Source organism: Streptomyces sp. NPDC091387 (assembly GCF_044756945.1).
In the GTDB taxonomy this organism is placed as follows: domain Bacteria; phylum Actinomycetota; class Actinomycetes; order Streptomycetales; family Streptomycetaceae; genus Streptomyces.
On record NZ_JBIVTZ010000018.1, the window covers coordinates 111,303 to 151,805 of the forward strand.

At 67.7% G+C, this 40,503-nt stretch carries 25 protein-coding genes and 1 pseudogene; 19 read left to right on the forward strand and 7 right to left on the reverse strand.

The window, feature by feature from the left end:
* Positions 1 to 119: 119 nt before the first annotated feature.
* Entirely contained in the window at positions 120 to 2,456 is a 2,337-nt protein-coding gene (locus tag ACIQM0_RS31750) for a ricin-type beta-trefoil lectin domain protein (protein ID WP_401293304.1), read from the reverse strand.
* A 663-nt stretch (positions 2,457 to 3,119) separates the two neighbouring features.
* The gene (locus ACIQM0_RS31755; RefSeq protein WP_401293307.1) at positions 3,120 to 4,865 is read right to left on the reverse strand and encodes a glycoside hydrolase family 27 protein; all 1,746 of its coding nucleotides are present in this window, start codon (positions 4,863 to 4,865) and stop codon (positions 3,120 to 3,122) included.
* A gap of 1,052 nt (positions 4,866 to 5,917) precedes the next feature.
* Between ACIQM0_RS31755 and ACIQM0_RS31760 the strand changes: the two genes are divergently transcribed.
* The 7 genes and pseudogenes from ACIQM0_RS31760 (at position 5,918) to ACIQM0_RS31790 (ending at position 14,002) form a co-directional block, all read left to right on the forward strand.
* Positions 5,918 to 6,274, forward strand: coding sequence for a hypothetical protein (locus ACIQM0_RS31760; RefSeq protein WP_401293309.1), 357 nt, complete (start codon positions 5,918 to 5,920; stop codon positions 6,272 to 6,274).
* Positions 6,275 to 6,557: 283 nt separating this feature from the next.
* Positions 6,558 to 6,794, forward strand: a pseudogene (locus tag ACIQM0_RS31765) (transposase family protein); the annotation flags it as partial.
* A gap of 551 nt (positions 6,795 to 7,345) precedes the next feature.
* The gene (locus tag ACIQM0_RS31770) at positions 7,346 to 8,626 is read left to right on the forward strand and encodes an ABC transporter substrate-binding protein (protein WP_401293379.1); all 1,281 of its coding nucleotides are present in this window, start codon (positions 7,346 to 7,348) and stop codon (positions 8,624 to 8,626) included.
* Positions 8,623 to 9,627 carry a carbohydrate ABC transporter permease gene (locus ACIQM0_RS31775; RefSeq protein WP_401293312.1) on the forward strand — a complete coding sequence of 335 codons (1,005 nt, stop codon included), beginning with the start codon at positions 8,623 to 8,625 and terminating at the stop codon, positions 9,625 to 9,627. Before ACIQM0_RS31770 ends, ACIQM0_RS31775 begins: the two co-directional genes overlap by 4 nt.
* Positions 9,624 to 10,532, forward strand: a complete 909-nt coding sequence (locus ACIQM0_RS31780; RefSeq protein ID WP_401293315.1) for a carbohydrate ABC transporter permease — start codon at positions 9,624 to 9,626, stop codon at positions 10,530 to 10,532. The genes ACIQM0_RS31775 and ACIQM0_RS31780 overlap by 4 nt, the downstream gene beginning before the upstream one ends.
* 175 nt (positions 10,533 to 10,707) lie before the next feature.
* On the forward strand, positions 10,708 to 12,507 hold the full coding sequence (locus tag ACIQM0_RS31785; protein ID WP_401293317.1) for a glycoside hydrolase family 27 protein: 1,800 nt from the start codon (positions 10,708 to 10,710) through the stop codon (positions 12,505 to 12,507).
* Between the two features lie 292 nt (positions 12,508 to 12,799).
* Positions 12,800 to 14,002 (forward strand): PucR family transcriptional regulator, encoded by a 1,203-nt coding sequence (locus ACIQM0_RS31790; protein WP_401293319.1) that lies wholly within the window; start codon positions 12,800 to 12,802, stop codon positions 14,000 to 14,002.
* Positions 14,003 to 14,176: 174 nt separating this feature from the next.
* Here the strand turns inward: ACIQM0_RS31790 and ACIQM0_RS31795 are convergent, their stop codons facing one another.
* On the reverse strand, positions 14,177 to 17,218 hold the full coding sequence (locus ACIQM0_RS31795; RefSeq protein ID WP_401293322.1) for a glycoside hydrolase family 3 C-terminal domain-containing protein: 3,042 nt from the start codon (positions 17,216 to 17,218) through the stop codon (positions 14,177 to 14,179).
* Between the two features lie 868 nt (positions 17,219 to 18,086).
* Between ACIQM0_RS31795 and ACIQM0_RS31800 the strand changes: the two genes are divergently transcribed.
* The 5 genes from ACIQM0_RS31800 (at position 18,087) to ACIQM0_RS31820 (ending at position 29,655) form a co-directional block, all read left to right on the forward strand.
* Positions 18,087 to 20,177 carry a glycoside hydrolase family 2 protein gene (locus tag ACIQM0_RS31800; RefSeq protein ID WP_401293324.1) on the forward strand — a complete coding sequence of 697 codons (2,091 nt, stop codon included), beginning with the start codon at positions 18,087 to 18,089 and terminating at the stop codon, positions 20,175 to 20,177.
* A gap of 205 nt (positions 20,178 to 20,382) precedes the next feature.
* Positions 20,383 to 22,983, forward strand: a complete 2,601-nt coding sequence (locus tag ACIQM0_RS31805) for a glycoside hydrolase family 97 catalytic domain-containing protein (RefSeq protein WP_401293327.1) — start codon at positions 20,383 to 20,385, stop codon at positions 22,981 to 22,983.
* Between the two features lie 70 nt (positions 22,984 to 23,053).
* Entirely contained in the window at positions 23,054 to 24,727 is a 1,674-nt protein-coding gene (locus ACIQM0_RS31810) for a glycoside hydrolase family 27 protein (RefSeq protein ID WP_401293329.1), read from the forward strand.
* 218 nt (positions 24,728 to 24,945) lie between these two features.
* Positions 24,946 to 27,987, forward strand: coding sequence for a TIM-barrel domain-containing protein (locus ACIQM0_RS31815; protein WP_401293332.1), 3,042 nt, complete (start codon positions 24,946 to 24,948; stop codon positions 27,985 to 27,987).
* A 192-nt stretch (positions 27,988 to 28,179) separates the two neighbouring features.
* Positions 28,180 to 29,655, forward strand: a complete 1,476-nt coding sequence (locus tag ACIQM0_RS31820; protein WP_401293334.1) for an RICIN domain-containing protein — start codon at positions 28,180 to 28,182, stop codon at positions 29,653 to 29,655.
* Between the two features lie 190 nt (positions 29,656 to 29,845).
* On the opposite strand, the gene ACIQM0_RS31825 is transcribed toward ACIQM0_RS31820, so the two are convergent.
* Positions 29,846 to 30,541, reverse strand: coding sequence for a hypothetical protein (locus ACIQM0_RS31825; protein ID WP_401293337.1), 696 nt, complete (start codon positions 30,539 to 30,541; stop codon positions 29,846 to 29,848).
* A 115-nt stretch (positions 30,542 to 30,656) separates the two neighbouring features.
* On the opposite strand from ACIQM0_RS31825, the gene ACIQM0_RS31830 reads away from it, so the two are divergent.
* On the forward strand, positions 30,657 to 31,304 hold the full coding sequence (locus ACIQM0_RS31830) for a TetR/AcrR family transcriptional regulator (RefSeq protein ID WP_401293340.1): 648 nt from the start codon (positions 30,657 to 30,659) through the stop codon (positions 31,302 to 31,304).
* 42 nt (positions 31,305 to 31,346) lie between these two features.
* Here the strand turns inward: ACIQM0_RS31830 and ACIQM0_RS31835 are convergent, their stop codons facing one another.
* A complete protein-coding gene (locus tag ACIQM0_RS31835; protein WP_401293343.1) occupies positions 31,347 to 31,541 on the reverse strand; it encodes a hypothetical protein in 195 nt (64 codons plus the stop codon).
* Positions 31,538 to 32,173, reverse strand: coding sequence for a TetR family transcriptional regulator (locus ACIQM0_RS31840; protein WP_401293345.1), 636 nt, complete (start codon positions 32,171 to 32,173; stop codon positions 31,538 to 31,540). Before ACIQM0_RS31840 ends, ACIQM0_RS31835 begins: the two co-directional genes overlap by 4 nt.
* A 119-nt stretch (positions 32,174 to 32,292) precedes the next feature.
* Between ACIQM0_RS31840 and ACIQM0_RS31845 the strand changes: the two genes are divergently transcribed.
* Entirely contained in the window at positions 32,293 to 34,035 is a 1,743-nt protein-coding gene (locus tag ACIQM0_RS31845; RefSeq protein WP_401293348.1) for a CocE/NonD family hydrolase, read from the forward strand.
* 119 nt (positions 34,036 to 34,154) lie between these two features.
* Here the strand turns inward: ACIQM0_RS31845 and ACIQM0_RS31850 are convergent, their stop codons facing one another.
* Positions 34,155 to 35,333: a sensor histidine kinase gene (locus ACIQM0_RS31850; RefSeq protein ID WP_401293351.1), complete on the reverse strand. Its 1,179-nt coding sequence runs from the start codon at positions 35,331 to 35,333 to the stop codon at positions 34,155 to 34,157.
* A gap of 163 nt (positions 35,334 to 35,496) precedes the next feature.
* On the opposite strand from ACIQM0_RS31850, the gene ACIQM0_RS31855 reads away from it, so the two are divergent.
* The 5 genes from ACIQM0_RS31855 (at position 35,497) to ACIQM0_RS31875 (ending at position 40,242) form a co-directional block, all read left to right on the forward strand.
* On the forward strand, positions 35,497 to 36,213 hold the full coding sequence (locus ACIQM0_RS31855) for a GntR family transcriptional regulator (RefSeq protein WP_401293353.1): 717 nt from the start codon (positions 35,497 to 35,499) through the stop codon (positions 36,211 to 36,213).
* Positions 36,214 to 36,308: 95 nt separating this feature from the next.
* Complete coding sequence (locus ACIQM0_RS31860; RefSeq protein ID WP_401293355.1) at positions 36,309 to 37,616, forward strand: MFS transporter; 1,308 nt, start codon at positions 36,309 to 36,311, stop codon at positions 37,614 to 37,616.
* A gap of 38 nt (positions 37,617 to 37,654) precedes the next feature.
* Complete coding sequence (locus tag ACIQM0_RS31865; protein ID WP_401293358.1) at positions 37,655 to 39,016, forward strand: acyclic terpene utilization AtuA family protein; 1,362 nt, start codon at positions 37,655 to 37,657, stop codon at positions 39,014 to 39,016.
* Between the two features lie 5 nt (positions 39,017 to 39,021).
* Entirely contained in the window at positions 39,022 to 39,339 is a 318-nt protein-coding gene (locus tag ACIQM0_RS31870; RefSeq protein WP_401293360.1) for a DUF4387 domain-containing protein, read from the forward strand.
* A gap of 42 nt (positions 39,340 to 39,381) precedes the next feature.
* Positions 39,382 to 40,242 (forward strand): poly(aspartic acid) hydrolase, encoded by an 861-nt coding sequence (locus ACIQM0_RS31875; RefSeq protein ID WP_401293362.1) that lies wholly within the window; start codon positions 39,382 to 39,384, stop codon positions 40,240 to 40,242.
* Positions 40,243 to 40,503: the final 261 nt, after the last annotated feature.

The following is a 40,503-nucleotide window of genomic DNA, read 5'->3' on the forward strand; positions in this document are numbered from 1 at the left end:
TGGGCGGGGGGGGGGGCGGGGGGGGGGGGGGGGGGCCCCGGGGGGGGCCCCCCCCCCGCCCCCGCCCGGGGGGGGGGGGGGGGCCGGCGCCCCCCCCCCCCCCCCCCCACGAAGGGGGTTCAGCCGGTCGGGAGGTTCCACCGCTGGTTGGCGCCGCCGTTGCAGTCCCAGAGGACGAGGGCGGTGCCGTTGGCGGTGTTGCCGCCGGGGATGTCGAGGCAGCGTCCGCTGCCGGAGTTGACCAGGGCGCCGTTGCTGACGGTCCACCGTTGGTTGCTCTGGCCGTTGCAGGTCCACAGGCCCACGGGCGAACCGTTGGCGGTCGCGTTGCCGACCACGTCCAGGCACAGTCCGTTGACGGTCGCCGAACTGTTGGCGACGGTCCACCGCTGGGCGCTGGAGCCGTTGCAGTCCCAGATGTCCACCACCGCGCCGGCCGTGGTGGACGCGGTGTAGTCGTCCAGGCACTTGGCGGTGTTCAGCGCCGAGGTGACGGGACCGGTTCCGACGCCGGTGCCCCCGCCGGTGCCGGGGGTGATGGACAGGTTGTCGAACTGGTCGGTGCGGTAGCCCTGGATCCCCAGGCCGGCCTGACCGCTGGAGAAAGCGGTGTCGCTGACGGATCCGATCTGACGGTCGTCGACCTTGGCACTGATCTGCGATCCCTGGAAGGTGAGGGCCAGGTTGTGCCACCTGCCGGTGCCCAGGGCGGTGGTGGTGCCGGTGGCGAGGGTGTGGTTCGAACCGTCGGTGTACATCTTCTCGATCCACCACTTTCCGGTGTCGCGGATGCGCAGGTAGTACGCGTTCATGTGCGACTGCGGCCGGGCCTGCGTGTTCGCGCGGCCCAGCAGCTCGGTGGTGCCGGCGCTGCTCAGCAACACGTCGGAGCTGACGGTGTAGTTCGTCCAGGACGTGTCGCCGATCAGGGAGTACGCGTCGGAGTCGTCCTGCCACTCGATCGGCTTGACCGGGGCCATCTGCTGCACGCACTTGCCCGACCGGCCGCCGGCGCACGGCTGGACCTCGTAGGAGCCCTGCATGTCGGAGAGGTACTTCGCCTCGGTGCCGTCGGCGTTGGCGTCGAAGTTGTCGGCGTAGGGCAGCGCGAGGGCGTGGGCCGCCGGGGCGGTCGCGGCGCCCTTGCCCGCGCTGTTCAGGGTGCTGGCGGTGTAGATCCAGCCCGGCTGCATCGTGAGTGTGTACGTCCCGTTGTTCGGCGTGATGTCCTGGGTGTGGACGAACGCCTGGCCCGAGGGGTTGTTGACGTTGGTCGCCCAGACATGGACGGTGCCGGTCGACAGGCCGCCCTGCACGCGCAGGTCGACCGTCTGCGAGGAGTTGGAGGTGGTGGTCTCCAGGATCGTGGAGTAGTCGTTGCCGGTGTTCGACTTCAGCGTCACGTAGGAGCCGTTGGTCTCGGACCCGCCGAGATATCCGGAGGCGTTGTCGATGAACCGCCAGCCCGGTTTGGTGAACTGAGTGACCTGCGCGGTGGCCCAGGTGCTCGAACCGATCGAGTAGTGCCCCGACCAGGGCGAGCCGGCGGTGGCCAGACCGACCGTGGAGTAGGGGAGGTTCGGGGTGATGGCGGCGATCAGCGGCCAGTTGTAGTAGCTGGTCATCCGCGCGTCGGTGTAGCCCCGGGTGATCGCCCGGATGAGGGCGGGGGCCCCGCTGTCCATGTCGTTCGACCCGCCTTCGCTGGCCCACAGCGGCTTGCCACTGTTGCGCGCGGTGGTCGTGGTCGAACAGGTCGTCGCGATGTTGTCGTTGCCGTAGCCGCAGGGGTAGTGGGCCCCGATCACCGACACGGCGTTCTTGAACGCCGTGTTGGCGGCCATGTCGTCCGCGACGTCCCAGCCGCTGTCGTCGGCGACCAGCTGCACGCTGCCGTAGCCGGCGTCGTTCAGCGCGGAGCGGAGCTGGATGTACCAGTCGACGTTGTGGCCTCGCTCGTTCCACCCGCCGAGGTACTTGATGTTCAGGCCGTGCTGTTTGGCACAACCGAGCCATGAGATCAGGTAGTTGATCGTATCCGTCGACCAGAAGCCGCCGTTGATCCAGCCCGGCGCGGTCCACGCGAGCCCGTACAACGCGATGTCGGTGTTGCGGGCCTTGGCCTGCTCACCGAGCCAGAACTCATAGCCGGCGTTGCAGTTGATCCGGCCGCGGGTGTGCTCGATCGACGGCTCCGATCCGTCGGTCGAGTTGGCGTCGCCACCGATCTCCAGCTTCAGCGACTGAAGGGCCGCACCGTATCCGGGCTTGAACAGGTAGTCCAGGATCTGCGACCGCTGGGCGGCCGGATAGTCGATCAGCAGGCGGGAGTTGCCCCCGCCGCCGCTGATCGCCCCGATGCCGTCGAAGGTCCGGCCGCTCAGGGTGCCGTCCACCGTGATGGACGTGGTCGCGGCCTGGGCGGGACCGACCGAGACCCCGAGCGCTGAGGCCACCAGGGCCAGTATCCAGAGTGGAGTAAATCGCAATAATCGGCGCATGGATCATCCTTCACCGTGGGGCGGCGGTCGGCGCCGGCTCGACCGAGCGCGGCGGGTATCGCCGGTAGAATGGGGCACAGTGTGCTGTCTTGTTTCTTTTCGGGTCAAACTTTGCGACAAAGAAATAAGTTCGCACTTCGCATATTTCACCATCACAGCGACGCGCAGGTCACAGCCGTACGCGCCTCCGTCGCGCAGCCACGACCGTTGGGCCGGCGCTCCGGGGTTCATCGGCCCGACATCCCCGCACGCTCCGGGCGACCTGATCGAGTTCGTCGATCCAGGACTGGACCTTAGTTGCCGGGGCGGAGGCGGGCAGTCCGGTCATGTGCAGAGCCATCGGCAGGAGCGCCGTGGTCGACAGCCTGTGGCGCCAGTGTGCGAGGTTGCGAGGGCGGAGCGGGGTGCGTCACCGGCCGATCGAAGACGTGTGAACGTGGGAACCATCCACGCTCGCTCTCCCGTTTACGAGCCTGAGGTGATCGCGCCTGGCCGAGGACGGCATCCAAGACGCGTTCCCGTACCCCTGTTGTCCAGTGACGCGGCGTTCGCACGGACCACAAGTGGATCCGTGCGAACAGCCCGTTCGATCACGAGCGATGGTCACGGATCGGTTCGTCAGGCCACCCTGACGCCGGAGCCGAGGGTCCACTTCTGGTTGGCGCCGCCGTTGCAGTTCCACAACTCCAGGCCGGCGCCGTTGGGGTTGGTGGCCCCGGTGACGTCGAGGCAGAGCCCGGACTGGACGCCGGTGATCGTGCCGTTGGAGTTGACGTTCCACTGCTGGTTGGTGCCGCCGTTGCAGTCGTAGATCTCAACGTGCGTACCGGCGGTGGTGGCGCCGCCGTGGACGTCGAAGCACTTGCCCAGCACCTTCAACGTTCTGGCCGAGGAACTGTAGGTGATTTTCTGGTTGGCGCCGCCGTTGCAGTCCCACACGTCCAGCTGAGTGCCGTTCACCAGGGTGCTGTTCGGGTCGTCGGCACAGCGACCGGAGAGGCCACTGGTCAGGTTGCCGCCGACCGGAGTCGCGGAGCCGGACGGGGTGACCTTGAACAGCGCGGACTCGTGCGGGGCCAGACTCCGGCTGACGGAGTTGGTGAGAGTCTCGTTCGACTTGCCCCAGAGGTTGCGCACGGTGGCGGAGCCGCTGAAGCCGAGGTCGGAGAAGTTGGCCGTGACGGTCTCTTTGCCGGCCCGGTCGGAACGGTTGAACAACGCCACCGTGTAACTGCCGTCCGGGTTCTTCTGCCTCGTGGCCCACACCTGCAGATCGTTGTTGTTCGAGATCTGACTGGCCACCACGGAGTCGGTCTGGTTGACGTTGGTCACCTCGGCGTTCTTCAGCATGTTGAGGTCGCCGGCGTCCAGGTTGGTCAGGTCGCTCCCCAACATCATCACCGACCGCGTGATCGCCCACAGAGTGATCACGCTCTGCCGCTCGTTCACGGTCAGACCGTTGTGGTCACCGTTTCCGACCTCGATCGAGTCCGGGTCGTTCCAGCCACCCGGACCGGCGTACTGCCCCCACTGAGCCAGGCTGGCCCAACGCGGCCCAACGTTACTCCAGTTGGTGAGGGTCGAGCAGTAGCACTCGATGTCACCTCCCGTCCGCCAGCTGTTGGAGTACTGCTGCCAGGTCTTGACGTTGTTGATGTCCAGGGTGTTCGACAGGCCGAGGTGGATGGTGCGACCGGTCTGGTTCAGCGCCTTCGACCAGGCGATGACGTCGTCCTGGTCGCTGGTGTGCACGCCGTCGATCTTGATGTAGTCGACCCCGTAGGAGGCGAACAGGTTCGCCCACGAGTTCACGAACGCCTGCGCCGCGGTGGGGTTCTTGCCGTAGTCGATGAAGTACATGACATCGCCGAACCCGCCGTAGTTCGACTCGAACGTCGTCGTGCTCGAGACGATGTCCCGTGCGTGGTACTGCGTGCCCTCGATCGGGGTGTTCTGGTCGTACGCGGCCTTCGGGATGCCCGGCGTCACGTACATGCCGAACTTCTCGCCCAGGCCGTGGATGAAGTCGCCCAGGTTCTTCATACCGCTCGGGAACTTGCCGGTGTCGACGACCCAACGACCGTACTGGTCGACGGTGGTGCCCGGGTTCTTGATGTAGTAGTCGTCCAGGTTGATGTACTTGTAACCGGCCGACATCAGGCCCGAGTCGTGCATCGCCTGAGCCTGGGCCTTGATCTTGGCCTCGGTCGGGTTGTTTCTGACGGAGCTCCAGCTGCTCCACCCCATCGGCGGCGTCCGCGACGCCCCGTTGTCCTGGGCTTGCGCGGGCGTCGAGCCCGTCAGGGTGGAGAAGAACAGCGACGACGCCAGGGCAACCGTCGCGACGAACGTGCGTTTGGACATGCCTCTCCTTAAGTCGATTTACTTCGCGTCAGGAGTTTCGGACTGTTCCGTATTGAGCCCTAGTGTTCGATCGGGTGTCAATGCGTTCGACCAAGTGGACTCGATCGCACAAATTCAATCAGCTCAGGGGCTCGCGTTGCGGCTAGTTGTTGATTGGTGGGCCGTTATAGCTGGTCAAATGGGCTCTATGGGGGTGGTGCTGTTCCAGTGATGCGGGCTTGAGAGGCCTGGTGTTGATGGGGGCGAGATGAAACCGTGCGAGACGTGGTCGCGACCATGTCCCGCGGGGCGGGGCGGCGATCCGAAGCCTCCGCGGGACCTTGCGAACGCCGGGCGGGACGAGCCGGAAGCCCTCCTTTTCACCCGCCACCCGCGGCACACCGCATCCACGAAAGCCGCCGACAACTCCTCGCCGCCGGCCCTCGTCGCGCCAGTACCGCCTGGTCGCCCCGGTCCGCTGACCGGCCACGAAGCCCTACCGGCCGGAACCACAGCTGCCGTAACAGTGTGTAGTCGTGGTCGTTTCCGTCAACGCTGCACATACAAATAAGCAGGGAGTCGAGCGGGGTCAATTGGTCATCGAGGAATGATCAGGCCCTGACATGGCGAAGAGTCGGAATTCCAAGCTTGTTTGTCGCTGCGAACATGGACAGCGACGCGGGGCGGGCGTAGAACGTGTCTGCCGTTGCTCTCATTCCAACTCTGTGACTTCCGCTGAATTCGCGCTGTACCCGCGTTCGACGAGATCGCTCCGGTCGGCGACCGACCACTCTCGACCCAGCTTTGAACATCACGTCATGGAGGCGCGATGTCGCTCGAAAGGCCGCCGTGACCGATACGGTCAGCAGCGGCCTCAGCGTGTCCGCCACATGCGCCGCTCGCGCCCGTCGGCCTTCCTGTTGCCGCTCCTCCCTCTGCCACACTGCGATGATGGCCGAGCCATTGACGGTGGGTCTGGGGCACCCAAACTGACCAGTGCTTTTTGACAGCGTCATGTCGGGCGCCGTCGTCTACGCCACCAGCGGCACCGCCGCTGACGAGGGGGTCGTGCGGTGCAGAACCTCATGATGCCGGGCCTGGCGGGCCTGGGCGGCAATCACACTTACACCGCCGTCGAGGGCTCGGCCACCGGGTACTCCCAGGACAGAGGCAATGCCCAGGGCGCCGCTCCCGGCCCTCGGCTCGACAAGCTGATCTCGTCGCGGTCGTCCTACCGCCATGTCCGCACGCAGTGGGTCACCGGCCGCCCCAAGTGCAAGTTCTCGCCGTACGCCTGCGAGATCCGCGACGGTGCCGGTGGCACCAACCTGGCCGAGGGAAAGGCAGCCACCACGTCGCCGTCGACCGAACCCACTCCGACAGCTGGTCGGCGGTCGGCCTCGGCGGCAGCGCCGCCTTCGATCAGGTGACCTTGAGCTGGGTGTCCGCGGCCGGCAGCACGTACAGGGTGCAGGGCTCGGCCGACGGGCTGGACCGACCTCCCATCCATGGACGCGAACGGGGAATTGCGCGACGGCATGGTTGGCGCTGCATGACTCCGTCCTGCCACGGAAGTGGGCGTAGGCGGCGGAGCGCCGGGTGAGTCCTTTCCAACCTGGCCGTGGCAGAAACGAGTTGGACGCTCCCGCGTAACGACGAGGCTCCTGTGGACGGTGGTACGACCAAGATTCACCCTCTTGCCAGGAGCCTTGCGTGCCTGTCTGTCCGTCGTCGATCGACCTGTCCAGTCGCACCCTGCGGTATCTGGCTGGACACTCACCTCCCGGCGGCGGGAGATCGGTACGCGGTGGTGACGGCCGACGCCAGGGCGTCAGGCACTGCTCGTCCTCGCCCACCCGCGAGGTGGTGACACCTACGCGCAGCGCCGCAGGGTTCGGTATCGGGATCGCGACCGCCTTCCGTTACGTACGCGAGGCCGTCGACGTCCTTCACCACGCCCCAACATCAGGTTGGAAAAGGCTCAGTGGCAGGTCTCTGATCCGAAGGTGGTCATCTATCAGGGAGCCTGCGGCGACGGGCGCTGGGCGATGCGATCTCGCGTCCTGACGGTCGATCCCCCTCCCACGGCGAGGGTGACGCTTCGCCGGCGCCCGCTCCGGGCCGACCTGTGGCTTCTGCAAGTCGCCTACGCGGCAGGCGTATTGGCGCCAGGGCGCCTTGGCGGTGGACCGTGCGGAGCCGCTGTCGGGAACGGCGGTGAGTCATATCGCGCTCCAAAGTTGTTTGTGGCCGAGAACGTAGACGCGGCTGTGAGACGGGCGTAGAACTACGCCTGCGATCGATTGCGTTGCAAATTGGTGGCTTCTGTTGGAATCCGTCGGGACGAGGCAGTTCAGATCCGCTCCGCTCGACGACCTCTCGGCCCACCGAATCTCGGCTCACATCATTCACGCCATGGAGGCATCATGTCGGCTGTCGACCCGGACAGAGACGTCGTCACCCCCGCCGCTGCTCACACCCGCAGGAGCCTGCTCAAGGGCATGGGCGCCGCTGGTCTGACGGTGGCGGCGGGAGGTCTGCTCGCGGCCTGCGGAGACGACTCGGATTCCGGTGGGGCGGGCAAGCCGGCCGGTCCTGTGGCCGGCAGCACGGTCACCTTCGGGTCGAACTACTCCGACCCCGCGACCAAGGATGCCTTCGCCGCTCTCACCGCTTCCGCGGGCGCGTCGACCAAGGTGAAGGTCAAGATCAACACGGTTGACCACAACTCGTTCCAGCAGAACATCACCAGCTATCTGCAGGGCACACCGGACGACCTCTTCACCTGGTTCGCCGGGTACCGGATGCAGTACTTCGCGGCCCAGGGCCTGGCCGCGCCGATCGACGACGTGTGGGAGAAGATCGGCGGCAACTTCGGCCCCGTCGCCAAGCAGCTCTCCACCGGCCTCGACGGACGCCAGTACCTCGTCCCCCTGTACAACTACCCGTGGGTCGTCTTCTACCGGAAGAGCCTGTTCGCGGAGAACGGCTACACCGTGCCCACCACGTGGGACGCGTACTTGACGCTCTGCAAGACGATGAAGTCCGACGGACTCATCCCCATCGCGTTCGGCGAGAAGGACGGCTGGCCGGCGCTCGGTACGTTCGACATCCTCAACATGCGGCTCAACGGGTACGACTACCACGTCAAGTTGATGAAGCACGAGATCCCGTGGACCGACCAGGGCGTGCACACGGTCTTCCAGCACTGGGCGGAGATGATGCCCTACGTGCAGAGCGGCGCGAACGGCCGCACCTGGCAGGACGCGGCCAAGACGCTGGAGTCCAAGAAGGCCGGGATGATGTTCCAGGGCACCAACCAGGTGGCCGCGCAGTTCGTCAGCGACAAGTCGGACCTCGACGACCTGGACTTCTTCCCCTTTCCCGGGATCAACCCGAAGTGGGGCCAGGACTACATGGACGCGCCCGCGGACGGCTTCATGCTGAGCGCCAAGGCGAAGAACCCCGCTGCCGCGAAGGCCGTCCTGGAGTACATCGGAACGGGCGAGGCCGAGGCCGAGTACCTCAGGACCGACCAATGGGACGTCGGGCTGGCCAAGGGCCTGAAGGTGCCCTCGTACAACGCCATCCAGCAGAAGTCGGTGGCCGAGATAGCCAAGTGCAAGGCCGTCGGCCAGTTCATGGACCGGGACGCGGATCCCGCCATGGCCACCGCGATGATCTCCCTCATCCAGAAGTTCATCGGCGACCCCAGCACCAAGAACATCGCCTCTCTGCAGAAGAGCGCCGAATCCCAGGCGAAGGCGATCTACACCGGATGAGCACCGTGAACCGCACCCACCGGCTGCCGGCGCGGCCCGGCCGCCCGATCGTCCGGCGCAAGCGACGGCGCCTGCAACACCTGAACACCCGGGACCGTATCGTCGTCGCCGTGCTGCTGGGGGTCCCCCTTCTGCTCAGCCTGGCCTTCGTGTGGTTCCCGGCGCTCGGCACCGTACTGCTGTCGTTCACCCGGTGGAACGGCGTGGGGGACCTGCACACCAAAGCGTGCGACCCGGCTCTGCCCTCGATTCTCAACAACGGATGTGTGACCGGCGTCCAGAACTACCACCAGGCCGCCACCAACTACCCGGAGTTCTGGCCCGCGGTCCAGCACAACTTCATCTGGCTCGCTGTCTTCGTGGTGATCGCCACGCCGCTCGGGATGGTGTTCGCGGTCGTCATCGACCGAGGCATCAGGGGCAGTCGCATGTACCAGAGCATCCTGTTCCTGCCGGTCATGCTCTCGCTGGCCCTGATCGGCATCATCTGGGAGTTCATGTACTCGCAGAACTACGGCGTGATCAACACCGTCATCGGCCGTGCCGGGGACGACAACGCCATCGACTGGCTCGGCGACCCGGACCTGAACCTGTGGGCAGTCCTGCTGGAGGCCACCTGGCGGCAAGCGGGGTACGTGATGGTCCTGTACCTGGCCGGCCTGAAAGCCGTCGACCCGACGTTGCGGGAGGCCGCCCGGATGGACGGCGCCAACGCCTGGCAGACCTTCTGGCGCGTCGTCTTTCCCGTGATGCGCCCGATCAACGTGGTCATCATGGTCATCACGGTCATCGAGTCGCTGCGTGCGTTCGACCTCGTCTACATCACCAACAAGGGCATCAACGGACTCGAACTGCTGTCAGTCCTGGTCACCTCCAACATCGTCGGTGAGACCCAACGGGTCGGCTTCGGATCCGCGCTCGGCGTCGTACTGCTGCTGATCTCGCTGTTGCCGATCTGCGTCTTCCTCCGTCAGACCTTCCGCAGAGAGGGAGCACAGTGAATCCGCAGACGCGCCCGGGGGCCACCGGGCCGGTGCGCCAGGTCGGCAAGGCGCGCCCGAGAGGCCAGGTTCTCGCGCAGATTTTCCTGGTGAGCGCGTCCGTGCTGTGGCTGCTGCCGATCGGCTTCGCGCTCTACGCCGCGCTCCGTCCGTATTCCGACACCCGCGAGCACGGGTACGTCTCGCTACCGCACAGTCTGACGCTGAGCAACTTCAGCGACGCGTGGTCCCAGGCGGACATGGGGCGGTTCTTCTGGAACTCGATCCTCATCACGGTGCCGGCGGTCCTCATCGTGCTCGCACTCGCCTCCGGGGCGGCGTTCGTTCTCACCCGGGTGAACATCAAGGTGAACGTGGCCCTGCTCATCCTGTTCACGGCCGGCAACCTGCTGCCCCAGCAGGTGATCATCACACCGCTCTTCAGGATGTACCTGAAGATTCCACTGCCGACTTTCCTTGCGGAGAGCGGGTTGATGTACAACTCCGCCTTCGGTCTCATCACCATCAACGTGGCCTTCCAGCTGGGATTCTGCGTCTTCGTGCTGAGCAACTACATGAAGTCGATCCCCGGAGACATGTACGAGGCGGCGCTGGTGGACGGGACGAGCCTGTGGACCCGCTTCTGGCGCCTCACGATCCCCTTGTGCCGCCCGGCCCTGGCGGCCCTGGCCACTCTGCTGACCACCTGGATCTACAACGATTTCTTCTGGGCCATCACGCTGATGTCGTCCGGCGACAAACGCCCGGTCACGTCCGCCCTGGCCAACCTCCAGGGGCAGTTCGTGAGCAACCAGAACCTGATCGCGGCCGGCGCGATGATCGCTGCGATACCGACCCTGGTCGTCTACGTCCTCCTGCAGAAGCAGTTCATCTCGGGGCTCTCCCTCGGCGCCAACAAGGGCTGAGAGCCAATACGCCGACCTGCCGGTCCTGGGGCTGTACGCCTGCGCGGACGGTGCTCCGGCGGCGGGCCCGCAGGGAGGCGAGAGACACCTCCGAGGCCGGGCGCCAGGGGAGGCCTCCCTACGGTTCCGCACGCCGGGACCGGTCACACGCTCCCAGGAACGAGGATGAAGAAACATGAGATCTCGATGGATGGTGCCGGCACTGGCCCTCGCCGTCGGTGCCGGACTCGCGGTGCCGCAAGCGGTGGCGTCGCCGCACGAAACCGGTACCGCGGCGGTACGGGCCGCCGCGGTACCGGTGGACGCCGCCCCGACGCTGGACAACGGCCTGGCCGTCGACGCACCGCTGATGGGGTGGAGCGGCTGGGGATTTCTGCAACGGGACCCCACTGCGGGCAAGTTCAAGGACCAGGTCGACGCCCTTGTGTCCAGCGGGCTGAGAGACCTCGGCTACGACTACGCGAACATGGACGACTTCTGGTACAGGTGCCCGGGGAGCCAAGGGCCCGACGTGGATGTCAACGGCCGTTGGGTGACCGACGGTTCACTGTTCCCGGGCAGCGGGACCAAGGACGGCATGGAGGTCCTCGCCGACTACGTGCACGGCAAGGGGCTGAAGTTCGGCCTGTACGTGACACCGGGCATCTCCGCCCAAGCGGTGGCCAAGAGGACGAAGATCGAGGGTACCTCCTACACGGCGGACCAGATCGCCACGTCGACCAGCGCGAGCAACTTCAACTGCAAGGGCATGCGGAACATCGACTTCAGCAAGCCCGGGGCACAGGAGTTCATCGACTCCTGGGCGGACCAGTTCGCCGACTGGGGCGTGGACTACCTGAAACTCGACGGGGTCGGTCCGTCGAAGACGGCCGATGTCACGGCCTGGTCCGAGGCGTTGCAGCAGACCGGCCGGCCGATCGCGCTGAACCTGTCCGCGAGTCTGTCGGCCGCCAACGGACAGACCTGGTCGGATCTTGCCAACTCCTGGCGAATCGACGGCGATATCGGGGCCAGCCCGAAGGGCTACAGTTTCCCGCTCACCAGCTGGGCCAACGTCTACAAGAGGTTCGACGACGCGGCCCTGCACCAGCCCAACGCGGGGAAGGGGGGATGGAACGACCTCGACTCGTTCGGCGTCGGCAACGGCGAGAACGACGGCCTCACCCCACCGCAGCGACAGACGAACATGGCGCTCTGGGCGCTGACGAGCTCCCAGTACATGCTGGGCGCCGACCTGACCCACCTCGACCCTGCCGACAAGGAACTGCTGGCCAACAAGAGGCTCATCGCGATCGACCAGGACGGCATTCCCGCCTCCCGGTTCATCAAGAGCGGGAACGAACAGGTCTTCGCCAAGCGTGAGAAGAACGGCACCTGGTACGTCGGTGTCTTCAACACCGACGTCTCCGCCAGCCACACCTTCAGTCTGCCGCTCGCCCAGCTCGGGCTCAGCGGCCAGGCGAAGATCACCGACATGATCAACAACGACAAGCCGCTGGGCACCGTCAGCACCTACACCACCAGCGTGGCCCCCGGAGGAGTGGCCCTCGTGGCAGCGGTCCCGACCTCCGGTACGGGTGGCACCGGCGCTCTGGTCGGCGCACAGTCCGGCAAGTGCATCGACACCGCCGGCGGCAACGTCTACTTCCCCGGCACCAAGGAGCAGATCTGGGACTGCAACGGCGGCCTCAACCAGCAGATCTCACCGACCTCCAGCGGCGAGCTGCGCACCATGGGAGCCACCGAGTGCCTGGACGTCTACGAGAACGGCACCACCCCGGGGACGAAGGTCTCGCAGTGGAACTGCCACGGCGGGACGTCCCAGAAATGGACCGTGAACAGTGACGGCACCATCGTCGCCCAGAAGTCCGGTCTGTGCCTCGACGTGAAGGGCGCCAAGACCGCGAACGGCACCGAACTGCAGCTGTGGACCTGCAACGGCAATGCGAACCAAAGGTGGTCCTGGGACTACTAGGAAACGTGGTGGTACCGACCGACCCGGCGCCCCTGCCCGCTGCACAGCGGGCGGGGGCACCATCGGACGTACCACCCGCTCCGCCGGCCTGCGGTCACGGGCCGGTCGGGTCGGCGCACGATGCCCCCCGTCCGATCACCAGAACGGACGGGGGCATGTCCGCCGGAACAAGGTCGCCGCGTACTTCTCCGCTGTGTGGCCGCATAGTTCCTTTCAAGCCAAGAAATCCGCAGCGCCTTTTGCGTGACGTGTTTGTGCTCCAGAACAAAATGCCCGTGGATACGCTGCCGACATGGAGTACGAGATCCCTACAGCCTGGCCCGCCCGACGGCGCATGCCGGACCTGGCCGCCCTCGACGTCTCCACACATCGCGCAGTGGTCGCCGCCGTCGACCGCCTGCGCACGCTGCGAGACGTTTTCGCCGACCGTCTGCTCACGCTGATCCGTCGGCATGTCCCCGGCTACGCCGTGCTTCCGGACGAGGAGATCCGGTCTTCCGGCCGACGTTTCATGGACATCCTCGTCTCGGAGCTTGCCTCGTTGAGAGTCCCCGACGAGGCCCTGCGCGAAATCCTCCGCAGCTACGCGGTCGAGCGCGCCGGCCAAGGCGTCCCGCTCGACGTGGTCACCGTCGGCTACCAGCTCGGTTCCCGGGAGATGCTCGTGCTGGTGGACGAGGTGGCCGCCGAGGTGGGGCTGCCCCCCGACCTCCTGCTCGCTGTGCACGACAGCACCTGGGAGTTCTCGAACGAGGCGTCCGCGGTGTTCGCCCGGGTCCAGCATGATTTGATCCTGGAGCGCGCGCACTTCGACGCCGAACGCCGCTCGGCCTTCGCGAGCGGCGTGCTCAGCGGAACCCTCGCGGCCGAGCGGATCAACCGTGATGCCCACCTTTTCGGGCTCGCCCCCCAGGCGCGCCACGTGGCCCTCGCTGCCCGGACGGCGTCCGCCGACGAAGCCGGCGCGGTCCGCCGCGCCATCGCCTCCGTCCTTCGCCTCCCGGCGGACCGGCTCCTGATCGCCCAGGTCGGAGGGGCACTTGGCATCATCGCGCCGGAAGCGCCCGCCTCCGTCGTCGGTCACCTCGTGGCGGCCGGTACACCTCTGCCGCTCGACGAGCTCAAAAGCGGGTTCGACGAGGCAGTCCTGGCGCTGTCGACCGCAGAGCGGTTCGCCATGTCCGGCGTCGTAAGCCTGCCCGACCTGGGGCCGCGGCCGCTCGTGCTGGCCGACCCGCACACCGCAGAGGCCCTCTCCGCCCGCCACCTGGCACCGCTGGACGCCGCAGGGCGGTCGAGCAGTGAGATCGAGCAGACTGTGCGCGAGTACCTCGCATGCGACCATGAGGTGCGAGAGGTCGCCGGCCGGCTCGCCGTGCACCCGAACACCGTCCGGTACCGGGTGAACCGGTTCCAGGAACTCACCGGGCTGAACCTGCATCACACCGAGGACCTGGTGACCGCGTGGTGGCTGCTGAACCGACGACGTACCTGAGCCGATCCGCCCCATGACGTCGGCAGCGAAGACGCAGTCGATCCCGCCTCCGCACCCGTCGTGAACCGACGGGGTGCGGAGGCGGGATCGACGGGCCTGCCGGGGGACCTGGTCCACCCGAGTCAGGCAGACCCGCTCAGGACCCTCGGGTCGGACTGTTCTGGCGGATACCCGTCAAGGCAGGGCCCACTTCTGTGCACTGGTGTTGTTGCACTCGTAGATCTGCACCGGGACGCCCACCTCGACGGAGGCGGCCGGGATGTCGAGGCACTTACCGGAGCCCGTGTTGAGCAGAGCGCCGTTGGACTGCGGCTGCCAGATCTGAGCCCCGGAGCCGTTGCAGTCGTAGATGCCCACGGGGGTCTTGTCGGCCGTACCGGCGGCCTTGACGTCGAGGCACTTGCCCAGGACCCGGAGCGTGTTGTCCGCGCCGAGAGTCCACTGCTGGGCCGTGGTGCCGTTGCAGGTGTAGGTCTGCACCGGGTTGTAGTTGGTGGTGGAGGCGGCACGGTCGTCCAGGCAGAGCGAGGACGACAATCCGGAGATGATGGGCCCGGACCTGCTGGGCTTGACCACGGACCAGACGAACGCGGTGCTCCCCGTCGCTCCGGTCCCGTCGGTGGCGGTGACGGTGACCGTGCTCGTACCGGCCGACTGGGCCTTGCCGGAGATCGTTCCGGTGCCGGAGTCGATGGAGAGGCCGGCCGGCAGCGCGGAAGCGCTGTAGGTGAGTTTCTGGCCGGAGGCCGAGTCGGAGGCGCGCACGGCCAGCGTTGCCGAGCTGCCCACCAGGCTGCTCATGCCGGACGGGTTGCTCACGGTGACGGTGTTGCCGGTGGCCGTCGACGTGACCTTCAGGGTGCCGGCGAGCTTGTTGCTCGCGGAGGAGTCGCTCACGGAGATGCCGTAGCTCCCGACGTCGGCGACCCACTTGTGGGCCTGGGTGTCCCAATGCGACAGGTCGCGCAGGGAGACGGGGAAGGTGACCTGCTTGCTCTCGCCCGGACTCAGCTCCACCCGCTGGAAGCCCTTGAGCTGTCTGCCGGGCTCGCCGGTGGTCGGCGAGGTGACGTAGAGCTGGGCGACCTCCGCTCCGGCCCGGCTGCCGGTGTTGGTGACCGTCGCGCTCACGGTGGAGTCGCCGTGCGCGTCCGGGCCGCTGACCCGCAGGCTGCCGTAGCCGAACGTGGTGTACGACAGGCCGTAGCCGAAGGGGAAGAGCGGTTCGATGCCCTTGCTCTGGTACCAGCGGTAGCCCATGGCCAGGCCCTCGCTGTACTGCACGCGGTCGTTCTGCCCCGGCCACTGGACGGCGGTGTTGGCGGGCACGTCGTTCAGCGACCTGGGGAACGACACCGGGAGCTTGGCGCTCGGGTTGACGTCGCCGTACAGCAGTGCGGCTATCGCGGTGCCCTCGCTCTGGCCGGAATACCAGCCTTCGAACACCCCGGCCACCTGGTCCAGCCACGGCATGGTGACGGCCGAGCCGGTGTTGAGCACCACGACGGTCCGCGGGTTCGCCGCGGCCACCTGCGCGATCAACTGGTTCTGGTCACCGGGAAGCTCGATGTCCTTCAGGTCCGAGCCCTCGGAGGTGTCGGTCTTGGCGAAGACCACCGCGACCGAGGACTTCTTGGCGAGTGAGACGGCCTCGCTGATCGCGCTGTCGGTGTAGTCGGCCGGCGTCCAGGACAGGCCGAGCCGGCTGTCCCCGGACTTGTTGTAGTAGTCGATCTCGATCGGGACGGATTGCCCGGCGGTCAGACGGACACTGGCGGACCGGTTCTGGGTGCCTTGGTCTCCCCACTGGTCGACCAGCTTCTTGCCGTTCAGGATCAGCCTGCTGCCGTCGTCGCTGGTGGTGGCGAAGGTGTACACACCGGTCGCCGGGGCCTTGAGGGTGCCGGTCCACTTCGCGGACCAGTTGTTGGAGTTGACGCCCTGGCCGGGGCTCGCGCCGCCCCACGTGTAGTCCAGGGAGGTGGTGTTCTTGGTGAGTACCGGGGAGCCGGAGAGGGTCGTGTTGTTGTAGAACTGCCCGGTGAGGCCGTCGCCGCTGCCGGAGGTCGGCTTCAGTGCTCCCGCCGGTACACCGGCCAACGTCGACGCGGCCGTCGACCCCTGGGCGTACTGGACGGTCACCCCCGAACCTGCTCGCGCGGCGATGCCCTGCTGCGGCGACACCACGGAGTCGGCGTGCACGGAGGCGCTGCCGCCCCCGGAGTTCTGCCAGCTTCCCAGGACCGCGACCGACGAGCCCTTGGTGGCGCTCAGTGGCAGGACGCCGTTGTTCTTCAACAGCACCGTGCCCTTCTCCGCCACCTCCGTCCCGGTGGCCACATGGGCCGCGGTGCTCACGCGGGCGCCGGTCGAGCCCGAAGGCGCCTTGTCGAACAGTCCGAAGGTGAACATCTCGGTGAGGACGCGCCCCACCATCGTGTTCAGCGTGGACTGCGTGACGGAGCCGTTGGCCAGCGCGGTCTCCAACTGGTCCCCGTAGTAGTTCCGGTTGCCCATCTCCATGTCCATGCCGGCGTTGGCCGATGCCGCGGACGCGTGGGTGGCACCCCAGTCCGCGGTGACGAAGCCCTTGAAGCCGAACTGGTCGCGCAGGACCGTGGAGAGCAGGTTCTTGTTCTGGCAGGCGTAGTCGCCGTTGACCGTGCTGTAGGAGCACATCACCGAGGAGGGCGCGCCCTCGCGTACGGCGGTCTCGAAGGCCGGCAGGTACAGCTCCTGCAGGGTGCGCTCGTCGATGTCGACGGCATCGCTGGGGCTGTTGCGGTAGGTCTCCTGGTTGTACACCGCCAGGTGCTTGAGCTGCGCCATCACGCCCTGGCTCTGGACGCCGTGGATCACCGACGTGCCCATCGCTCCGGCCAGGTGCGGATCCTCGCCCATTGTTTCGAAAGCCCGCCCGAAGCGGGGGTCGCGGACCAGGTTCACCGTCGGTCCGAGGTCTACCTCAGACCCCTTGCCCGCCTGTTCGGCACCCACCACCGCGCCGTACTCCCGCGCGGCGGCGGTGTCCCAGGTGGCGGCCGCGCTGACGGCGGAAGGCAACTGCGTGACGCCGGTCAGATGCTGGCCCACTCCGGACGGGCCGTCCTCCAGGTCCAGCTCGGGGACGCACAGTTCGGGGATTGCCTGGACCACGCCGGCGTAGGCGTTGCTGCCGGTGCCGGCGATCATGGTCAGCTTCTGGTCCTGTGACATCGAGCCGAGCAACTGCGACACCCGGTCGCCGACCGGCGCGCCGGAGCCGACCCAAGGACAGGCGGCGGCCGCCGCAGTGGCCGGAGGTGCGATACCGGCTTGACCGAAAAGCCCCGCTGCTACGAGAGCGCCGCCGACTGCGGCGCTCGACCAACGGTTCCGTTGCATGAGATTTCTCCGTTTCAAAACGCGCTGATGACGTGGCCGTCCGCAGCTCAGGACGGAAGACGTCAGGACGGGACAGAGCACCGTGCGGTCACGGCGTGATGGTGGTGCGCGCCGGATCACCGTCGAGGTGCTTGCGGCGAGCGCGATTGAGCTCGTCCGGACAGCACCGGACCTCGAACCGCAGAAGAGCGACCCGGGGGGCGGTGGCCATCGATGTCCGGCCGGTGCTGATCGCACAACGGGTTGTGGACCTGGCGGCCGGTCAGTGCCGCCGTGAAGCCCGTCGTAAGGAACGCCCTCCGCTTCGATGGAGGGACGGTGCACAGTGTGCATTTATGTTTCTTTTAAGGTCAAGACACAAGACGAAGAAACAGTTCTCAACACTCGCAGGGCCAACGCGAGTTGCAGGCGAAGTGGGGTTTCGCCACCGAAGTTCATATCTGTGAACGGCCGGTGGACGGACTGAGCTCGCGGCGGGTGTCGCCCGTTGGTGCTCGCAGCCTTGACCGTCTGGCCGACCACGCCTAGCGTCACCCTCTGCCGAGTTCATGTTGCAGATGGTTGTTCATATCCGTGAACTTACGAGATGGTCTCAGGCGCCTTTGTCGACGCGAGGCGCTTGCCACCCGAGGTATCCCCCACATCCTCCCGGAGGCACTTCATGAACGAACTTCCAAGTCGGCGGCTGGTATTGGGCACCATGGCTGGAGGGGTTCTCGGCACCTTCGTCGCCGGCGGTTCGGCCGTCGCGGCTTCGGCCTCGCTGGAGAGCTACGCCCCGCCCGCTCGGCGAGTCCGGCTCGACCTGAACTCCGGCTGGCGATTCCACAAGGGCGACGTCGAGGGAGCGGAGGGAGCGGGCTTCGACGACAACGCGTGGAGCTCCCTGAGTGTCCCGCACACCTGGAACGCCCTGGACGGGGCCGACGGTGGCGGCTACTACCGGGGAGTCTGCTGGTACCGGAGGCGTGTCACGGTGCCGGCCGACCTTTCGGGGAAGATGCTCTTCCTCCAGTTCGCCGGGGTCAACCAGGTGGCCGATGTCTGGATCGACGGCGTTCACGTCGGCCGGCATCAAGGGGGCTACTCCCGCTTCCGGTTCGGTGTGACAGGGGCGCTCGAGCCGGGAAGGACCGGAGTGCTGGCGGTCAGAGTGACGAACGCGCACAATGCCGACATCGCCCCGCTCGGCGCCGACTACACCTTCCAGGGCGGCATCTACCGCAACGTCAGCCTGCACGCCGTCGAGAAGCTCGCGGTTCGGATGCTCGACTACGCCGGTCCCGGCGTCTACCTGCGCCAGCGCGAGGTCACGGCGACCTCGGCAGCGGTCGACGTGCGGGTGACCCTCTTCAACAACCACACCACCAGCCGCTCCGTAGCGGTGCGTGCCGTCATCACCCACGCCAACGGCACCGTCGTGGCAGACCGGAGCACCGCAGCGCGGACGCTCGGCTCCGGCAGTGGTACGGACATCGTGCAGACCCTCACCATCGCCAATCCGCGCCGCTGGAACGGCCTGACCGACCCCTACCTCTACAGTGCCCACGTCGAGATCCAGGACGCGGCCGCGGACGTGATCACGGATGTGGTCACCGAGCCGCTCGGGCTGCGAAGTTACAGCCTCGACGCCGCCAACGGCTTCACGCTCAACGGCCGTCGCCTGAGCCTGCACGGCGTCAATCTGCACCAGGACCGTGCCGTCACCGGCTGGGCCGTCACCGACGCCGACCACGAACAGGACTTCGCCCTGATCAAGGAGATCGGGGCCACGGCGGTCCGGATGGCCCACTATCAGCACGATCAGAAGGACTACAACCTCGCCGACGCCACCGGCGTGGTGGTGTGGGCGGAGATACCTCTGGTGGACGCCATCACGGACTCGGCCGCCTTCACCGCGAGCACGCAGTACCAACTCCGTGAACTGATACGCCAGAACTACAACCATCCGTCGATCGTCTTCTGGGGCATCGGCAACGAGCAGCGCAGCGACAACGCACCCACCAACACGCTGCTCGCCCAACTCGCCGCGCTCGTGAGGAGCGAGGACCCGGACCGCATCAGCACCTACGCCAACAACCTGGGCAACGACGCCCAGGTGGCGAGTCACGCGGACACCACGGCGTACAACAAGTACTTCGGCTGGTACGGAGGTTCCTTCGACGACGTCGGGGGATGGGCCGACAAACTGCACGCGGCCTCGCCGAACCGCACGTTCGCGTTGTCCGAGTTCGGCGCAGGGGCGAACCCCGACCAGCACGCGCTCGACCCGTCCGCGCCCAGTCCGGGAGGGGCGTTCCACCCGGAGGAGTACCAGGCGCTGCTGCACGAGGCGTCCTGGAAGCAGCTCGCCGCGCGGCCCTTCGTCTGGGGCTCGTTCGTCTGGAACATGTTCGACTTCGCCTCCGACGGGCGCAACGAGGGCGGCCGGCCCGGGATCAACGACAAGGGCCTGGTCACCCGCGACCGGCTGATCCGCAAGGACGCCTTCTTCTGGTACAAGGCGAACTGGTCCCCGGAGCCGACCCTGTACATCACCAGCCGCCGCTGGACCTCGCGCACCGAGGCCGCGGCCGAGCTGAAGGTCTACTCCAGTGCGGCGACGGTCTCCGCCGTGCTCAACGGCGCGCCGCTGGCCAGCCGGAGCAGCGCGGACCACATCTTCAAGTGGACCGGGCTACGGCTGCGCCCGGGGGAGAACATCGTCACCGTCACGGCCTCCATCGGCGGTACGACGTACACCGACAAGGTCACCTGGACCTTGGCTTCCGGCGCGCCGGGTGAGGGCTGATCGACGTCGGCGGATGGAGCCGAGGCCCCGGTCGTGCGCGCGGCTCAATTGGCCTGCGGTACAAGCCTAGTTGGAGATTTGTGTATTTCTGTGCGGAACGTTGACCTTCAATTCAACAGCTCTCCACACTGTCTCGCACTACCCCCCCCCATGAACGGAGATCACCGTGCACAGGAGCAAGTTCAGAAGTCCTCGGCTCTTAGTCATGTACCTGCTGGCAGTCTGCCTGTCCGCGGTCGTTCTCCCCGCGGCGCCGGCGCACGCTGCCACCACCACGTGGACGGTCTCAGGTCCGTTCGCGAACGCGCCGCTCTCCGCGCAGGTCAGTCTCGACAGCGACGGCGGCTCCCTGCGCTTCGCGGTTTCCCGTCAGGGAGCCACGGTGCTGAGCCCCGCCCCCATCGGGGTGCAGACCACCGCCGCCGACCTGACCAAGGGCCTGGCCTTCACGGGCCGCAAGGACCGGACGGTCACCGAGGCCTACACGATGACGACGGGGAAGTCGCGCTCGCGGCAGACCGCCTATACCGAGACCACCCTCTCCTTCACCGGGACGGGCGGCGCGCGGCTGGACGTCCTGGTGCGGGTGTCGAGCACCGGCGCCGCGTACCGGTACGTCCTGCCCGGCACCGGCAGCGTGACCGTCCAGCGGGAGGCGTCCTCGTGGGAAGTGCCGGGGACGGCGAACGCCTGGCTGGTTCCGGCCAGTCGCGAGGACCAGGGGCGGTGGTTCCGTACGACCGCGGGCGGCGCCCCGGCGGACACCTACGCCGTGCCCGCCCTGTTCCAGATCGGCTCGACGTACGCGCTGCTGGCCGAGACGGACATCGACGGCCGCTACGCCGGAAGCCGTCTCACCCATCAGGCGGGGTCCGGGAACTACGCCACCTCGATCACGAACGCTCCCGTCACCGCGACGCTGCCTCTGGCCACGCCGTGGCGCACCGCAGCCGTGGGAGACCTGGCCACCGTCACCGAGTCGACGATCGTCGACGACCTCGCCCAGCCGTCCAAGGTGAGCGACACCTCCTGGATCAAGCCGGGAGCGTCCGCCTGGTCCTGGCTGACCGAGCACTCGAGCCCCTCGGACCCCGCCCGCCAGCGCAAGTACATCGACTTCGCCCAGCACCACGGCTGGGACTACGTCCTGGTCGACGAGGGCTGGCAGTCGAGCTGGATGCCGGACCTCGTCAAGTACGCCGACGCGCGAGGCGTCAAGGTGATCGCCTGGTTCAACTCCTCCGCCCTCCAGACGGCCGAACAGCGCGCCAACTGGCTACCACTCGTCCAGAGCTGGGGCGTGGCGGGAGTGAAGATCGACTTCAGCTACGAGTACACCCAGCCGACCCTCAAGTGGTACGACACCGTGCTCGCCCAGACCGCCCAGCTCAAGTTGCTGGTCAACTTCCACGGCGCCGGAACCCCGCGAGGCATGCAGCGGACCTGGCCGCACGTCATGACGGGGGAAGCGGTCTCCGGCGCCGAACAGCAGAGCAACCGGGCCGCCTTCAACACACTGCTCCCGTTCACCCGCAACGTCGTCTCCAGCATGGACTTCACCCCCGTCGTCTTCAGCATGAACAACCGGGACACCACCGACGCCCACGAACTCGCGACGGCGGTCGTCTTCGAGTCGGGCTGGCAGCACTACGCGGACAACCCCGAGAGCTACCAGTCCCGGCCTGAGGCGCTGCGCATCCTCGATCAGCTCCCGACGACCTGGGACGAGACGCGCCTGCTCGCCGGTGCCCCCGGGCAGGAGGCGTACACCGCTCGCCGGGCAGGCGGAAGGTGGTACGTCGGAGGCATCTCGGCCCTCGCCGCGAAGACGTTCCAGACACCACTGAGCTTCCTCGGTGACGGCCGATGGCTGCTGGAGACGGTCCGTGACGGCTCCGGCACGCCGCTGCTCCGGGAGACGCGGGTGGTCTCCCATTCGGACACTCTGTCGGTGCCGATGGCGCGCAACGGCGGCTTCGCCTCCGTCCTGTGCCCCTACACCGAGGGAATGACCACCTGCGGCTCCCCGGACACCGACGGGATACTCAAGGGCCAGGAGTCCGGCCTCTGCGTCGACGTGCCCAACGGCACGCGGACCAACGGGACCGACGTCAGCCTCGCGGACTGCGACGGGGACAGCAACCAGGTCTGGACAGGGACTCCGGCCAGGCAACTGCGGGTGTTCCCCGGTAAGTGCCTGGATGTCGACGGCGGGGCGACCGCGGACGGAACGGCGGTCCAGATCTGGGACTGCAACAACACCGGCGCCCAGCAGTGGACCGCCAGGGATGACGGCTCCGTGCTCAACCCCGCCTCGGGCAAGTGCCTGGAGGCCCGCGGCCACGGCACCTCGACCGGCACCGGACTCGCGATCCGCGGCTGCGACGGGGGAGCCCAGCAACGGTGGGCACGGGACGCCACCGCCGGAGCAGTCAAGGGTGTCGAGTCCGGGCGCTGCCTGGACGTGCCCAACAACGCGACGGGCAACGGAACCCGGCCGGCGCTGTGGGACTGCAACGGCGGATCCAACCAGATCTGGACCTCCTCGGCCTCCAACCAGCTCAGGGTCTACCCCACCGAGTGCCTGGACGTCCGCGACGGTGCGAGCACCGACGGAAGCGCGGTCATCATCACGGACTGCACCAACGGGAAGAGCCAGGAGTGGCGTGTGATGTCCAGCGGGTCCCTCGTCAACGTGGCGTCCGGGAAGTGCCTGGACGCGTACGACCGAGGCACCGCGAACGGCACCCAGGTGATCATCTGGCCGTGCAACGGGGCCGCCAACCAGAAATGGAGCCGCGGCTGACCGACTCACCCCATCCCGCACACGTCCTCGCTGTTACCCGCCCCTGCGGGACGACACATTGGAGCCGTACATGTCCCATGAACAGCACAGTTTCCGACACCGTCTGGTGGCCGCAACCGCCTCGCTCGCCCTCGCCGCCGGAGGCCTGGCCGGGGCCGCCGCGGTGACTTCGGGAGTCGCCCTCGGAGTGCAGGCCGCCGCCGTGGCCGCCGCGCCGGAGGCCGCCGCCGTGGAGAACGGCCTGGCCCGGACCCCCCAGATGGGGTTCAACAACTGGAACACCACGGGCTGCGGTACGCAGTTCGACGAGGCGATGGTCAAGGGCATCGCCGACCTGTTCGTCTCCGAGGGTCTCAAGGCGGCCGGGTACACCTACGTCAACCTCGACGACTGCTGGGCGCTGCCCTCGCGGAACGCGGCCGGCAACCTGGTGGCCGACCCGGTGCGCTTCCCGAACGGCATCAAGGCCGTCGCCGACTACGTCCACTCCAAGGGCCTCAAGTTCGGCCTGTACTCCAGCGCCGGTACCAAGACCTGCGCGGACAACGGCTTCCCCGGGGGCCTCGGGCACGAGACCCAGGACGCCAACCTGTGGGCTTCCTGGGGCGTGGACTACCTGAAGTACGACAACTGCAACAACACCGGCGTCGACGCCCAGACCCGGTACAAGGCGATGGGCGACGCGCTGAAGGCCACCGGCCGTCCGATCCTCTACAGCATCTGCGAGTGGGGCTCCAACCAGCCCTGGAACTGGGCGCCGTCCCTCGGCAACTCCTGGCGCACCACCGGCGACATCAACGACACCTGGTCCAAGATGATCGACATCGCGCACAAGAACCAGCCGCGTGCGCAGTACGCCAAGCCCGGCGCCTGGAACGACCCGGACATGCTGGAAGTCGGCAACGGCGGCATGACGGACACCGAGTACCGTACCCACTTCAGTCTCTGGTCGCAGATGGCCGCCCCCCTGCTCATCGGGAGCGACATCCGCAGCGCGAGCCCGGCGACGCTGACGATTCTCAAGAACACCGACGTCATCGCCGTCGACCAGGATTCGCTGGGCAAGCAGGGCACGGTGGTCTCCTCCTCCGGCGGACTGGTCGTGATGACCAAGCAGTTGGCCAACGGGGACCGGTCGGTCACCCTCACCAACGAGAACGCTTCCACGGCCACCGTCGGCACCACGGCCGCCGCGGTCGGGATGCCGTCCGCGTCCTCGTACCGGCTCTTCAACCTGTGGTCCAAGGCGGTCTCCTCGACGAGCGGCACCATCAGCGCCTCCGTGCCCGCGCACGGCACGGTGATGTACCGGGTCTCCGCCGGAACCGGCAGCAGCACCGGCACGACCCACCCGCTGATCAGCGCCTCCTCCCAGCGCTGCCTCGACGCGGAAGGCGGCGAGACCACGCCCGGTACGAAGATCGAGATCTGGGAGTGCAACGGCCGCACCAACCAGGCCGTCACCCTCACCGCCGCAGGCGAGCTGCGCCTCTACAACGGCTCGCAGTGCCTCGACGCCTACGACAAGGGGACCGCCCCCGGCACCGTGGTGCAGCTGTGGAACTGCAACGGCGGCGCCAACCAGCAATGGAAGCTGAACGCGGACGGGACCGTCACCGGAACCCAGTCGGGCCTCTGCCTCGACGTCACGGGCGGCGACAAACCGGCGGGCAACGTCAACGGGACCGCGCTGGAGCTGTGGAACTGCAACAGCGGCGCCAACCAGAAGTGGAGCCTGGGCTGATCCCTCCCGCCCGGCCGTTCGACCGACCCGGTACGTGTGCGCCCGACGCGTACGTACCGGGTCACCGGCAGGGGGCCGACGGCTCGGCGCCCTGCCGGATTCAGGAGATCGAAAACGCTCTGGGGGCCCTGACGGCCCACGCCCTCGTGCACCGCCCACCTCGGCGCCCGCACGTGCGAAGCCCCGGCTCCGACCTGGCCGCCCCACGCATGGGAGACATGATGAAGCGCGAACCGATCAATCGCAGGACCGTCCTCGCGACGGCTGCCGGCGCCTTGGCCGCGGGTGCCGTCACCTCGATGCCGCACATCGCCGCGGCGGCCGACGCGCAAGAGCAACTCACCGACTACGCCAAGCACACCACCGACGGCGCCAGGAGCATCACCGTCACCAGCGTGACCGGGCAACGACTCCGGCTGACCGCGTACGGAGAGCAGATGGTCCGGGTGAGCGCGGCCCGCGCCGGCGAGGAGTTCTTCTCCGACACCCGCTACGAGATGGTGCGGCCGGAGAGCCACACCGCTCTGGGCGGCAGTCTGCAACTCACGGCCACCACCGACACCCTGGAGATCCGCACCGCCGCCGCCGACGGTCTGCGCATCGTCCTGCGCAAGAAGCCGCTACGGCTGGAGTTCTACTCCCTGGCCACGGGTGCTTCGCTGGCGAAGGAGGACGCGACGCGCGGCATCTCCTGGAGCGGCACGAACCACACCGTCGCCACCGAGGCATTCGTCCCGCCGCCCTTGGACGAGCGCTTCCTCAAAGCAGGACACGGCGTACTGGGGCGCGCACCGCGGCTCGACCGCACCGGTGACACGGTCTCCCACAACTACGCCGACGCGGCAGCCGCCGCGGACAACCCCAACGATCAGGCACCGGCCATCGTGCCGTTCTACCTGTCCAACAAGGGGTACGGAGTCTTCTTCAACACCACGTTCGACACGACCTTCAACTTCGGCGGGTCGAACGGCTACGGATTCTTCGCCGACGGACACGACTCCGGGGGCGTAAGTCCGCAGCTGGACTACTTCCTGATCAACGGACCCCGGTTCGCCCAACTGCTCGACCGCTACACGCAGCTCACCGGACGGCCGCGGCTGCCTCAGCGGTCCGTCTTCGGGCTGCAGCTCTCCGACAAGAACTTCGCCGACGTGAGCGACCAGGACTGGTGGCGGGAGAAGATCACCCAGCACCGCGCCGCCGGCTTCCCCTTCGACCACCAGGTCAACGACAACCGGTGGCGCGAGGGCTCGGGCTCCTGGTCCGGTTCGTGGTTCGAGTTCAGCCACGAGCGCTGGCCCGACCCCGCCGGATACCAGAAGTGGGCCGCCGCGAACGGCGTCACCGTGACCCTGGACTACAACCGCAACAACACCAACGAGATGGCGGGATGGAAGGGCGGCCCGCCGCCCGGTTACAGCCTCGCGGCGGCCGACCTGAAGAACGTGAAGGAGAACAATGCCGTCGCCGACTGGAGCAACCCCGACACCCGCGCCTGGGTGTGGAAGGTCTTCTGGGACAAGGCTCTCAACCCCGCCCTGAAGTTCCCCGGCGACGGCCTGTGGATCGATGAGGTCGACGACCTGGGCGGAATTCCGTACACCGCGAAAATGGCCGACGGCCGCACCTGGGCCGAGGCCCGCAACGCCTACTTCCTGAACGTGCACAAGGCGGTCGGCGGGGAGGGCTGGGACCCCGACGGGGCTGGACACATCGGAACCGCCAAGCGCCCGTGGAACTGGAGCCGTGGTGCTACCGCGGGTCAGCAGCGCTACGGGCACTACTGGACGGGTGACATCAGCTCCACCTACAACGAGATGCGGAACCAGATCAGGGGCATGCAGACGGCCGGACTGGGCGGCTTCCCCTTCGCCAACATCGACGGCGGCGGTTTCGGCGACGGGAACCTGATCTCCGACGCCTTCTACCGCAACTGGCCCGTCGGCTGGTCCAGCCTCGCACCGATCTGGCGCCCCCACGGCACCGCCTCGACCAAGGACCGCGGCAAGCAGGCATCGCGCTGGCCCCTCGACCAGAGCACGCAGGCACGAGCGGACTTCGCGACGTACGGGCAGCTCCGGTACAGCATGATGCCGTACATCTACACGCTCGCCCACCAGGCCAACGCCACCGGCATGCCCATGGCGAGGGCCATGGTGATCGACTACCAGGACCGGCCGCAGGCCTATACCCACGACCTGCAGTACATGTGGGGTCCCTCGCTTCTCGTCGCCCCCGTCACGTCCGACGGAGGAACCGTCCAGCAGATCTGGCTGCCGGCCGGAACCACCTGGTACAACTTCTGGGCCGACATCAAGCACACCGGGTCCGACACCGCGGATCTGCCGTACACCACGCGTACCGGCGAAACCCCGCTCTTCGTCAAGGCAGGGGCGATTCTTCCCCGGTACCCGTACGCACAGAGCAGCGCCTACCTCACCAAGCGGCAGCTGGAGATGGACGTCTACGCGGGGGCGGACGGAGCCTTCGAGGTCGTCGAGGACGACGGGGTCACCGAGGCGTACCGGACCGGCAACCGGACGAGCGTCACCCGCCTCACCTACGCCAATGCCTCCCGGCGCGTGGTGATCGCCCACCCGAAGGGGACGTACGACGGCGCGCCCGGCGGACGGCGCTACGTGATCCGGGTCCATGGCCTGGATGCGCCCGTGGGGATGCGGATCAACGGCGGGACGACGCTGCCCGCCTTCACCAGCGAGGCCGCCGCACTGCTCAGCGACGGCGGAGCCGGCAGCGTGTGGAACGCGGGAGCGAAGATCTTGACCGTCGTCACACCGGAGATCTCCGTGATCACGAACGGCGGCAACGCCGTCACCGTCGAACCCAGCGGTGGATCCTTCCCCGGCGTGGGCGGCGGCACGGTTTACCAGGCGGAGAACGCACGGCTGGACAGCACCTTCGCCATCGACACCAGCCACCCCGGATACACCGGGACCGGATACGCCGACTTCACCGGAACGGCCGCCGGCTCCACCATCGCCTGGACCGTCGCGGTCACGGCGGCCGGCCCGAAGCGACTCGTCGTCCGGTACGCCAACGGCGGCGGCGCGGACCGCCCCGCGACCATCGACGTCAACGGGAAGAAGGCCGGCACCCTCGCCATGTCGCCCACCGGAAGCTTGGACATCTGGGCGACGAACTCCGTCACCGCGGAGCTGCCGCAGGGGAACGACATCACCGTCCGCGTGATCCTCACCCAGTCACAGGGCGCGAACATTGACAGCCTCACCGTGCTGTAGCGGCGTCACGCCCCCGGATCCGGCGCCGAGCGCGCGGTGGCCGCCGGGACCACCGGCCAAGACGGCGGTTCCGACGGCTGCGGTGCGATACGCGGGCGGTGCACGCGGTTGTCCCCATGGCACCGCGAACATCCGCTCGCACGAGCGTCACATCATGTCCCGGCACGACTCCACACTCTTTCGAGGTTCGGCATGCTCGCACGCACCCTGACATCCGTTCGACGCCTGGTCTCGGGCGTCCTCCCGCTTCTCGTCGCCGCAGCCGTCGTGCTGGTGGCGACACCGACCGCGCACGCCGATCCGGTGAGCACGTTCACTCCCGGGAAGGCGTGGACCGACACTGCTGGGCGCACCCTCCAGATGCACGGCCTCGGCATCGTCAAGGTCGGGTCCGTCTGGTACGCCTTCGGCGAGAACAAGACCGGCGAGAATGCGGACGACACGAGCTTCCAGTCCATCGACTGCTACCGGTCCACCGATCTCTCCCACTGGGTCTACCAACGTGCCGCGCTGAGCCGGCAGCCGAGCGGCGACCTGGGCCCGGGCCGCGTGGTGGAACGCCCCAAGGTCCTCTACAACGCGTCCACGGCCACGTATGTGATGTACCTGCACATCGACAGTCCGTCCTACGGAGAGGCGAAGGTCGGGGTGGCCACCAGCAGCACGCCGTGCGGTGCCTACACCTACCGGGGAAGCTCAAGGCCCCTGGGGGCCGCCGGCAAGGACATCGGCGTGTTCCAGGACACGGATGGATCCGGGTACCTGATGCGAAGGGACCCCGACCACGGTCTGCGCATCGAAAGGCTGTCGAGCGACTACCTCACCGTCACGAGCACGGTCCACACCTTTCCCGACTACGAGTCCCCGGCGATGGTCAGGTCGGGAGGCCGCTACTACCTCCTCGTGTCCAACCTGACGGGCTGGAGGACCAACGACAACGTCTACGCCACCGCCACCTCCCTCTCCGGCCCCTGGTCGTCCTTCCGAACCTTCGCGCCTCCTGGCACCAAGACGTACGACTCGCAGACCGCCAACATCATCCCGGTGCAAGGCACCGCGGCGACCACCTTCGTCTACGCGGGCGACCGGTGGAACACCGGCGATCTCGGCGCGTCCCCCCTGGTGTGGCTGCCTCTGACCATCAGTGGCGCCACGGTGACCGTCAGCTGGCAGAACTCCTGGACGCTCGACGTGGGGGAAGGCACCTGGACGGGCACTTCCAACCCTCCGGCCGCCACTAGCCGCCGCCTGACCAGCGCCCTGAGCGGACACCTGATGGACGTGAGCGGCGGAAATACCGCGAACGGGTCGGGAGTTGTCCAATGGCCTTCCACCGCTGGAGTCAACCAGCAGTGGACGCTTCACCGGCTCCGCGGAAACGTCTACACGCTGGTCGGTGTCGGCAGCGGCAAGTGCCTCGACGTCCCGGGCCGGTCCGCGGAACAGGGGACCCGCCTGGACGTGTGGACCTGCGACAACGGCACCAACCAGCAGTGGGCACTGCAGGCCGCCGGCACCTATTCCTCGTCCTCCAACGCCTCCTACGCCCTGGTCAACCTCGGTAGCGGTTGGGTGGTGGACGTTCCCAAGGAGTCCACCACCCCTGGCACCGCTCTCCAGCAATGGGCCGCCACCGGTGGCACCAACCAGATCTGGATCCTGAGCTGAACGGAGCGGCCACCGCCTGCGTGGCCTGGTCCGCCGGGCCACGTCCGGCCCCCGATCGGCGGTTCTGCCGGTACATGTCGGGCCGGCATGCGCCTCGGGATCTGGCACCCCTCTCCGCGAAATTCACGGTGAGCGTGTCTGCGTACCGGCAGCGATGAGGCCGGCACTCCAGCCTCCGACCGGACTTCTCTCAGGCCCGGGTTGCCGCTGCTACGAGGATCCAGTTCCTGAACTCGACCGCGTAGTGGCGGAGGTGGTGCTCCAGGACGTCCGGGGGGCACGTGGTGGGGACGTAGACCGTCAGGCTCGCGGTGAATCCGTCGGCGGTGTCGCCGAACTGGGTCAGTGCCCGTCCGACGATCGTGCCGTCGGCGAGGAAGAGGTTCGAGGACATCTTGTGCGGAAACTCGGCCTCAGGGAGGAGTTCTTCCGCGTCCGCGGCCCAGGCCATCGCGTCGGTGCCCCAGCCGCCCATGAAGAAGGAACAGACGTGGGGGCCGATGTTCTCCACGACGTTGAACGCGCCGTCGGCCCCGGGGGCCATGACGTAGTGCTCGGGGTGCGCGGCGAGGAGTGCGCTCTCGTCACCGGCGAAGGCCTTCTCCATCCAGGAGAGGAAGTCGGCCGAGGTGAGACCCTTCGTCGCGAGCACCGTGGTGCCCGCGTCGAACGCACCGGCGGACGCGAGGGCGCTGTCCCGCAGGAAGGCGTTGCCTTCCTCGATGTCCGCCGCCAGCAGGTCGAGCAGGCCCTGGCGCCCCAGCCGCTTCCGGAAGCGGTCCAGGGCGCGGCGGGAGTAGAAGAGCTCCAGGTCGTCGATGCTCCCTCCGCCAGTGGGCCCCGACTGGAGCGTCACGGTCACAGGGGAAATCTTGTTGTCGGTCATGGTTGAACCTCCTCCATATGTGAACATGAATTCACGTTCGCATTTCGAGGTTACGCCTGGAAGGGCGGGTCTTGTCAACGGACCTGCGCGGATCGTCGCCGGTACGATGCGTCACATGACTGAGGAGCCCGACCGCCCCGCGCTCTACCGGCAGCCACGGCAGGCGCGGAGCGCCGCGACCCTGGCTCGCGTACTGCGGGCGGCAGAGGAAGTCGCGGCGTCGGGCGGCCTGGAAGAAATGACGATGACCGGTGTCGCGGAGCAGGCCGGCGTCGCGGTCGGCACGATCTATCGCCGATTCGAAGACAAGGACCAGCTGATCACCGCCCTCAGCGAGCGGATGCTGGAGCGGCGCGAGGAGTATGTGGCCGAGCAGCTGCGCGCGGCCGAGCCGTCGCTCTCCGGTGTCATGGACGCCTACGCACGCGCCCTGCTGCAATCGTTCACCGACAACAACAGCCTCTTCCCGGAACTGCTTCGCGCGCGGGGCGTGAAATCGCCGGAACGCGGGGCCCGAGCCATCCTCGAGATCCACCGCCTCCTTCTCGAAGCGACAGCCCCTTACACCGGACAGATCCGGCGCTCCAACCCCGAGGCGGCTCTCGACACAGCCGCCCGCGCCGTTCTCGGAGCCTGCTTCCACAACTCGGTGCGGCCCGACCCGGTCACCGGGGAGGCGGAGGTGAGCCGGTACGCGCGAGACCTCAGTGACCTGGCGATCGCCTACCTCCTCTCTCCCGACCAGCGCCGCGCCCGAACCTGAGGTGACGTCAGATCGCGGCCGGACCCCGGCTGTGATCTGACGTCAGGCGTCCGGGATTCGCAAAGAGTGCAGTCCGAATCGGGCTGCGGCGGCCTCCGGTTCGTCGGGGCCGGGGTCCACCAGCCCGATCCAGGCCACCCCTCCCGACCGCTCCAGACTGTCGGCGGCGTCCTGCAGGTCCGCCGGGCTGGCGGTGCGACGCCCTTCGGCGTAGACCCGACCGTCGATCGCCGTCATCGGCCCGTCCTCTCGTCTTCCGGCGGCGGGACCAGAACGCTCTGCACGGCAGGTCCGACCAGCCGGACCAACGTCTCACGCTCGGCCTCGCTGAGCGTCGGGACTCGGACGAGGTCTCGTCCCACCACCAGCCCGACGAGCATCGACGACACGATGCCAGCCCGGAGCGACGCGTTGTCGACGGAACGTGACGCCACGGCATTGATGAGCATCCGCTCCTGGAGGAATTCCCTCAGCTGCTCGTTCGCCTGTTCGTTCACGATGGCGCCCCTGAGCGTTGCCATGAGCGGTTCGGAGCTCCGGACATCGCCCTCCCAGATCCCGAGGAAGGCACGTACTACTCGTTCGCCGAGGAGTTCGTCGGGCCCCTCGAACGCAGCGCTGAAGCGGCTCAGCGCGTCCGCCGGGATGGACATGACTGCGGCGAACAGTTCGTTCTTCGACCGGAAGTACTGCATGACCAGCGAGGCGTCCACTCCCGCGTCGGACGCGACCCGTCGGATCGTGGTCGCGGTGAACCCGTCAGTCGCAAAACGGGCACGAGCGGCGACCAGGACTGCCTGCCGGGTCGTGCTGGGCCCGGGGCGGCGCCCCGGGCGCCCAGCGGTGGCGGAGTTCGTATGCGCGGTCATGCTCAGAAAGTACCTCCTCCGCCGATAACTCAACGTGGGTTGAGTTATCGGATTCGCGGACGTACGGTCGATGTGCAGGCAGAGCACGTCGGCAGACCGAGAGAGGCGAGGAGCTCGTGGTGAGCGATGACATGAGGGTGTACAAGCCGTCCCAGCCGCTGGAGCCGGGCCCCCGGTACGGGATTCTGAGCAGCTTCGAGCCGGGTACCCGAACGCTGGAAGCGGGCTTCCGGATCGCACCGCAGTTCCAGTCCCTGCCGGTCGACATCGTCCTGGACAAGGACGTTCCGGTGACTCTGCGTGACGGAGTCACCGTTCACGTCGACGTCTTCCGTCCCGCCGGGGCCGCGAAGGTGCCGGTCATCGTGGCCTGGAGCCCGTATGGGAAGGGCCAGGGGACCTCCGCCAGCGTGATGGGCATCTTCGGCATGGTGGGGCTGGGCAACGACGTGGTCTCCGGTCTGGAGAAGTTCGAAGGCCCGGATCCGGCCTACTGGTGCGCGCAGGGCTACGCGATCTGCAACCCGGACATCAGGGGCGTGGCGGAGTCCGGGGGCGACAGCGTCGTGTGGGACCGCCAGGAAGGGCGGGACTGCTACGACCTCGTCGAATGGCTGGCCGTCCAGGACTGGTGCACCGGGAAGGTCGCCATGAGCGGAACGTCCTACCTCGCTGTCTCGCAGTGGTTCACCGCCGCCGAGAGGCCCCCGCACCTGGCGGCCATCAACCCGTGGGAGGGCGTGAGCGACGTCTACCGTGACCTGGTGATGCGCGGCGGCATGCCCGACACCGGATTCGCCGCCCAGCTCCAGGACCACAGTTACTTCGGCAAGGGGCGGCGCGAGGACATCGTCACGGAGGCGGAGCGCCACCCGCTCATGGGCGACCTGTGGGAGGAGAAGATCCCGCACTTCGAGCAGATCGACGTCCCCGCGTACATCGTCGCCAGCTACTCCAACACGCTGCACACCGCGGGTACCTTCCGCGCCTGGCGCCGGATCGCCTCCGAGGACAAGTGGCTGCGCATCCACAACAGCCAGGAGTGGCCGGACTACTACGACGAGGCGAACCGGGAGGATCTGCACCGGTTCTTCGAGCGTTACCTCAAGGAGGAGGACAACGGATGGGAGCAGACGCCCCGCGTTCGCTACTCGCTCCTCGACCTCGAAGGCGGCGACAAGGTGGACGTCCCCGCGGACACGTTCCCGCCGGAGGGCGTCACGTCGACGAAGTACTACCTCGACGGCCGCTCGCGGACCCTGTCGCCGTCGGTACCCGGTGCCGAGGCGACGGCGGGCTACACCGTCGGGTCCAATCCTGACACCGTGTCGTTCGTGACCCGCTTCGACCAGGAGACCGTACTGGTCGGATACCCCAAGGCGCACCTGTGGGTCGAGGCGAAGGGCTCGGACGACATGGACCTGTTCGTCCTGGTCCAGAAGCTCGACGCGTACGGCACGCCGCTGCAGCAGTTCACCGTGCCGAACCAGGGCGCGCTGATCCAGGACGTCACCGAGCGAGGTGCCTCGATCCTGCGGTACAAGGGCTCCGACGGCCGCCTGAGGATCTCGATGCGCCACTTGGACGAGAAGCTCTCCACGGAGGACGTCCCCGCCCACAGCTTCGACCGGGTCGAGAAGCTCTCGCCCGGTCAGGTCGTCGACGTCGAGATCGACCTGCTCCCTGTCGGGCTCACCTTCTACCCGGGCGAGCAGCTGCGCTTCGTCGTCAGCGGCCGGTCGCTGCTGGGGACGATGATGCCCGGAAACCGCGAGTACGTCCCGGCCAACAGCGGGCAGCACGTCATCCACACCGGGGGAGACCGCGCTTCGTACCTCCAGCTGCCCGTCAAGGCAGGCTGACGGCTGTGGTCCACCCCCGATCGGGGGAGGACCACAGCTGCCCAGGACCGGCGGTCCGTCGTCACCGCGGCCGCCGGCCGTCCCGTGATGCCAGTGGCCTCTCGCCGCCCATCCTTGTGTCAGAAAGCGTCGGGCTGGCCCGTGCTGGGTGGTGTCGGTGGTGCGGCGTGTCCGCATCGGGCGGGGAGGTCCACGGTGACGGTCGTTCCTGTTCCGAGGACGGAGGTGACGCGCACGGTCCCGTGGTGGGCGTGGACGATGGCCTGGACGATGGCGAGACCGAGTCCGGAACCGCCGTGGGCGCGGCTGCGGCCGGCATCGGCCCGCCAGAAGCGGTCGAAGACGCGCATGAGGTCTTCGCCAGGGATTCCAGGGCCGTGGTCAGCGACGCGAATGGTGACCTGGGTGGCTGTCGGTTCGACGGAGACTCCGATCGCGGCGCCGGGCGGGGTGTGCTGGATCGCGTTGCCGAGGAGGTTGTTCAGGACCTGCTGGAGCCGGGGCTGGTCTCCGTGCACGTAGGCGGGTTCGGGTGCGTACAGGTCGATGGCACGGCCGGGTGCCACGACCCGGGCGTCCTGGACGACAGCGGTGGCCAGGCGCTGGAGGTCGACGGGCTGGGAGTCCAGAGGGCGTCCGGCGTCGAGGCGGGCGAGGAGAGAGAGCTCCTCGACGAGAAGGCGCATTCTGCCGACCTCGCCGTCGACCCGTTCCAGGGCTCTGTCGAGGTCGGCGCGGGCGCTGAGGCCGCCCTGGTTGTAGAGGTCGAGCCAGCCGGAAATCGTGGCCAGGGGTGTGCGCAGTTCGTGTGAGGCATCGGCTGCGAATTCGCGGATCTGGGTCTCGGCGCGGGCCTGGGCATCGAAGGCGTCGTTGACCGCGACGGCGAGCCGGTCGGTTTCCGTGTGTGATCCGTGGACGGGCAGACGTTCACTGCGCGCGCCGGACGCGATCTCGTCAGCCGCGTCTGCCATCCGCCCCAGTGGGCGCAGGCCGATCCTGAGGATGAGCAGTGCGACGGCGAAAGCCAGCACAAGGGTGATACCGACGCTGGTGGCCTGCCCGGAGAAAGCTGTGCAGGTGACGGCACCTCCTCCCTCAACCTGACGATTCCTTGACGGTTCTGCCCACGACGCCCGCTGCCTCTGGCGGCTGAACACCGGACGACGCAGGCCGAACTCCGACCGCACTTTCCTGTTGCGGCCCGCCGGATCGAGGCGCCCGTGACCGCCCCGGCGACTGTCTCCGTCCCAACCTCCGGCTGCGATCTTCGGCAGCAGCGTCGCCTTGCGCCGCACTTCCCGGAAGAACCGGCGATGGAGAGATTCCCAGCAGCGGCCTGGCGGCGGGACGTCCTGGTCGCACCATGGCCCGGATCCAACCGATGCTCGGCAACGCCTCTGACATCTGCGAGAAACCAACCTATTGACTCTTTGCTATAGCGGCGGCACTGTTGCGGACATGAGTACCGATGCCCTCAGTCCGATGGAGACGACGTCGTTGGCCGACCAGGCCTACCGGCGGCTTCGTGCCGCGGTCCGTGAGGGGGCCCTGCGGCCGGGAGAGAAGATCACCGAACGTGATCTGGCCGCCCGCCTCGGTGTCAGCGCCACACCCGTGCGCGAAGCGCTGCGCCAGCTGGTGCACGAGAAGGTGGTGGAGCGGGTCGGGACCCGCTCGCTGCGGATCGCCGATCATTCGGCCTCGGCGCGCTCGGAGATCGTGGAGGCCGAGGTGCGGCTGTCCGCCTTCATGGCTCGCCTGGCCGCCCGGAACGCTACCGACGCGCAGCTCGCGGACCTGGGCGAGACGCTGGAGCAGGCCGATGCCCTGGTCGGTGGGATCGAGCAGGATCTTGCTGAACGCGGGGCGCACGCCGACGTGACCGACCAGCTGGTGGCCGTCCACCGTCAACTGCGCCGCTTCCATCACCAGGTGGAGGCAGCGGTCGGGAATCCGGTGCTCGAGGGGCTGCTTCAGCAGGCCCGTGCCTTCAGTGACGAGGAGCGCCTCGATCTGACGATCAAGCTCGCTCCGGAGCGCGCCGAGGCTTTCCGCCGGAGATTCCGCGAACACCGCGCCCTGCTCGACGCCCTTCTGGACCGGGACGAGGAACGGGCCGAGCTGCTCGCCGCGCATCATCATCGCGAAGCGCTGCATCAGCTCTCCAGCAACTGATTGACCGACGCGTCCGACTGCCTGCCCATCGGGTCACGGCGGTAGTCGGCGTGTACGCACCTACCTTTTGCTATAGCATATGGCAAGGAGCCGCCATGCTGCATCAACCCGACGCGACCGCTGCAGGGCCGACGTCCACCCTTGTGCCGTCGGCGCCCGCCTCCGGGAGGCGGATGAGTGCGAGCGCGGTGCTGTGGGTCACCCTGGCGGTCTTCGCCCAGGAAGCGGTCTGGAACTTCTACGACGCGCAGGTCCCCGAGCAACTGCGTCAGTACGTCACCTCGGCGGGCGTCATCGGCCTGATCATGGGCCTGGACCACTCCTTGGGGATCTTCACCCAGCCGTCCGTGGGGTTCCTCTCCGACAGGCTCGTGCGCCGCAAGGCGGGGCGGTGGCCGATCGTGCTGATCGGTGCCGTGATCGCCTCGGTCCCGTTCGCGCTCATCCCCTGGGCGGACAGTCTTCCGGTACTGATGGTGTGCGTCGTCGGGTTCGCCTTGGTCGCGAACGCTTTCAAGGGCGTCACCGAGACACTGGTATCCGACTACGTCCCCGCCGGCAGCCGGAGCAAGGCGCAGGGGTTCATCAAGGCCGGCGTCAGTCTGACCATCATCGTCTCGTCGCTGATCAGCCTGCTGGTCGTGGACCGCAGCCTTCACCTGGCGTTCGCGATCCCCCCGGTCCTGATGCTGATCATGCTCGGCTTGTCCTGGATGTTCCTCGGCCGTCGGCACGAGCAGGCCGTTCTGCCGCCCGAGCAACCCACCGAGGACCAGCAGGATGTGCCGGAGTTCGCCTCTCCCTGGGCGGTGCTGAAGGATGCGGTACGCAGCCCTTCCAGCCCCACGGTGCTGCTGATGATCGGGATCTTCTGCTTCTCGGGCATGTGGACCGCGCTGCGCTCGCTGAACACGCCCTACGGCACCGAGGTCCTCGGCCTGACCCGCGGTGAAGCCGGCGGGCTCGCTCTGCCGGGTGCCGTCGCCTTCCTGGTGTGTGTACTGCCCCTTGCCTACGGCTCCGACCGGCTCGGTCAACTGCGCGCCATGCGCTACGGCGTCGGACTGTTCGTGGTCGGCCTCCTGGTCGGTTTCGCCGTCCCGACGGTCCCGGGAACCGTCGTCTCGACGGTCCTCTCCGCCATCGGCTACGCCTCGTTCGCGGTCAACGCGCTGGTCGCCCTGTGGGACTTGGCTCCCACCCAGAAGGTGCTCGGCACCTACACCGCCCTCTACACCATCGCCTCCTCCGGCGGCATGGCCCTGGGACCGGCGATCCTCGGCATCACGGTGGACCTCACCGGTTGGCGCTTCATGATGCTGAACGCCGCCGCTTTCGCCGCCGTCACCTTCGCTGTCTTCACCCTCCTGACCCGCCGGATTCCCGATCGGAACAAAGCGTGAAGCGCCGCTCCACCAGCACGACGAAAGGTCACACCCCCATGGAACTCCGCATTCTCGCCCCGACCGGGGCACTGGGAGCAGGCTTCGACGCGGACGCGTTCCGGCGCGGTGTCGCGGCCCGCCCCCATGTGATCGCCTGCGACGCCGGGTCGACCGACTCGGGCCCTGCGGCCCTCGGCTCCGGCACACCCAAGCTGTCGGCTCAGGCCGTCGCGCGTGACCTTCGGCTCCTGCTGAAGGCCCGCGACGAGCTGAAGGTGCCGCTCATCATCGGCTCGTGCGGCACCTCCGGACGCGACGTCGGCGTCGACGAGGTGGCGGCCCTCACCCGTCGCATCGCCGACGAGGAGAACCTGCACTTCAAGCTCGCCCTGATCTACTCGGATCAGCCCGCCGCCCGCCTCCAGGGCCTCTACGACGCCGGCCGCGTCCAGCCGCTCACCCACGCACCGGAAATCGACCGGGAGCTGTTCGGACGCAGCCACACCGTGGCGATGATGGGTGTCGAACCCATCCAGGAAGCCCTCGTCGAGGGCTGTGACGTCATCCTGGCCGGCCGCGCCAGCGACACCGCCCTGTTCGCCGCACTTCCCCACCTGCGCGGCGCCGATCCCGGCCTCGCCTGGCACCTGGCCAAGACCATCGAGTGCGGCGCCGCCTGCGCCGTCCCGCCGTCCGCCAACGGACTGCTCGCCACACTGCGCGACGACCACTTCGACGTCACCACGCTCGCCGACGGCACCCGGCTCACACCCCGTTCGGTCGCTGCCCACACCCTGTACGAGAACGCCGACCCGTTCCACATCGCCGAACCCTCAGGCGTCCTGGACACCACCGACGCCACCTACGAAGCCGTCGACGAACGGACGGTCCGCGTCCGCGGAGCCCGCTACCTCCCCGCCGACGGCTACACCAACAAACTCGAAGGCGCCGAACTCGTTGGCTACCAGACCGTCATCATCGGCGGCGTGCGCGACCGCGTCGTCATCGACGCCCTGCCCAAGCTCCTGCCCTTCGCCCAGCAGTACTTCGACGCGAAGATCCTCGACGTGTTCGGCGGCGAGGTGGACCCGGCCGACATCGACATCGACTACCGCCTCTACGGCGGCGGAGCCGTCCTGGGCGGCACCGAACCCGAACCACTTTGCCCCCGCGAACTCGGCGTACTGATCACGGTGACCGCCCCCGACCAGGCCACCGCCCACGCGGTCGCCACCTTCGTCGCCCACGCCAGCAGCCACCTGCCCATCGCCGAGTACGACGGGCTGGTCTCCACCCTCGCCTACCCCTACTCGCCCCCCGAGACCGACCGCGGCCCGCTCTACCGCTTCACCCTCAACCACGTCGCCACCGGCATCGCCCCCACCGAACTGTTCCGCACCACCACCGAGGAGCTCTAAGGACCATGGCCACCCTGCTCGACTACTGCTCACTGGTCCGCTCCAAGAACGCCGGGCCCTTCACCCTCACCTTCGACTTCATGTGCCACGACCGTGCAGCGTACGACTCGCTGGTGGCCACCGGCTTCCTCGACCAGGGCCTCTTCGCCTCCCTCTACGGCACCGACCCCGATCAGATCCTCGTCGTCAACCACCCCGGCGCACTCGCCGTGAAGGTCTCCCTGCCCCGCCCCACCGTGCAGGGCGACCTCCACGACACCGACTGCTACGCCGGCCAGCAGTACGCCCCGCTCATGGACATGGAGCTGCCGCCCGCCACCTGACCCGCGTCCGCCCACCTCCTCAGACACTCCGGAGCCACACGTATGCCCGCCGAACGCCCCCTTTCCCCCTGGCACCTGCCGGCCGACCACCCCGCACAGCTCTTCCTCACCGGGACGACCCCGCTGTTCGCGCTCTCCGGCGACCCGCGCGTCTCCTACTGTCTGTACGTGCCCCGGGAGCACAGCAACACCGGCGAGCCCAGCCCCCTGGTCGTGGCAGTCCACGGCACCCATCGCAACGTCGGCCAGGTCCGGGACCACTTCGCAGACTTCGCGGAGAAACACGGCTGCGTCGTCCTCGCCCCGCTGTTCCCCGCTGGCCTGACCGGCCCCAACGACCTCGACAGCTACAAGTTCTTCACCGAGCCGGGCTTCAGGCCCGACCTGCTCCTCCTCGACATGATCAAGGAGGCGGCCGGCCGCTGGCACATCCGCACCGACCGCTTCCATCTGCACGGCTTCTCCGGCGGCGGACAGTTCGCCCATCGCTTCTTCTACCTTCACCCTGACCGCCTCGCCTCCCTCTCCGTCGGCGCGCCGGGTCGCACCACCCTCATCGATCCCGGAACACCCTGGTGGCGGGGCACCGCTGACAGCGCAGAACTCTTCGGCGCGGCTCCAGACACCAAAGCCATGGCGCAGCTACCCGTACAGCTCGTCATCGGCGAACACGACACCCACATCGAGGTCTGGGAAGGAGCCGAGCAACCAGGCAGCCGCATGGACCGCCTGAACGAACTGCGCGAGAACTGGGACCGACACGGGATCGCCACACAACTGGACATCGTCAGTGGCGCCGGACACAACGACCTCGCCGTCATCCCGACCGTGCTCTCCTTCCTGTCCGAACAGATCGAAGCGTCGACAGACTGGCCGCACACGCGGGCGGCACCGCAGTGCTGACGACGGGACTCTCCTATCCGTGAGGAGCAGCAGGCCGGAACCACTGCCGGAAGCAGTGCCACACCCGTCGGCCGAGAGACCAAACCCACGGCCTTCCGCCCGACTGGGTGGGGACTCCTCGACGACCTACTCGCAGCGACGTTCAGGGCGTCCCTGTCACCGGCCGAGGGTCTATCAGGAATCAGGTGTGGTTCGTCTGTTTGGCCTACAGGTTTTTCGGTGGGCTGGTCGGCCTACACTCGTCCGGCGGTAAGGCGGCCG

Bases quoted from the DNA above. Each gene is read 5' to 3' on its own strand.
- ACIQM0_RS31860 (WP_401293355.1), top strand. From the start codon at position 36,309: ATGCTGCATCAACCCGACGCGACCGCTGCAGGGCCGACGTCCACCCTT.
- ACIQM0_RS31755 (WP_401293307.1), bottom strand. From the start codon at position 4,865: ATGTCCAAACGCACGTTCGTCGCGACGGTTGCCCTGGCGTCGTCGCTG.
- ACIQM0_RS31785 (WP_401293317.1), top strand. From the start codon at position 10,708: ATGAGATCTCGATGGATGGTGCCGGCACTGGCCCTCGCCGTCGGTGCC.
- ACIQM0_RS31805 (WP_401293327.1), top strand. From the start codon at position 20,383: ATGTACCTGCTGGCAGTCTGCCTGTCCGCGGTCGTTCTCCCCGCGGCG.
- ACIQM0_RS31835 (WP_401293343.1), bottom strand. From the start codon at position 31,541: ATGACGGCGATCGACGGTCGGGTCTACGCCGAAGGGCGTCGCACCGCC.
- ACIQM0_RS31875 (WP_401293362.1), top strand. From the start codon at position 39,382: ATGCCCGCCGAACGCCCCCTTTCCCCCTGGCACCTGCCGGCCGACCAC.
- ACIQM0_RS31855 (WP_401293353.1), top strand. From the start codon at position 35,497: ATGAGTACCGATGCCCTCAGTCCGATGGAGACGACGTCGTTGGCCGAC.
- ACIQM0_RS31840 (WP_401293345.1), bottom strand. From the start codon at position 32,173: ATGACCGCGCATACGAACTCCGCCACCGCTGGGCGCCCGGGGCGCCGC.
- ACIQM0_RS31810 (WP_401293329.1), top strand. From the start codon at position 23,054: ATGTCCCATGAACAGCACAGTTTCCGACACCGTCTGGTGGCCGCAACC.
- ACIQM0_RS31865 (WP_401293358.1), top strand. From the start codon at position 37,655: ATGGAACTCCGCATTCTCGCCCCGACCGGGGCACTGGGAGCAGGCTTC.
- ACIQM0_RS31825 (WP_401293337.1), bottom strand. From the start codon at position 30,541: ATGACCGACAACAAGATTTCCCCTGTGACCGTGACGCTCCAGTCGGGG.
- ACIQM0_RS31820 (WP_401293334.1), top strand. From the start codon at position 28,180: ATGCTCGCACGCACCCTGACATCCGTTCGACGCCTGGTCTCGGGCGTC.
- ACIQM0_RS31830 (WP_401293340.1), top strand. From the start codon at position 30,657: ATGACTGAGGAGCCCGACCGCCCCGCGCTCTACCGGCAGCCACGGCAG.
- ACIQM0_RS31770 (WP_401293379.1), top strand. From the start codon at position 7,346: ATGGGCGCCGCTGGTCTGACGGTGGCGGCGGGAGGTCTGCTCGCGGCC.
- ACIQM0_RS31775 (WP_401293312.1), top strand. From the start codon at position 8,623: ATGAGCACCGTGAACCGCACCCACCGGCTGCCGGCGCGGCCCGGCCGC.
- ACIQM0_RS31815 (WP_401293332.1), top strand. From the start codon at position 24,946: ATGATGAAGCGCGAACCGATCAATCGCAGGACCGTCCTCGCGACGGCT.
- ACIQM0_RS31790 (WP_401293319.1), top strand. From the start codon at position 12,800: ATGGAGTACGAGATCCCTACAGCCTGGCCCGCCCGACGGCGCATGCCG.
- ACIQM0_RS31795 (WP_401293322.1), bottom strand. From the start codon at position 17,218: ATGTCACAGGACCAGAAGCTGACCATGATCGCCGGCACCGGCAGCAAC.
- ACIQM0_RS31800 (WP_401293324.1), top strand. From the start codon at position 18,087: ATGGCTGGAGGGGTTCTCGGCACCTTCGTCGCCGGCGGTTCGGCCGTC.
- ACIQM0_RS31870 (WP_401293360.1), top strand. From the start codon at position 39,022: ATGGCCACCCTGCTCGACTACTGCTCACTGGTCCGCTCCAAGAACGCC.